At 72.8% G+C, this 45,256-nt stretch carries 46 protein-coding genes and 1 pseudogene; 20 read left to right on the forward strand and 27 right to left on the reverse strand.

The genetic code is table 11. The features are described 5' to 3' along the window. Positions 1 to 86: 86 nt before the first annotated feature. On the forward strand, positions 87 to 785 hold the full coding sequence (locus AB0873_RS27690) for a cation transporter (protein ID WP_366603321.1): 699 nt from the start codon (positions 87 to 89) through the stop codon (positions 783 to 785). A gap of 99 nt (positions 786 to 884) precedes the next feature. Here the strand turns inward: AB0873_RS27690 and AB0873_RS27695 are convergent, their stop codons facing one another. Continuing rightward, positions 885 to 1,982 (reverse strand): hypothetical protein, encoded by a 1,098-nt coding sequence (locus tag AB0873_RS27695; RefSeq protein ID WP_366603323.1) that lies wholly within the window; start codon positions 1,980 to 1,982, stop codon positions 885 to 887. Positions 1,983 to 2,158: 176 nt separating this feature from the next. Here AB0873_RS27695 and AB0873_RS27700 point away from each other — a divergent pair, with 176 nt between their 5' ends. Further along, positions 2,159 to 2,677, forward strand: a complete 519-nt coding sequence (locus AB0873_RS27700) for an SRPBCC family protein (protein ID WP_366603325.1) — start codon at positions 2,159 to 2,161, stop codon at positions 2,675 to 2,677. Between the two features lie 8 nt (positions 2,678 to 2,685). On the opposite strand, the gene AB0873_RS27705 is transcribed toward AB0873_RS27700, so the two are convergent. Next, positions 2,686 to 3,387, reverse strand: a complete 702-nt coding sequence (locus tag AB0873_RS27705; protein ID WP_366603328.1) for a DUF2786 domain-containing protein — start codon at positions 3,385 to 3,387, stop codon at positions 2,686 to 2,688. 109 nt (positions 3,388 to 3,496) lie between these two features. Further along, positions 3,497 to 3,886, reverse strand: coding sequence for a hypothetical protein (locus AB0873_RS27710; protein WP_155329419.1), 390 nt, complete (start codon positions 3,884 to 3,886; stop codon positions 3,497 to 3,499). A 153-nt stretch (positions 3,887 to 4,039) separates the two neighbouring features. Between AB0873_RS27710 and AB0873_RS27715 the strand changes: the two genes are divergently transcribed. Continuing rightward, positions 4,040 to 5,392 carry an ABC transporter substrate-binding protein gene (locus AB0873_RS27715; protein ID WP_155329420.1) on the forward strand — a complete coding sequence of 451 codons (1,353 nt, stop codon included), beginning with the start codon at positions 4,040 to 4,042 and terminating at the stop codon, positions 5,390 to 5,392. Positions 5,393 to 5,448: 56 nt separating this feature from the next. Here the strand turns inward: AB0873_RS27715 and AB0873_RS27720 are convergent, their stop codons facing one another. Both AB0873_RS27720 and AB0873_RS27725 read right to left on the reverse strand, forming a co-directional pair. Next, positions 5,449 to 6,192 (reverse strand): enoyl-CoA hydratase/isomerase family protein, encoded by a 744-nt coding sequence (locus tag AB0873_RS27720; RefSeq protein WP_155329421.1) that lies wholly within the window; start codon positions 6,190 to 6,192, stop codon positions 5,449 to 5,451. Next, positions 6,189 to 7,046: a 3-hydroxyacyl-CoA dehydrogenase family protein gene (locus AB0873_RS27725; protein WP_366603330.1), complete on the reverse strand. Its 858-nt coding sequence runs from the start codon at positions 7,044 to 7,046 to the stop codon at positions 6,189 to 6,191. Before AB0873_RS27725 ends, AB0873_RS27720 begins: the two co-directional genes overlap by 4 nt. A gap of 182 nt (positions 7,047 to 7,228) precedes the next feature. Here AB0873_RS27725 and AB0873_RS27730 point away from each other — a divergent pair, with 182 nt between their 5' ends. Continuing rightward, positions 7,229 to 7,525: a hypothetical protein gene (locus AB0873_RS27730; RefSeq protein WP_155329423.1), complete on the forward strand. Its 297-nt coding sequence runs from the start codon at positions 7,229 to 7,231 to the stop codon at positions 7,523 to 7,525. 10 nt (positions 7,526 to 7,535) lie between these two features. Here the strand turns inward: AB0873_RS27730 and AB0873_RS27735 are convergent, their stop codons facing one another. After that, a complete protein-coding gene (locus AB0873_RS27735) occupies positions 7,536 to 8,318 on the reverse strand; it encodes a class I SAM-dependent methyltransferase (RefSeq protein WP_366603332.1) in 783 nt (260 codons plus the stop codon). Between the two features lie 113 nt (positions 8,319 to 8,431). Here AB0873_RS27735 and AB0873_RS27740 point away from each other — a divergent pair, with 113 nt between their 5' ends. Further along, the gene (locus AB0873_RS27740; protein ID WP_155329425.1) at positions 8,432 to 8,812 is read left to right on the forward strand and encodes a PPOX class F420-dependent oxidoreductase; all 381 of its coding nucleotides are present in this window, start codon (positions 8,432 to 8,434) and stop codon (positions 8,810 to 8,812) included. Positions 8,813 to 8,947: 135 nt separating this feature from the next. On the opposite strand, the gene AB0873_RS27745 is transcribed toward AB0873_RS27740, so the two are convergent. Together AB0873_RS27745 and AB0873_RS27750 are read right to left on the reverse strand one after the other, a co-directional pair. After that, a complete protein-coding gene (locus AB0873_RS27745) occupies positions 8,948 to 9,157 on the reverse strand; it encodes a BldC family transcriptional regulator (protein WP_007073996.1) in 210 nt (69 codons plus the stop codon). Between the two features lie 241 nt (positions 9,158 to 9,398). Next, entirely contained in the window at positions 9,399 to 10,238 is an 840-nt protein-coding gene (locus tag AB0873_RS27750) for a hypothetical protein (RefSeq protein ID WP_155329426.1), read from the reverse strand. A gap of 213 nt (positions 10,239 to 10,451) precedes the next feature. On the opposite strand from AB0873_RS27750, the gene AB0873_RS27755 reads away from it, so the two are divergent. Next, positions 10,452 to 11,534, forward strand: a complete 1,083-nt coding sequence (locus AB0873_RS27755; protein WP_366603334.1) for a Glu/Leu/Phe/Val dehydrogenase dimerization domain-containing protein — start codon at positions 10,452 to 10,454, stop codon at positions 11,532 to 11,534. Positions 11,535 to 11,826: 292 nt separating this feature from the next. Continuing rightward, the gene (locus AB0873_RS27760; protein ID WP_155329428.1) at positions 11,827 to 12,042 is read left to right on the forward strand and encodes a DUF3073 domain-containing protein; all 216 of its coding nucleotides are present in this window, start codon (positions 11,827 to 11,829) and stop codon (positions 12,040 to 12,042) included. Between the two features lie 136 nt (positions 12,043 to 12,178). Here the strand turns inward: AB0873_RS27760 and amcA are convergent, their stop codons facing one another. The 5 genes from amcA to AB0873_RS27785 form a co-directional block, all read right to left on the reverse strand. Continuing rightward, on the reverse strand, positions 12,179 to 12,415 hold the full coding sequence (amcA, locus tag AB0873_RS27765) for a multiple cyclophane-containing RiPP AmcA (RefSeq protein WP_366603336.1): 237 nt from the start codon (positions 12,413 to 12,415) through the stop codon (positions 12,179 to 12,181). Beyond that, positions 12,384 to 13,487, reverse strand: a complete 1,104-nt coding sequence (gene amcB / locus AB0873_RS27770; protein ID WP_366603365.1) for a cyclophane-forming radical SAM peptide maturase AmcB — start codon at positions 13,485 to 13,487, stop codon at positions 12,384 to 12,386. The genes amcA and amcB overlap by 32 nt, the downstream gene beginning before the upstream one ends. A 166-nt stretch (positions 13,488 to 13,653) precedes the next feature. Beyond that, positions 13,654 to 14,808, reverse strand: a complete 1,155-nt coding sequence (purM, locus tag AB0873_RS27775) for a phosphoribosylformylglycinamidine cyclo-ligase (protein WP_155329431.1) — start codon at positions 14,806 to 14,808, stop codon at positions 13,654 to 13,656. A 60-nt stretch (positions 14,809 to 14,868) separates the two neighbouring features. Then, a complete protein-coding gene (gene purF, locus AB0873_RS27780) occupies positions 14,869 to 16,386 on the reverse strand; it encodes an amidophosphoribosyltransferase (protein WP_155329432.1) in 1,518 nt (505 codons plus the stop codon). A gap of 159 nt (positions 16,387 to 16,545) precedes the next feature. Continuing rightward, entirely contained in the window at positions 16,546 to 16,899 is a 354-nt protein-coding gene (locus AB0873_RS27785; protein WP_155329433.1) for a sterol carrier family protein, read from the reverse strand. A gap of 130 nt (positions 16,900 to 17,029) precedes the next feature. On the opposite strand from AB0873_RS27785, the pseudogene AB0873_RS27790 reads away from it, so the two are divergent. After that, positions 17,030 to 18,992: pseudogene (locus AB0873_RS27790) on the forward strand (carboxypeptidase-like regulatory domain-containing protein). Positions 18,993 to 19,351: 359 nt separating this feature from the next. Here the strand turns inward: AB0873_RS27790 and AB0873_RS27795 are convergent. The 4 genes from AB0873_RS27795 to purS form a co-directional block, all read right to left on the reverse strand. Continuing rightward, complete coding sequence (locus tag AB0873_RS27795) at positions 19,352 to 20,107, reverse strand: 2-phosphosulfolactate phosphatase (protein WP_366603367.1); 756 nt, start codon at positions 20,105 to 20,107, stop codon at positions 19,352 to 19,354. 4 nt (positions 20,108 to 20,111) lie between these two features. After that, positions 20,112 to 22,835, reverse strand: coding sequence for a phosphoribosylformylglycinamidine synthase subunit PurL (gene purL / locus AB0873_RS27800; protein ID WP_366603339.1), 2,724 nt, complete (start codon positions 22,833 to 22,835; stop codon positions 20,112 to 20,114). A gap of 67 nt (positions 22,836 to 22,902) precedes the next feature. Next, positions 22,903 to 23,586, reverse strand: coding sequence for a phosphoribosylformylglycinamidine synthase subunit PurQ (purQ, locus tag AB0873_RS27805; protein ID WP_155329436.1), 684 nt, complete (start codon positions 23,584 to 23,586; stop codon positions 22,903 to 22,905). Further along, positions 23,583 to 23,846 carry a phosphoribosylformylglycinamidine synthase subunit PurS gene (gene purS, locus AB0873_RS27810; protein WP_366603340.1) on the reverse strand — a complete coding sequence of 88 codons (264 nt, stop codon included), beginning with the start codon at positions 23,844 to 23,846 and terminating at the stop codon, positions 23,583 to 23,585. Before purS ends, purQ begins: the two co-directional genes overlap by 4 nt. Before the next feature lie 393 nt (positions 23,847 to 24,239). Between purS and AB0873_RS27815 the strand changes: the two genes are divergently transcribed. Continuing rightward, the gene (locus tag AB0873_RS27815; RefSeq protein ID WP_155329438.1) at positions 24,240 to 24,923 is read left to right on the forward strand and encodes a DUF1986 domain-containing protein; all 684 of its coding nucleotides are present in this window, start codon (positions 24,240 to 24,242) and stop codon (positions 24,921 to 24,923) included. Between the two features lie 24 nt (positions 24,924 to 24,947). Next, positions 24,948 to 25,514 carry a YbjQ family protein gene (locus AB0873_RS27820; RefSeq protein WP_155329439.1) on the forward strand — a complete coding sequence of 189 codons (567 nt, stop codon included), beginning with the start codon at positions 24,948 to 24,950 and terminating at the stop codon, positions 25,512 to 25,514. A gap of 146 nt (positions 25,515 to 25,660) precedes the next feature. Here the strand turns inward: AB0873_RS27820 and purB are convergent, their stop codons facing one another. From purB to AB0873_RS27835, 3 genes are all read right to left on the reverse strand, one after another. Next, positions 25,661 to 27,085 (reverse strand): adenylosuccinate lyase, encoded by a 1,425-nt coding sequence (gene purB, locus AB0873_RS27825; protein WP_366603341.1) that lies wholly within the window; start codon positions 27,083 to 27,085, stop codon positions 25,661 to 25,663. Between the two features lie 186 nt (positions 27,086 to 27,271). Then, positions 27,272 to 28,000, reverse strand: coding sequence for a GntR family transcriptional regulator (locus tag AB0873_RS27830; protein ID WP_155329441.1), 729 nt, complete (start codon positions 27,998 to 28,000; stop codon positions 27,272 to 27,274). 17 nt (positions 28,001 to 28,017) lie between these two features. Then, positions 28,018 to 28,560 (reverse strand): UTRA domain-containing protein, encoded by a 543-nt coding sequence (locus AB0873_RS27835; RefSeq protein WP_155329442.1) that lies wholly within the window; start codon positions 28,558 to 28,560, stop codon positions 28,018 to 28,020. 240 nt (positions 28,561 to 28,800) lie between these two features. On the opposite strand from AB0873_RS27835, the gene AB0873_RS27840 reads away from it, so the two are divergent. Together AB0873_RS27840 and AB0873_RS27845 are read left to right on the forward strand one after the other, a co-directional pair. Continuing rightward, entirely contained in the window at positions 28,801 to 29,190 is a 390-nt protein-coding gene (locus AB0873_RS27840) for a hypothetical protein (protein WP_366603344.1), read from the forward strand. Further along, positions 29,187 to 29,675: a hypothetical protein gene (locus tag AB0873_RS27845; protein ID WP_366603346.1), complete on the forward strand. Its 489-nt coding sequence runs from the start codon at positions 29,187 to 29,189 to the stop codon at positions 29,673 to 29,675. Before AB0873_RS27840 ends, AB0873_RS27845 begins: the two co-directional genes overlap by 4 nt. Before the next feature lie 38 nt (positions 29,676 to 29,713). On the opposite strand, the gene AB0873_RS27850 is transcribed toward AB0873_RS27845, so the two are convergent. Then, positions 29,714 to 30,313 carry a hypothetical protein gene (locus AB0873_RS27850; RefSeq protein WP_155329445.1) on the reverse strand — a complete coding sequence of 200 codons (600 nt, stop codon included), beginning with the start codon at positions 30,311 to 30,313 and terminating at the stop codon, positions 29,714 to 29,716. 96 nt (positions 30,314 to 30,409) lie between these two features. On the opposite strand from AB0873_RS27850, the gene AB0873_RS27855 reads away from it, so the two are divergent. Next, complete coding sequence (locus tag AB0873_RS27855; protein ID WP_155329446.1) at positions 30,410 to 31,615, forward strand: PKD domain-containing protein; 1,206 nt, start codon at positions 30,410 to 30,412, stop codon at positions 31,613 to 31,615. Here the strand turns inward: AB0873_RS27855 and AB0873_RS27860 are convergent. Then, on the reverse strand, positions 31,585 to 32,877 hold the full coding sequence (locus tag AB0873_RS27860; RefSeq protein WP_366603348.1) for an acetyl-CoA C-acetyltransferase: 1,293 nt from the start codon (positions 32,875 to 32,877) through the stop codon (positions 31,585 to 31,587). The two genes, AB0873_RS27855 and AB0873_RS27860, sit on opposite strands and share 31 nt — an antisense overlap. A 55-nt stretch (positions 32,878 to 32,932) precedes the next feature. Between AB0873_RS27860 and AB0873_RS27865 the strand changes: the two genes are divergently transcribed. Genes AB0873_RS27865 through AB0873_RS27875 form a run of 3 tightly spaced genes read left to right on the forward strand, consistent with a single transcriptional unit; the run spans position 32,933 to position 36,046 of the window. Beyond that, positions 32,933 to 34,321: a 3-oxoacyl-ACP reductase gene (locus tag AB0873_RS27865; protein ID WP_366603350.1), complete on the forward strand. Its 1,389-nt coding sequence runs from the start codon at positions 32,933 to 32,935 to the stop codon at positions 34,319 to 34,321. Beyond that, positions 34,321 to 35,385 carry a MaoC/PaaZ C-terminal domain-containing protein gene (locus AB0873_RS27870; RefSeq protein WP_366603352.1) on the forward strand — a complete coding sequence of 355 codons (1,065 nt, stop codon included), beginning with the start codon at positions 34,321 to 34,323 and terminating at the stop codon, positions 35,383 to 35,385. The genes AB0873_RS27865 and AB0873_RS27870 overlap by 1 nt, the downstream gene beginning before the upstream one ends. A gap of 55 nt (positions 35,386 to 35,440) precedes the next feature. Further along, complete coding sequence (locus AB0873_RS27875) at positions 35,441 to 36,046, forward strand: DedA family protein (protein WP_366603355.1); 606 nt, start codon at positions 35,441 to 35,443, stop codon at positions 36,044 to 36,046. A gap of 32 nt (positions 36,047 to 36,078) precedes the next feature. On the opposite strand, the gene AB0873_RS27880 is transcribed toward AB0873_RS27875, so the two are convergent. Next, entirely contained in the window at positions 36,079 to 36,717 is a 639-nt protein-coding gene (locus tag AB0873_RS27880) for a TetR/AcrR family transcriptional regulator (RefSeq protein WP_196255793.1), read from the reverse strand. A 70-nt stretch (positions 36,718 to 36,787) separates the two neighbouring features. Between AB0873_RS27880 and AB0873_RS27885 the strand changes: the two genes are divergently transcribed. The 4 genes from AB0873_RS27885 to AB0873_RS27900 all read left to right on the forward strand — a co-directional run bounded on the left by AB0873_RS27885 (position 36,788) and on the right by AB0873_RS27900 (position 41,465). Then, positions 36,788 to 37,240 carry an SCP2 sterol-binding domain-containing protein gene (locus tag AB0873_RS27885; protein ID WP_155329451.1) on the forward strand — a complete coding sequence of 151 codons (453 nt, stop codon included), beginning with the start codon at positions 36,788 to 36,790 and terminating at the stop codon, positions 37,238 to 37,240. A 1-nt stretch (position 37,241) separates the two neighbouring features. Further along, positions 37,242 to 38,456: an acyl-CoA dehydrogenase family protein gene (locus tag AB0873_RS27890; protein WP_366603357.1), complete on the forward strand. Its 1,215-nt coding sequence runs from the start codon at positions 37,242 to 37,244 to the stop codon at positions 38,454 to 38,456. A gap of 98 nt (positions 38,457 to 38,554) precedes the next feature. Then, positions 38,555 to 40,117: an AMP-binding protein gene (locus AB0873_RS27895; RefSeq protein WP_366603359.1), complete on the forward strand. Its 1,563-nt coding sequence runs from the start codon at positions 38,555 to 38,557 to the stop codon at positions 40,115 to 40,117. A 22-nt stretch (positions 40,118 to 40,139) separates the two neighbouring features. Continuing rightward, positions 40,140 to 41,465, forward strand: a complete 1,326-nt coding sequence (locus tag AB0873_RS27900) for an MFS transporter (RefSeq protein ID WP_366603360.1) — start codon at positions 40,140 to 40,142, stop codon at positions 41,463 to 41,465. Here AB0873_RS27900 and AB0873_RS27905 read toward each other — a convergent pair. The 4 genes from AB0873_RS27905 to AB0873_RS27920 form a co-directional block, all read right to left on the reverse strand. Continuing rightward, positions 41,456 to 42,274, reverse strand: a complete 819-nt coding sequence (locus AB0873_RS27905; protein WP_366603361.1) for a hypothetical protein — start codon at positions 42,272 to 42,274, stop codon at positions 41,456 to 41,458. The genes AB0873_RS27900 and AB0873_RS27905 overlap by 10 nt on opposite strands. 13 nt (positions 42,275 to 42,287) lie before the next feature. Then, positions 42,288 to 42,803, reverse strand: a complete 516-nt coding sequence (locus AB0873_RS27910) for a SigE family RNA polymerase sigma factor (RefSeq protein WP_155333963.1) — start codon at positions 42,801 to 42,803, stop codon at positions 42,288 to 42,290. Between the two features lie 99 nt (positions 42,804 to 42,902). Beyond that, positions 42,903 to 44,150, reverse strand: a complete 1,248-nt coding sequence (purD, locus tag AB0873_RS27915; RefSeq protein ID WP_366603362.1) for a phosphoribosylamine--glycine ligase — start codon at positions 44,148 to 44,150, stop codon at positions 42,903 to 42,905. A gap of 83 nt (positions 44,151 to 44,233) precedes the next feature. After that, positions 44,234 to 44,962, reverse strand: coding sequence for a hypothetical protein (locus AB0873_RS27920; RefSeq protein ID WP_366603363.1), 729 nt, complete (start codon positions 44,960 to 44,962; stop codon positions 44,234 to 44,236). Between the last annotated feature and the right edge of the window lie 294 nt (positions 44,963 to 45,256).

The following is a 45,256-nucleotide window of genomic DNA, read 5'->3' on the forward strand; positions in this document are numbered from 1 at the left end:
TCAAAGATCGAGCGAGCTGGGCGATGGCCCGACGGTCACCGGTGCACTCGAACCAACATCAGCTCGAGTGAGACAAGGGTGCACCAATGAGCGCGTCCCTGCTGACGCCGGAGCGTCGGGCGGTGCTGTCCCGGCGCAGCCTGTGGTTGGCCTACGCCACCGCCGGCTACAACCTGATCGAGGGTCTGGTCGCCGTCGCCGCCGGGGCGGCGGCGTCCTCCACGGCTCTGATCGGCTTCGGCCTGGACTCGTTCGTCGAGGTGTCCAGCGCGGCCGTACTCATCTGGCAGTTCCGCTCCCGCGTGCCGGAGGACCGCGAGCGCCGGGCGCTACGGCTGATCGGCCTGTCGTTCTTCGCCCTGGCCGCCTGGGTGACCTTCGACGCCCTCCGCTCGCTTCTCGCCGGCGGCGACGCCGACGCCAGCCCCGCCGGCATCGGTCTGGCCGTGGCGTCGCTGATCGTGATGCCGCTGCTGGTGCGGGCCAAGCGGCGCACCGGCCGGGAGCTCGGTTCCGCCACCGTCATGGCCGACTCCACCCAGACGATGCTGTGCACCTACCTGTCCGCGGTGCTCCTCGTCGGCCTCGCCCTCAACGCCCTGTGGGGCTGGTCCTGGGCCGACCCGATCGCCGGGCTCGTCATCGCTGGCGTCGCGGTGCGGGAAGGCGTGGCGGCGTGGCGCGGCGAGCACTGCGACGACTGCGCACCGCTGCCGGTCTCCGACAACGCCACCGGCCAACCCTCGGGCTGCGCCGACGGCTGCTGCACCGACCGCAAGGCGTAGGAAGAGGATCGACTCCGGATCGGCGGCATGAGGTTTCTCCGGCGGCTGGAAGCCGCGACGCCGGCGGCATGGAGTGATCAAGCGGAGACGACCACCAGGTCACTGGTTCCGGCGTTGGCTGATCCCGCCCTGGATCGCCTCCCACACACTCCGGCCCACCTGTCGCAGGGTCTCGCTGGCCTGCTCGGCCAACTGCGCGGCGCTCGGCGGCCCCTCACCCGGCTCCTCCTGCGGTTCCCTGCCCGCTGCCGACTCCCCACCCGGACCGCCCCGACCCGGACCGCCCTGACCCGGGCCGCCCGGGCCGCCCTGACCCGGGCCACCACCGGGGCCGGGTGCGGTCGGACCGGTCGGACGCCCCTCGCCGGCCGGTTGACCCGTACCGCTCGGACGTCCGGCGGCCTGCTCCCGGAGCGTCCGGTCGGCGACGGCCCCGATCGCCCCGGTCCGCTGACCCAGTTCGTCGGTGGCACCGCCGCCCTCCGGCTCGCCCCGCTCGCCGGCCCCACGGTCCGCTGCTCCGCCGCCGCGGCCACCCGCGCCCTGGCCCACCCCGCCGGCAGTCTGGCCGGCCCCGCCAACGGCCCGGCCGGCCGCCTCGCCGCCAGGTCGGGTCGCCGCACCGCCGGCACGGGTCGCCTCCGTGACGCCCCTCGCCGCCTCGCCGGCAGCACGGGCGACGGACCCCGTGCCGCGGACCGCCTCGGCGGGAGCGCCGGAGAGCTGGCGGGCCGTCGCCGCGAGCTGGTCACCGATGACCTGCTGCGCGGCACGGTTCACGTCGTCGATGGAGGCGCTGGCCGTCCCCGACAGGGTTTCGAGGATCTGCGGGTTGCGGTCGATCGTGGTCAGCGCGCGGTCGAGGATCTCCACCAGCTTCTCGAGGCGTACCTTGAGCAGCGCCTCCGCCTGCACACCGGTGATGTCCAGCTCGACCTTCCGCAGGTGGACGCGGACCCCGGCGTCGATCTGGAGCAGGTTGGCCAGTCGGGCGCGCAGGGAGAGGTCGGCGTCCAGCCCGTCCACCGCGAGGCGGATCGAGTCGACCGACACCTCCGGCACGTCGAGCAGGACGTCCGGCTCGGAGTCCGCGTCCGGCGGGGTCGTGTCCCGACGGGCCGGCTCGGTGCTCACCCGCCACCGGGTCGGCCCGTCGACGGGCCGGTCCGCGCCCCGCTCCTGCCTCTCGTCACTCATGCTCCCCGCTCCGCTCCACGCACCGGCTGCCAAGGACGGTCGGGCGCGCTTACCCGAATTCCGTCCGCCCATCCGGCCGGAGACCCGGTGTACGAACCGGCGTCCCGGGGGGTGTCCGGAACCGGGCAGCACCGCTAAGTCGCACACCCGGGCATCAGCCGGTATGGTCCGGGCCTATGGGACAGGAGATGCCCGATCCGGCCGGCATCCGGCAGTACGTCGAACGGTTCTCGCTCCGCAGCTCACTCCTCGTTCCCGCCTCCGACGAGCAGGCGTTCGGGGTGTTCACCGGCGCGATGACCGACTGGTGGGTGACGGAGTACACGTGGTCGGGGCCCGGTCTCCTCACCGAGCTGGGCATGGAACCCCGGGCCGGCGGCATGCTCTACGAAATCGGCCCGTACGGCTTCCGGAACGACTGGGGCCGCGTGCTGACCTGGGACCCGCCCCGGCGGCTCGTCTTCACCTGGCAGATCGGCGCGGACCGCGTCCCGGTCCCCGACCCCTCCCAGGCCAGCGAGGTCGAGGCGCTGTTCCAGCCGGACCCGTCCGGCGGCACCCGGGTGGAGCTGGAGCACCGGCACTTCGACCGGCACGGCACGGCGGCGGAGGGCTACCGCGAGGCACTCACCGCCGGCTGGCACGAGCTGCTCTCCCGCTACGCGAGCGTCGTCGCGAAGCGCGTCGCCGGCTGAGCATCGCCTCAGCGGCCGATACCCGGGCGAGGGCCGGTGCTGACACCGCGACCGCCGAGGTCGGCGCGGTGGCCGGCGGTGGCACCGGAGCGGAATCCGGTCCCGGCCAGCCGCCGCCTCGGGGCCGTACGAAGCCGCGGGTAGACCTCCGCGAGCCGGCGCTGCACCCGGTCGGAGCGGTCGGCCAGGACCAGCGCGACGGAGGGCTCACCCGAGTCGCTCGCCGCCGCCACCTCCGCCGCCCGCAACCGCTCCCCGATCACCTGCGCGAACCCGGCCAGCCAGGACCGCCGGAACGCGGCGGGGTGCTCGTCCGGCGGGACCGGGGTGCCGGCCAGGCCGTGCGCGGCCTGCACCAGCAGTGAGGTGAAGAGAAGGTCGACCCGTTCGAGGTCGCTCGCGAAGCCGAAGAGGTGCATCGCGAAGCCGCTGCCGTGCCGACGGCGTACGCAGCGGCAGCGCAGCGGATCGGCGACGGCCGCGAGCAGGCCCGCCTTGTCCCGGGCGTACGGGGCGACGACCTCGACCCCCCGGTCGCCGACCGGGTCGGTGGCCGGGTCGCGGGCGGCCAGCAGCGCACGGTCGACGCCGTAGCGGGCGATCAGCTCGGTCGCCTTGGCCATGAACGCCGCCGACTCGGCGGGTGTGCAGGCCGGGTCCTCCGCCTTGGCCAGCAGCTTGCGGACCTTGCTCAGCATCGCCTCGGACATGTGCACAGGCCTATCACGGGCGGCGGACGACGGACGAGGTGACGCGTCAACCCCGCGACGGCGGCACCGGCCGAGGTGTCGCGGCGCCCGCCCCCCGACGGGCGCCGCGCTACCCGGCGCGACTGCGAAGGGTGGCCACCGTCGACCCGGCCAGGGTGAGCAGGCAGTCCGGCAGGAGCCCGTCGGCCGCCGCCGCGCCGAACAGCGCCGCGCCGGTGTCGGCGTCGGAGTTGGCGTACGCGCTCACGAAGCGCGCCACCCAGCGGGTGTCGTAGCCGGCCTCGTCGATGCCGGGGAAGTCGAGGGCGCAGGTGCCGGAACCGGTCGGCTGGCCCACCATCGTCGCGGCGAGACACCACGCGACCCCGTACGCGCCGGCCAGGCCCGACCGGTCGACGACGGCGTCGAAGGTGCCGCAGACCGCCTCCCCGTCGCCGGCCAGCGCCGAGCGGAGCACCGCTGCGGCGTCCTCCTGCGTCTGCTGTGGTGAATCGGTCACGCAGGGCACGGTAGGACGGGCCGTCAAGCGCCCGCCGGGCCGTAACTCTCCGTGAGCAAGGGGCCTACCTGCGGATTGAGGCACGGCCACGGTCCCGCGGGAAAGCCGGGCACGCTAATCTGCGCAGCGGACCTTCGCGGAGGAAGGACGACCATGCTCATCTCACGCGCCTCGCGGGCAGCCACCCTGGCCGCCTGCGCGACGTTCCTGCTCGCCACCAGCGCCTGCGGGACCGACAAGCCCGAAGAGGGCAGCACCAACACCCAGGTGCGCCTCTACGGCACCGACGGCAACATGCTCAACTCCTACGCCGCAGAGCTGAAGGAGCGGGCCGGTCTGGTCGACGGTATGAAGGGCACCACCCCGCTGACGCCGCTGCCGGAGGACTTCAAGCGCCGGCTGCTGGCCGTCGACCCGAACCTGACGGACTTCCTCTACGCGGCGGAGGCGTACGACGCGGTGCTGATCAGCGCGCTCGCCGCGCAGCTGGCCGGCAGCACCGACCCGGCCGCCATCGCGAAGCAGATCGTCGGCGTCACGAACGGCGGGCAGCGCTGCGAGACGGCCGCCAGCTGCCTCGATCTGGCCCGCAAGGGGCAGGACATCGAGTACCGCAGCGTCTCCCTGACCCGGGCCGGCTTCACCGACGCCGGTGAGCCGTCCACGGCCAGCTACGCCACGCTGCACTTCGACGGGCAGCAGATCAACGACGGCAAGACCGAGTTCGTCGGGGCCGGCCTCGAGTCGGGGGCGAGCACCAAGGCTCCGCCGCGGCCGAAGAAGCAGGGCACCGGCGCGGCCGACCGCAACGACGGCTCCCCGCTGGTGCTGGGCGGTCTGCTGCCGAAGACCGGTGACCTCGCGATCGCCAACCCTCCGCTGTCCGCCGGAGCCGCGCTGGCCATCAAGGAGATCAACGCCGCCGGTGGCGCCCTGGGCGACCCGGTCACCTGGATCGACGGTGACGACGGCACCAACCCGGCGGTCGCCAAGGCCACCGTGGCCAGCCACGTCGAGGCCGGCGTACACGTCATCATCGGCGCGGGCGGCTCGGGCATCTCCCGGGAGGTGCTGCCGGACGTGGTGAAGGCCGGCCTGGTCCTGTTCTCCCCGTCGAACACCGACGCCAGCCTGACCGACCTGGACGACAAGGGTCTCTACTTCCGGACGGCCCCGCCGGACAGCCTCCAGGGTCGGGCGCTCGCCGACGTGATCATGCGGGACGGCCCGCAGAAGATCGCCATCGTGGCCCGTAAGGACTCCTACGGTGAAGGCCTGCAGGGCTTCGTCCGGGCCGAGCTGGAGAAGGCCGGCATCGGCGCGGACCGGCTGAAGCTGCTCACGTACGAGCCGCCGGAGGACGCGAAGGCCAAGCCGGTCGACTTCACGTCCGGCGCCCAGGAGATCAAGTCCTTCGGGGCCGACGCCGTCCTGATCATCGGCTTCGGTGAGTCGGCCGCGGTGATCCGTGCGCTCGCCGACGCGGGGGTGCAGCTGCGGCGTTGAGCCGCCGAACGGACCGCGACGGCCGCACCGGGTGAACCGGTGCGGCCGTCTCCGTGTCAGCGGTCGCGGCGGCGTTCCAGGAACTCGGTCATCCGCCGGTGCTTCTCCTCGTCCTCGAAGAGCACCGCCTGGCTGACCAGGTCCAGCTGCGGGTGGGCGGCGGCCGGCGCGTCCACCGCCAGTTTGGTGAGCCGCAGCGCCAGGGCGGAACCCTTCGCCATCTCGTCCAGCAGGCCGTGAGCCGTCGGCAGCAGGTCGGCCGGCTCGGCGACCACCCGGTTGACCAGTCCGATCCGCAGCGCCTCGTCGGCGTCCACCCGCCGGCCGGTGAAGAGCAGCTCCTTGGCCCGCGCCTCCCCGACCAGCGCCGGCAGGCGGTGGGTCGCACCGGCGCCGGCCAGGATCCCCAGCCGCACCTCCGGCTGCCCGAAGACCGCACGGGCCGTGCAGACCCGCAGGTCACAGGCGTACGCCAGCTCGGCGCCTCCGCCCAGGGCCGGTCCGTCGACGGCGGCGACGGTCGGCATGGGCAGCGCCCGGATCCGGGCGAACACGGCGGAGTTGATCGCGGCCAGCGCGTCCAGGCGACCCCGCTCCCGGAGCTGCCCGATGTCGGCACCGCCGGCGAAGATGCCCTCCGCGCCGCCGGTGAGCAGCAGCAGCCGGGGGCGCGCCTCCAGCGCGGCGCACAACTCGTGCAGGCTCCGCACCAGGTCGGCGTCGATGGCGTTGCGCTTCTCCGGGCGGTCCAGCGTGGCGACCACCCGGTCGGCGTGCTCCTCGACGCGCAGCCCGGTCACGCCTTGGCCCCGTTCTCCCAGCGGTAGAAGCCCTGTCCGGACTTCCTGCCCAGCCTGCCGGCGGCCACCATCTCCACCAGCAGCGGCGGCGGCGCGAACCGGTCGCCGTACGCGGCCTGGAGGGTACGCGCGATGTCCAGCCGGACGTCCAGGCCGACCAGGTCGGTGAGTTCCAGCGGGCCGACCGGGTGCCGGTATCCGAGCACCATCGCCTTGTCGATGTCGGCCGGGCTCGCAACCCCGTCGGCGACCATCCGGATCGCCTCCAGCCCCAGCGTGACGCCGAGCCGGGAGGTGGCGAAGCCGGGCATGTCGCGTACGACGACGGGGTCCTTGCCCAACCGGCCGGCGAGCGCGACGGCCGCGTCGGTGGTCTCCGGCGCGGTGGCCGGGCCGACCACGACCTCGAGCAGCGCCATCGCCCAGACCGGGTTGAAGAAGTGCAGGCCGAGGAAGCGGTCCGGGCTGGCCAGCCCGTCGGCCAGCTCGGCGATCGAGATGCTGGAGGTGTTGCTGCCGAGCAGCGCCGGGCGCAGCGCCTCGGCGTCACGCAGGACGGTCCGCTTGAGGTCGGTCCGCTCCGGTACGGCCTCCACGACGACGTCCGGCCCCTCCGCGACCTCGGCGAGCGCGCCGCGCAGGGTCATCCGCGACCCGTTCGTCGCCGCCTGCTCGGCGGTCAGCCTGCCGCGGCCCACCGCCCGGTCCCACAGCTCGCCCAGGCGGGCCACGGCGGCCTCGCCCCGCGCCCGGTCGACCTCGACCAGTTCCACCGAGTACCCGGCCCCGGCCGCCACGTACGCGATCCCGAGCCCCATCGTGCCGGCCCCGACGACGACACAGCGGTCGTTCATGACGCCTCCCTGCCTCGGGCGGCGCCACGGGGTTCGCCCGCGCCTCTCCGCCTGTTCGACTCGCTCATGCGGCCGACCCTATTAGGGCCTGCGTCGACGTCCCCGGCCGGCCCGCGCCGGCAGGCGTGGCGCCGGGACGGTCCGGGTACTTGTCGGGGCATCGATCGAAGGAGGACGACGAGATGAGCCAGTCACCGGAGACCACGGACGCCGTCGGCCCGGCGGAGACCGTCGAGACGCGCGGGGACGACCGGGTGGACCTGCTGCGCGCGGACACCAACAACGACGGCCGCACCGACGTGTGGGTGGTGGACACCGACGGGGACGGCAGGGCGGACCTGTTCCAGTTCGACACCGACGGCGACGGCACGGTCGACGTGACGATGGTCGACCTGGACGAGGACGGCACCCCGGACACGGTGGTCGACGGCGACGGCGGCCTGCCTCCCGAGCCGCTCCCCCCGACCGTCCAGGTGTGAGGACGCCGTCCTACCGCCCGCGCAGGCGGAGCGTCGCCAGGTAGTACGGGGCGTCCTGGTCGTCGACGTCGGTCAGGCGCCAGGGGCTGTCGTGGACCAGCGCGCCCAGTTCCTCGGCCGAGCACACCAGGTAGTCGAACCAGGGCGTTCCCAGTTCCCGGTAGCGCAGCCGCAGCCGGAGCTGCCCGCCGAGGCGGCCCCGGCGGCGGTTGCGCTCGTGGTATCCGGTGTGCACCGGGTCGCGGGTGCCGTACGGGTCGGTGCCGTGGGCGATGACCTGCGCGCCGGGGCGGGCGAGCGCGGCGAGCGCGGCGAGGAAGCCGGGTGCCCGCTCGCGCCCCTCGATCAGGCCGAGGTTGTTGCCGAGCAGCAGGAAGGTGTCGTAGCGCCGCCCGTCGGCGACGTGCGCGTCGACCGTCCCGTGCACCAGGTCGCGTACGCCCCGGCGGCGGCACACGTCGAGCGCGCCCGCCGAGGTGTCCAGTCCGGTCACCGGTACGCCCCGCTCCTGGAGCAGCAGCGCGATGCGGCCCGCCCCGACACCGACGTCCAGGGTGGCGCCGCGGGCCCGGTCGACCGCCCGGTGGTCGTACGGCTGCCAGTGCTCCGGCCCGTCGAGGTAGTGCGCGGCCGGAGCACCGTTGACCAGGCCGTCGTCGCGTTCGATGATCTCGATGACCGGGCGGGGCAGTCGACCGCCCACGAGCGGTCGGGGGCCGACCCCGGTCGCCACGGCGAGGGCGTCGCGCAGCAGTTCCCCGATCACGTCCCCGATGCGCGGCTCGCCGATCACACCCGTCACGTTAGGCGTGTCGCCCGGATCTTCGCCGGGCGGCCCGGGACGGCGATCCAGGAGACACGCCCAACCGCACCGTCGCGCGACCGCAGCGGCCGTATCCTGGCGGCGTGACCACGCTGGACCGCCTCGCGGCGGAGAAGTACATCCTGCTCACGACCTTCCGGAAGGACGGCCGGGAGGTGCCGACGCCGGTGTGGGCGGTCCGCGACGGCGACGCGCTGGCGGTGTGGACGGTGGCCGACTCGGGCAAGGTGAAGCGGATCCGCCGCAGCGGTGACGTGACGGTGGCGCCGTGCGATGTCCGCGGCCGCCCGCACGGGCCCTCGGTGCCCGGTCACGCCACGCTCTCCGATCCGGCCGGCACGCGCCGGGTCCGGGCGCTGATCAAGGAGAAGTACCGGCTGCTCGGCCGGCTCACGCTGCTCGGCAGCCGGCTGCGCCGGGGCGAGCAGGGGACGGTCGGCATCCGGGTCACCATCAAGGACTAGGTTCTCCGGCCGGCCGGTCGGTCGGCGGCGGGCCCCGGTGCGCTCGGGGAGCAAACGTCGGCCGACACGCGGAAGGGCGGCGGACCGATCGGTCCGCCGCCCTTCGCACATCGTCTGGTTGACTGTCGGTGCTGGTCAGTCCCCCTGGCGCTGCTGCGGGATCTGCCCCTGCAGCAAGGCCCTGACCTCCGACTCCCGGTACCGACGGTGTCCGCCGAGGGTCCGGATGGCGCTCAGCTTGCCCGCCTTGGCCCACCGGGTCACCGTCTTCGGGTCGACACGGAACATCGACGCCACCTCGGCCGGCGTGAGCAGCGGCTCCGGTTCGTGCGTTCGCGATGCCATGGGTCACTCCTCCACATGTATAGACATCGGCCGGGGTCCCGCCGGCCGACGCGTCTCCCATGGTCCGGCTAGTCCCCGATGTCCGACATGGGCCGAACGGCCGAACGTCCCTAGACGGACGGATGAACCATGCCCGAATTATGCGACTTTTACACGGCAGAAAGTACCTTATTCGGACTCATGATCACGGTTCGTGATGCGTCAACTACGAAGGACCCTCGCGTTATCGTGCAATATGTCGCTAATTGCACCGCTCGAGCAGCTGCACCGCCCGCCAGCGCGCCACCAGCTTGTCGTACGCCGCCGACGCCTCCTCGGCCTCGCCCCGCGACAGCCCGCTGAGACCGGCCGCGACCAGCTCCGGCGAGTCGTCGGCGGCGAGCGTCTCGTCGGAGAGCAGCTCGACCAGCCCGCCGTAGTCCAGTTCCACCACCGACCGCGGGTGGAACTCCTCCAGCCAGCGGGCCGCCTCCTCCACGGCCTCGGTGATCGGCGCCGCACCGACGGACTTGCGCAGCACCGCCAGAGCGCGGGACGCGCGACGGCGGGCCTTGGAGATCTCCGTCCGGTAGCGCAGCGCCCGCCGGCCCGGCCGGGTCACGTGGTGCCGTTCCTCCGCGTCGAAGAGGACGAACCACCGCAGCGGCACCCCCCAGGTGGCGATCTGCTCGTGCACCCGGGGAACGCCGTGTTCCAGCACCCGCGCCCCGCTGCGCCAGTCGTCCACCACCGCCTTGGCCTGCCCGGCCAGCACCGGGGGCACGAAGGCGTCGGCCAGCACCGGCGGTACGCCGTCCCGCGCGCTCAGCGCCGCCTCCGCCACCCGGATGCGCAGGTTCCACGGGCAGACCAGCAGGGTGTCGTCGGTCTCCAGGACGTACGCCTCGTCGGGCAGGTCCGGCAGGCGCGTCCAGCCCGCGCCGAGCGCCTCGATCACCGACGTCCGCTGCCGTCCGGGGCCCTCCACCGGGGCCACGGCGCGTCCCTGCTCGACGTAGCGCCGCCAGTACGACTGACGGTCGCGATCAAAGGCGGTCAGCGGTTCGTACACGCGCAGGTATGAAGCGAAGAGCGACGGCACGGCGCGATCCTCCCACGAGTCGGACACGTAGCCCCGCCCGCACCGCACCGGACGCGCCACGGGCGACCACGGCCGGTCCCGGCCTGCGGACGCCACGCGCCGGGGACGGCGGGACGGCGTCGGCCGATACTAGGCTCAGCGGCACCGGCAGCATCCCGCCGGCGTCCACAGGTCCGCGGCCCACAAGGCCGCACCCCACACCAGGAGCGAGTCATGGGCGTATTCGCCACCACCGACGACCCGGGGTCGACTGGCCACGAACAGGTCGTGTTCTGCCAGGACAAGCAGACCGGCCTCAAGGCGATCATCGGCATCTACTCCACCGCGCTGGGCCCGGCGCTCGGTGGTACCCGGTTCTACCCGTACGCGAGTGAGGAGGCCGCCCTCGCCGACGTGCTCGACCTGTCCCGCGGCATGGCGTACAAGAACGCCCTCGCCGGTCTGGACCTGGGCGGCGGCAAGGCGGTCATCTGGGGTGACCCGGAGCAGGTCAAGAGCGAGGCGCTGCTGCGCGCGTACGGCCGCTTCGTCGAGTCGCTCGGCGGCCGCTACTACACCGCCTGCGACGTCGGCACCTACGTCGCCGACATGGACGTAATCGCCCGCGAGACCCGGTACGTCACCGGCCGCAGCGTCGAGCACGGCGGCGCGGGTGACTCCTCGGTCCTCACCGCCTGGGGCGTCTTCCAGGGCATGCGCGCCGCCGCCGAGCACGTCTGGGGTGCGCCGACGCTGCACGGGAAGCGGGTCGGCGTGGCCGGCCTGGGCAAGGTCGGCAAGTACCTGGTCGGCCACCTGGTCGACGACGGCGCCGAGGTGGTGGCGACCGACGTCAACCCGAAGGCCCTGGAGTGGGCCCGCACGACCTACCCGCAGGTGACGCTGGCCGACGACGCCGCCGCGCTCGTCGCCGCCGACATCGACGTGTACGCCCCGTGCGCGCTGGGCGGCGCCCTGAACGACGACACGGTGCCGGTGCTGCGTGCCAAGGTGGTCGCCGGCGCGGCCAACAACCAGCTCGCCCACCCGGGCATCGAGAAGGTCCTCGCCGACCGCGGCATCCTGTACGCGCCCGACTACGTGGTCAACGCCGGCGGGGTGATCCAGGTCGCCGACGAGATCGAGGGCTTCAACTTCGAGCGGGCCAAGCTGCGGGCCACGAAGATCTACGACACCACGCGGGAGATCCTCCAGCTCGCCGACGCCGAGGGCGTGCCGCCGGCGGTGGCGGCGGACCGGCTGGCCGAGCGCCGGATGGCGGAGGTCGGCCGGCTGCGGACGATCCACCTGCCCTGATCCGGGTCCCGGGGGCGGCGCCAGCCGGTTCCGCCCCCGGCCTCCCGAACCCTGCCGCCGCCGTTAAGCTCTATTCGAGGCGAATTGTCCGGTGTCACGGGCGCACACGCGATCGGTCCTTACCGGGTACACTGTGTGACGGCTGGACCACCGCGACGCGCGGAGCCGGTCGACGGTAACCCGAGGTGCCGAACGACGGCATCCCCATGTACCGTAAGAGCCACGAGAGATGCCTGACGTCATCGGGGCCCGCCTTCGGGCTGCCCCGCATTCTGTGCGAGGGGGTCGAGCCATGGGGCGCGGCCGTGCTAAGGCCAAGCAGACAAAGGTGGCCCGGGAGTTGAAGTACCACTCCCCGAACACCGACCTCGCCGCCTTGCAGCGAGAACTCGGCGGCAGCCGCAAGTCGGACCACGACTTCGACGACGACTACAAAGAGTATGTCGACGACGATGACGAGGACCACGCGGACGACGACCCGGAGTCCTGGGTCCGTCCCACCCGCTGACCCCCGGTCGCAACTGAGCACGCGGTAAGCCCCGCGTGCTCACGTATGTGCCCGTTCGGCAGCGGCGTCCCGACTGAAAGCCCAGGGGCCGGCCGGACCCCGTCCGGCCGGCCCCTGGCTCGGCGGCCGCCCGTGTTCAGCGCGGGCGGTTGTTCCAGTTGTAGAAGGTCGGGATGTTCTCGAAGTGGTTCCAGGCGCAGACCGCACTGGCGCCGTCGCCACCCGCCACCTCCGCACGTAGTCGACGCGCGACCTCGGCCTCCTGGAGCAACGCGGACAGGCCCGGGCCCGCCGCGCGGACGCGGTCGGCGACCTCCTCCAGGGCGACCCCCGTCGCTCGCTCAGGCTGCCGGTGACCGGTGGTCTCTGGCATGCTCCAACACTCCCTCCAGTAGGCGGATCTTGCTGTTGCGGCAGTGTTCGGTCTCCGTACCGTCGAAACGCCCCAGTTCGAAGTAGCGATTGGCGGCGTGACCGCCGCCACAGAATCCGAAGTACGGGCAGGACGTCCGGCAGGCCTCCACACCGGTGAGGAACTCGCCGACCCAGGGCGTCCCCTCGGCGCCGGCGAGGATCTCCGCCAGCGACGTGACCAGCACGTTGCCACTGCTGAAGTCGCCGTACCGGGGATCGGTGAAGCCGGCCAGCTCGGGCGACAGGACGGTCACCGACCCGTCGTGGCCGACGGTGGGGATCGGGTCCAGCCGGCGGGGCAGCAGATCGTCGGCGGTGCCGTCGAGCACCGCGGCGGCGTACCGCAGCGACCACTCGACCTCGCGCAGGTGGATCCGCGGGTCCCGGCGCCAGGCCGCCACCAGTTCCGCCCAGAACGCGGTCACCGCCGCGGGATCGTGGCTGTTGTCCCGTGTGTTGACGCCCTCGGTCTCCTCGATGTTGACGCCCAGCACGTCGGGGCCGAGGTCGAGGAAGTAGTCGTACAGCTCGGTGGCGAGACCGGGCTCCGGGCGGCCCACCACGGCCAGCGCCGAGAAGGGCAGCCCGTGCCGGCGCAGCGCCTCCACACCACGCACGATCCGGTCGTACGCCGGCCGCCCGCCCCGGCCGACCCGGTCACCGTTGCGCTCCCGCGGCCCGTCCACGCTGACGCTCACCCGGACCCGGTGCTCGGCGAAGAACCGGCACCAGTCGTCGTCGATCAGCGTCGCGTTGGTCTGGACGTGGTGCTCGACCTCCGGCCCGAACGGTGCGATCAGCGCCGCGAGGTGCTCCCGGCCGGCAGCGAGGGGCTCACCCCCGTGCCACACCACCGAGAAACGGCCGGCCCGCGCCCACGGGTTGACCGACGCCGCCACCGCCTCCGCCACCGGAACCGGCATGCGCCGGTCGACCGCCCGGAACGGCAGGTAGCAGTACGCGCAGTCGAGGTTGCAGAGGGTGGTGGGCTGCATCACGACGTACGTCGGGACGGTGGCCAGGCCACGCATCCCGCCGATCGACCGTCCCCGAGCAGCCATCGCCCTCCTCTGCCGCGCCTGGGGAGCTGTCCAGGCACGGCGTGCCCGGCAGCGTTGAGGGTGCCCTTCAGGCTAGGCGGCGATGTCCACTCGGGTGAAGCCCTGATCAGGTGCCCGTACGATCACCAGAGCGTGATCATCCGCGGGTGTGCTGCCCGATCATCTGGACATTGCCGGAGCCCTCGATGATCTCGCCGGCCTGCCAGGCGTCGACCCCACGCCCGGTGAGGGTGGCCAGCGCCCGGTCCGCGTCCTCGGCCGAGACGATCGCGAACATGCCGACGCCCATGTTGAACGTCGCTTCCATCTCCGGGTCCTCGATCCGGCCCTTGGACTGCACCAGGTCGAAGATCGGCTGCGGCTTCCACGTGGAGCGGTTGACCACCGCGTCGACGTGCTCCGGCAGGATCCGGACCAGGTTGCCCGGGATGCCGCCGCCGGTGACGTGCGCGAGCGCCCGCACCTCCGCCTCGGCGATCAGCTTCAGGCAGTCCTGCGCGTAGATCTTCGTCGGGGTCAGCAGCTCCTCGCCGAGCGTGCGCTGGCGGCCGAAGTCCTCGATGACCACGTCGAGCCGCATCCGGCCGGCGCCGAGCAGGACGTGCCGGACCAGCGAGTACCCGTTGGAGTGCAGGCCGGACGACCGCATCGCGATCACGACGTCGCCCACCTCGACCCGCTCCGAGCTGAGGATCTCGCTCTCCTCCACCACGCCGACGCCGGTGGCGGAGATGTCGTACTCGTCCGGGCGGAGGACGCCCGGGTGCTCGGCGGTCTCGCCGCCCAGCAGCGCGCAGCCCGCGTACCGGCAGCCGTCGGCGATGCCGGCGCCGATCTCGGCGACCTTGTCCGGGACGACCTCGCCGGTGGCGATGTAGTCCAGCAGGAACAGCGGCTCGGCGCCGCAGGCCACCAGGTCGTCCACCACCATCGCGACCAGGTCGATGCCGACCGTGTCGTGGATGTCCATCTGCTGCGCGATGACCAGCTTGGTGCCCACGCCGTCGGTGGACGAGGCGAGGATCGGGTTCTTGTACTTCTGCGTGTCCAGCCGGAACAGGCCGGCGAAGCCGCCCAGGTCACCCATCACCTCGGGCCGCCGGGTCTGCTTGACCTTGGACTTCAGCAGCTCGACCGCCCGGTCACCCGCCTCGATCGAGACCCCGGCGTCCGCGTACGAGACCGCGCGTTTGCGCGCCGGGCGGCCGGTGCCGGCCGTCCAGGGCTGGCGGTCGCCGCCAGCGCCGGTCGGGCTGCTTCCTGCGCCGCTGCGCTCGGACACGTGCGTCACGGTTCTCCCCTTTGGTGGTTCCGATGCGGACCGGCGCCGGCCGGGCCGCACCCGGTGGTGCTACGGGTGGTGGGTGCTTACGACGACCGGAAGGCCGCGCTGCTCGGAGGTCTCGGCGGTGACCCGCCGGCCGACCCCCTCCAAGACGTGCTTCCCGATCAGGTTCGCGGCGGGCAGCTCGATCGGGTACTCACCGTCGAAACAGGCCCGGCAGAGTCGGCTCTTCGGCTGTTCGGTGGCCGCGATGAGGCCGGTGAGCGAGACGTACCCGAGGGTGTCGGCGCCGATCGACCGGCGGACTCCCTCGTTGTCCAGCCCGTTGGCGAGCAGCTCGGCCCGGGTGGCGAAGTCGATGCCGTAGAAGCACGGCCAGGTCACCGGCGGGGAGGAGATGCGGACGTGCACCTCCAGCGCGCCGGCCTCGCGGAGCATCCGCACGATGGCCCGCTGGGTGTTGCCACGGACGATGGAGTCGTCGACCACCACCAGCCGCTTGCCGCGTACGTTCTCGCGGAGCGGGTTGAGCTTGAGCCGGATGCCGAGCTGGCGCAGCGTCTGTGACGGCTGGATGAAGGTCCGCCCGACGTACGGGTTCTTCACCAGGCCGGCGCCGTACGTGATGCCGGACTCGGCGGCGTAGCCGATGGCGGCCGGCGTGCCGGACTCCGGCACGGGGATCACCAGGTCGGCCTCGACCGGATGTTCCTTGGCGAGCTGACGGCCGATCTGCACCCGCGCCGCGTGGACGTTGCGGCCGGCGATGGTGGCGTCCGGACGCGCGATGTAGACGTACTCGAAGAGGCAGCCCTTGGGCTCCGGCGGCGCGAACCGCGTGGAGCGCAGCCCGTCCTCGTCAATCGCGATCAGCTCCCCGGGCTCGACCTCGCGGACCACGCTCGCGCCGACGATGTCCAGTGCGGCGGTCTCGCTGGCGACCACCCAGCCGCGCTCCAGCCGGCCGAGCACCAGCGGGCGGACGCCGTGCGGGTCGCGGGCGGCGTAGAGCGTCGACTCGTCCATGAAGACGAAGCTGAACGCGCCGCGCAGCCGCGGCAGCACCTCCAGCGCGGCGGCCTCGACCGACAGGTCCGGCCGGCTGGCGAGCAGCATCGTCACGAGGGAGGTGTCGTTGGTGGCGCCGTCGGCGACCAGCCCTCGCTCGCCGACCTCCCGCTGGAGGTCGGCGGTGTTGACCAGGTTGCCGTTGTGGGCCAGCGCGATCGTCGTGCCGGAGGTGGTGGACCGGATCGTCGGCTGGGCGTTCTCCCAGTTCGAGGCGCCGGTCGTCGAGTAGCGGGCGTGGCCGATGGCGACGTGCCCACGCAGGCTGGCCAGGGTCGGCTCGTCGAAGACCTGGGCGACCAGGCCGAGGTCCTTGTAGACCACCACGCCCGAGCCGTCGCTGACCGCGATGCCGGCCGCCTCCTGCCCCCGGTGCTGCAACGCGTACAGCCCGAAGTACGTCAGGTTGGCGACCTCCTCGCCGGGCGCCCAGACGCCGAAGACGCCGCACGCGTCCTGGGGGCCGGGACGTTGGGGATCAAGGTCGTGGCTCAGCCGGCCATCGCCTCGGGGCACCTGCCGCTCCCTCATGCTGGACTGGCCTCGCGGGATCGCGGGATCCGCACTGTTCGGCCGGGACCACTGTCGTCGCCTGACAGTGTACGCGAACCCGAAGCGACACAGAAAGTCACGAAATGGCTGCGGGCCGTCACCGGACGCCGATCATCGTCGCAGTTAGAGCGGCAGGTACGGGGAAAGATCCGCCCGGGTCCCGCTCACCCGTACGCGACCCTCCGTGACCGCCTCGGCCCAGTCGAGGCGACCGGTGGCGACCCGCAGCCAGGTCTCCGGGTCCATTTCCACCACGTTCGGCGGGGTGCCACGGGTGTGTCGAGGACCCAAAACGCACTGAACTGCACCGTAAGGTGGGACACGCACCTCCACCGATCGGCCGGGGGCGCGCTCCGCGAGGGCGGTCAACAGGGCACGGACCGCCCCTCGGTACACCGACCGATCAGGCGTACGCCCCTCGTCGAGCGCCGACAACGCCGCCGCGACCGCGGCGGACTTAACGTGCGGAGAGGACACGACGGGACGATACGACCCACGCGCAGCGCGCATCACGCCGGCCCTGGGTCGCGCTGATCCGGTCAGACAAGGCATAGTTGCCGACGGCGTATTCGTACCGTGATGATTCCCGGCCCGGCGCCCGCCGGCCGTGGAGGGTAAGTCAGTCCGGAAGGGCGGTGGACGTGTCAACACACCGACGTGCCTGGAAGCAGCGGGCCGGTGTGGTCGTGGCGCTGGTTGTCGGCGCCCTGCTCACCGTCCCCCCCACCCCCGCGTTCGCGGCTGACGTGGCGGTCACCCCCGGCTCGGTCACCGTCAACGCCGGCAGCGACGCCACGGTCACCGTCACCGTCACGCCGCGCAACAACGACGAGACCGCCCGGATCAGCCTCTCCGGGCTGCCCTCCGGCGTCACCTGCTCCCGCGGGTGCGACGAGCTCCGCTTCAACCCGCCGAACCTGCCCAAGTCGCAACTGGTGACGATCAAGGCGAACGACAACGCCACCGACGCCAACGTCACGGTCACCGTCGCGGTCGAGGCCGACTCGGGTCCCGACACGGCCACGTTCCAGCTCAGCGTCAAGGGCAAGGCCGCCCCGGAGCCGACGCAGGCGCAGACCGTGAAGTCGATTTCCGGCAAGGTGGTCAACCAGGGCGGCGAAGCGGTGCCGAACGCCTACGTGGCCCTCAAGGACGCGAAGGGCGGCAGCTTCGACACCATCGCCGACGGAAATGGCAACTTCCGCTTCACCGGCACCACCAGCAAGCCCATCGCTCCCGGCCGCATCGACATCGGCGCGAGCTTCGACAACGTCACCACCACGAAAAGCTTGAACGCCTCTGCCGGGCAGTCCATCACCGGCCAACGGCTCACCCTCGCGATCAAGGCCGAGACCACGCCGAGCGCCACGCCATCGGCGTCCGTGGAGGCGGCGCCCACCGAGGAGGTGACCGAGGAGGTCGCCGAGGAGTCGGCCGACGCCGCGGCGGCCGCCCCGACCAACGCCAGCAACGCGGACTCGGGCGGCATGGGCTCGCTGCTGATCATCCTGCTGGGCGGTCTCCTCGTCGCCGCCGGTGTCGGCACGATCGTGCTGCTCTGGATGCGGCGCAAGGAGAACGGTGAAGACGCCGAGGACGGCCCGGCCGCTGCCGCCGGCGCCGTGCCCGCCGCCCGGGGCGCGTACCGCGGGGCCGAGGACCACACCCGTGTGGTCAACCCGGCCGGGGCGGCTCCGACGATGGTCGGCGGCGCCGGTCTCGGCGACGCCCCGACGATGATGCACCGCCCGGTGGTCGACGACGTCCCGCCGGACCCGTACGGCGCTCCCCCGCAGCCGTACGGCGCTCCCGCCGGCCAGGGCGGCGGTTGGGCCGGCAGCGGCTACGGCGACGAGCCCGCCGCGCCGGCCGGCTACGGCGCCGCCGGCTACGGCAACGCGCCGTCCTCGGGCGGCGGCTACGGCAACGCGCCGTCCTCCGGTGACGGCTACGGCAACGCGTCCGGTGGCGGATACGGCGGCAACGACTACGGCGCCCCCGCCGGCGCCGCGGCCGGGGCGGGCTACCCACCGGCTCCGGGCGGCGCGCCCGGCTACGGCGAGCGGTACGACGAGCCGACCGGCCGCTACCAGGGCGACGCCACGCAGTACCCGGCACCGGCCGACCCGTACGCGACGGGCATGTACCAGCAGGACGGCGGCTACGGCCAGGCCGACTCCGCGCCCTACGGCCGGGCCGGCGAGCCGACCGGCGGGTACGACCAGCGCGGCGGCTACGACCAGGGCGGCTACAGCGGCGGCGGGTACGGCCAGCAGGGCGGGTACGGCCAGGAGCCCCCGGCCGCCCAGCGTGGCGGCTACGACGACCGCGGCGGCTACGACCAGGGCGGCTACAGCGGCGGCGGGTACGGCCAGCAGGGCGGCTACGGCCAGGAGCCCCCGGCCGCCCAGCGTGGCGGCTACGACGACCGCGGCGGCTACGACCAGGGCGGCTACGACCAGGGCGGCTACGGTGGCGGGTACGGCGACCCGGCGCAGGCCGGCCGGGGCCGACCCGACGGCCCGCCGCAGGACCGCGGCGGTCGCCGCCTGGACTGGCTGGACGACTGACACCGGAACACGACGAACGCTGAGGGGCCGTCCGGCATCGGACGGCCCCTCCCTCGTCTCCGGCACGGTCGGCTATCTGCGAGGTGGTGCTGGACCGCGCACATCGCCGACGGTCCGGCCCCAACGTGATCGGTACGACGACGCCTGGAAGACATTCGTGCCCTTTGCTCTGCTTCACCGGACGCGATGGTTTTCTGGCGTTTCCGTTGCGTAGGTTGAAGCAGAGCAAAGGGCGCGCGCATGACATGCGGCGCTCGGCCGGTGGCATCGGCTGGCACGGGCGAGCAGAGATCCCGGGAAGGAGGGCGCGGGACCCGGCGGACCGTGGCAGCCACGAGCGGTGCAGGCTGCGGTACCGGTCAGGCGCGGGTGAAGACGCCCTGGCGGAGCACCGGCACGACGCCCGAGACGCCGACCTCCACGGCGATCTCCACGTCCTCGGCGAATCCGCCCTCGGCCAGTTCCCGACCGGAGACGCAGCCCCGGACGGCCGCCGGGACGTCCGGTGTGCTGGCGAGTGCGGCGAGCGCCATGGCCGCCTCGACGGACAGGCCGCCCGGCACCCCGGACAGCGCGTCGAGGACGCAGGCGGCACCGAGCTGATCCTCCACGGAGGGGCGCAGCGACCCGTCCGACCAGCGCTCCCCGGCGGCGACGACACCGATCGGCGCGTCCGTCGAGCCGTACCCCTGGTGGCGGAGCCAGCGCCCGACGGCGCGGGCGTTGCGCAGGCAGGCCGCGACGACCGGCAGGCCGGTGGCGCTCGCGGCGGCGCTGATGGCCGAACCGTTCGGTGAGGGCAGGACCAGGTCGGCGACGGCCGGCGCGGTGCGCAGGGCCGCCGGCGACAGTGACCACGGATGGTCCGGGGTGGTGCGTCGGCGGCCGACCGCGGCGACGGCGCCGACGCGGACGGCGTACCCGGCGGCCTGCTCGCCCCACGGGAACGGGTGCACCCGCATGCCCCGGGAGACGGCCACCTCCACGGCGGTGGTGAACGAGAGCACGTCCACCACCACCAGGACCGCGCAGACGCGGCCGAGTTCGGCCGCCCCCGCCAACCCCCACTCGAACCGGGCGCCCGATCCGGGCTGGGAGTGGACGGCGGCGGCCAACACCTCAGCGCTCGTCGGGAGCGGGGGGCTGCTCGGAGTCACCGGAGCCCGGGTCGGACGCCTCGGTGGCGTCGCCGGCCGTCGCCCGCTCCTCGGCCGTCTCGGTCGGCGGGGTCGCGATCACGCCACCGGGCGAAGCGACACCGCCCGACGGCTCCCCGGGCTCGGCGATCGGCTCGGGTGCGCCGGTCACCGGGTCCGGGCCGGACGAGGCGATCGGCTCGCTCACGACCTCGGCCGGGTCGACCGGCTCGGCGTCGGTCGCGGTGGCCAGGGGCACCGCCTCGACGGCGCCGGCCACGCCGGCCGCCGGGGCGTCCACCTCCAGGATCTCCGACCCACCGAAAAGGCGGGGCAGGGTGGCGGTGTGGGCGGCGTGCAGCTCGTCCAGGCCGATCCGGAACTGGCCGTGCACCTCCAGCGCACCGCCGGCCGGGTCGGTGACACCGATCAGCTCGACCGGTACGCCGTGCTCGGCGGCCAGCGCGGTGAACGCCTTCTCGTGCCCGCGCGGCACCGAGACCAGCGCACGGCCGGCGGACTCGCTGAACAGGAAGACGAACGGCATCGACCCGCCCTCGAACCGCTCCGGCACGGCGATCCGGGCCCCGACGCCCCGCCGCAGGCAGGACTCGACCAGGCTCTGCGCGAGACCGCCGTCGGACAGGTCGTGCGCGGAGCTGAGGTGCCCGACCCGCGCGGCCTCCGCCATCAGGTCGGCGAGCGCCCGCTCGCGGGCGAGGTCGACCTGCGGGGGTACGCCGCCGAGGTGCTCGTGGGTCACCCACGCCCACTCGGAGCCGGACAGCTCCACGTGGGTCTCGCCGAGCAGGTAGATCTGGTCGTGGTCGCCGCCGCCGCGCGGGACGAAGCCCATCGACACCCGATCGGCGACGTTGTCCAGCACGCCCAGCACGCCCACCACCGGGGTCGGGTGGATGGCGGCGGCACCGGTCTGGTTGTAGAAGCTGACGTTGCCGCCGGTCACCGGGATGCCCAGCTCGGCGCAGCCGTCGGCCAGGCCGCGGACGGCCTCGGCGAACTGCCACATCACGCCCGGGTCCTCCGGCGAGCCGAAGTTGAGGCAGTCGGTGACGGCGATCGGCTTCGCACCGGTCACGGCCACGTTCCGGTACGCCTCCGCCAGCGCGAGCTTGGCGCCGTGGTACGGGTCGAGGCGCGCGTACCGGCCGTTACCGTCGACGGACAGGGCGACGCCGAGGCCGGTGCGCTCGTCGATCCGGATCACGCCGGAGTCCTCCGGCTGGGCGAGCACGGTGTTGCCCAGGACGTACCGGTCGTACTGCTCGGTGACCCAGGTCTTGTCGGCCAGGTTGGGCGACGCGATCATCCGCAGGACGGTCTCCCGCAGCGCCTCCGGGTCGCTCGGCCGGGGCAGCGTCTCCGCGCGGTCGGCCTGGAGCAGGATCAGGTCGGCCGGCTCGCGCATCGGGCGGGCGTACACCGGGCCGTCGTCCACCAGCGAGCCCGGCGGCACGTCGACCACCAGGTGGTCCCGCCAGGTGATGACCAGGCGGCCCGGCTGACCGTCCGGCGCCGGCGGGGTGACCTCGCCGATCGCGGTGGCCCAGACGCCCCACTTCTCGGCGGTCTTGAGCACGGCCTCCAGCTTGTCCGGCTCGACGACCAGCAACATCCGCTCCTGGGACTCGCTGGCCAGGATCTCGTGCGGCTCCATCGAGGGCTCGCGCAGCGGCACCCGCTCCAACCAGACCCGCATGCCGGTGCCGGCCGCGGCGGCAGTCTCGGTGAGCGCGCAGGTGAGGCCGGCACCGCCCAGATCCTGGATGCCGGCGACCAGTTGGGCGTCGTACAGCTCCAGGCACGCCTCGATCAGGAGCTTCTCCATGAACGGGTCGCCGACCTGCACCGACGGGCGGCGCTGCTCGCTGCCCTCGTCGAAGGTGGCGCTGGCCAGCACCGACACGCCGCCGATGCCGTCCCGGCCGGTCTTCGCGCCCATCAGCACGACGACGTTGCCGGGGCCGACGGCGGCCTTGTTCTGCAGGCGGCTGACCGGCAACACGCCGAGGCAGAGCGCGTTGACCAGCGGGTTGCCCTGGTAGCAGGGGTCGAAGACCACCTCGCCGCCGATGTTGGGCAGGCCGAGGCAGTTGCCGTAGCCGCCCACGCCGGCGACCACGCCGGGCAGGACGCGGGCGGTGTCCGGGTGGTCGGCCGCACCGAAGCGCAACGGGTCCATCACCGCGACCGGGCGGGCGCCCATGGCGAGGATGTCCCGGACAATGCCGCCGACCCCGGTCGCGGCGCCCTGGTACGGCTCGACGAAGCTCGGGTGGTTGTGCGACTCCACCTTGAAGGTCACCGCCAGCTCGTCGGAGACCCGGACCACGCCGGCGTTCTCGCCGATGCCGGCGAGCATCCGGTCGCTCGGCGGCGCCTTCTCCTGGAACTGGCGCAGGTGCACCTTGCTGGACTTGTAGGAGCAGTGCTCGCTCCACATGATCGAGTACATCGCGAGCTCGGCCTGCGTGGGCCGGCGGCCGAGGATCTGCCGGATCCGCTCGTACTCGTCGTCCCGCAGGCCCAGCTCGGTGTACGGCTGGAGCTCACCGGGCGTGCCGCCGGCGCGGGGGACGGTGTCCACGCCGTCGGCCCAGTCGGCGGGCACGGCTTCCCCGGCCGACGCTGCGGGCGCGGCCGGAATGGCGTCCGAGGTCTCCCGGACCGGGTCCTGGATGGTCATGAGCTCTCCTCGCTGCGCTCAGGGCCGCCCGTCGGGCGGGTGAGCCGACCGATGATGCCGCGCACGGTCACGCCGGGGCCCCCACCAGGTGCTTGAGCACCGAGGTGAAGAAGCCGAGGCCGTCCAGGGAGGGGCCGGTGAGCGCCTCCACCGCGTGCTCCGGGTGCGGCATGATGCCGACCACGTTGCCGGCGGCGTTGGTGATGGCGGCGATGTCGCGCTGGGACCCGTTGGGGTTGCCCCCGACGTAGCGGGCGACGACCCGGCCCTCGGCCTCGAGCTGGTCCAGCGTCGCGGTGTCGGCGACGTAGCAGCCCTCGCCGTTCTTGACCGGGATGAGCACCTCCTGGCCGGGCTGGAACGCGTTCGTCCACGCGGTGCCGGCCGACTCGATCCGGAGGACCTGGTCGCGGTTGCGGAAGTGCAGGTGCTGGTTGCGGGTCAGCGCGCCGGGCAGCAGGTGGGCCTCGCAGAGAACCTGGAAGCCGTTGCAGATGCCGAGCACCGGCAGGCCGCCCCGGGCGGCGTCCACGATCGTCTCCATGACCGGGGCGAACCGGGCGATCGCACCGCACCGCAGGTAGTCGCCGTAGGAGAAGCCGCCGGGCAGGACGACCGCGTCCACCCCGTGCAGCTGCGGGTCACCGTGCCAGAGGCGGACCGGCTCGGCTCCGGCGATCCGGACGGCCCGGGCGGCGTCCCCGTCGTCGAGCGATCCGGGGAACGTGACCACACCGACCCGGGCGGTCACGAGCGGGCGTCCACGGTCTCGTCGGCCTCGACCAGGCGGACGGTGAAGTCCTCGATGACCGGGTTGGCGAGCAACTTGTCGGCGATCTCCCGAGCGCGGTCCAGGTCCGGTTCACCGGCGAACTCGATCTCGATCCGCCTGCCGATCCGGACGGAGGCGACGTCGCTGACGCCGAGCCGGGGCAGCGCGTTTGCGACGGCCTGGCCCTGCGGATCGAGGATCTCGGGCTTGAGCATGACGTCGACGACGACGCGAGGCACTGGGCACTCCTGACTGTGTACGCAGTTGGGTGCCGACCCACTACGGGCGAGCGCAGCCAGCCTACCTGGCAGATGCCGCCTCGGACGCACCGGCCGTACGCGGTTCAGGCAGTGATCGACATTGTCAGCGCGGGGGGCCGGAGACCGATGCGGGTTCGTTGCCGTCCCGATGCGGTTCCGTTGCCGTCCGACCCCGTTCGCCCGCCTTTGCCCGGTCAGGCATCACGCCACGATTCAATTGAAGCTTTTCGATGAAACACTTGTGAACCGCATCTCAGAGCCCTACCGTACATCGTCAGATGTCGATGGAAGTCCCCGGCCGGCGAGCCACCCGAGCCGTCGGCCGGCAGGCCAGACCCGGTGAACCCGGGCCAACCCCGAAGGAGCCCTCACATGCGCATCCGATCCCTGGTCGCAGTCCTCGCCACCGCGGTGGCCGGCGTGCTCGGCGCCAGCTCCGGCGCCGTCGCCAACCCGACACCCACGCCCTACATCATCGGAGGTGGCTACGTCTCGTCGGCGCCGTGGGCCGCCGCGGTGTTCAGCAACGGCTCGTTCACCTGCTCGGGCACGATCATCGCCCCGCAGTGGGTGCTCACCGCCCGGCACTGCCTCGGCGGGACGATGTCCGTCCGGGTCGGCAGCGTCTACCGCTCCTCCGGCGGGGTCACCCGCACCGTGAGCGCCACCTACGGCCGGTACGACCTGGCCCTGATGCGGCTGTCCAGCTCGGTGAGCACCAGCTACGTCACGCTCGCCAGCAGCAACCCGCCGATCGGCTCGACGAACTCGATCTACGGCTGGGGCATGACCTGCTACAGCGGCTGCTCCGCCTCCAGCCAGCTCAAGACCGCCAGCGTCCGGGTCACCAGCAACAGCGCCAGCGACGCGTACGGCGGGCAGGCCATCCGGAGCACCCGGATCAACGGCAACGCGTGGCGGGGCGACTCGGGCGGCCCGCAGTTCTACAACGGCCGCCAGGTGGGCGTCGCCTCGACCGCCGACGGCTCCAGCATCCAGAACTACGGCAGTGTCGCGTACAACCGGGCCTGGATCACCTCGGTGGCCGGTGTCTGACGGTTAGCGCCTCGGGCGGCGCGGATGGTCGGCGGAGCGCCGGCCGTCCGCGCCGCGCGGTTTTTCAGCATCCGACCAGGTGAACAGGGCTCACGTTGGGCCCCACGATCGGCTGACAGCATCGGAAACGTGCTGGTCGTGACGACGGATCAACTTCCCGGCTACGAGATCCGCCAGATCCTCGGCGAGGTGGTCTCCTCGATGGCCAGGACGCGGAACCCGTACCGCGAGGGCGTGAAGAACCTGCGCGGCGGCGCGTACGACCCGATGGCGCCGGACAACCTGACCCGCTGGCGCACCGACTCGGTGGCCCGGCTCGGTGAGGAGGCCCGCCGGCTGGGCGCGAACGCGGTGATCGGCATGCGGTTCGACAGTCGGGACTGCGGCGAGATGTGGATGGAGATCTGCGCGTACGGCACGGCGGTGATCGTCGTACCCAAGGTCCCCGACGTCATGCCCCCCGACCAGCCCCTGGTCGCCGCGGAGACCGCCCACGAGGGCGAGTTCGCGGAGGAGCCGGGCGGCATCGCCGAACCAGCCAGCGCCCCGAACCTCCGCACAGCCGCCGAAACCCCCACCCGCGACTCCTGACCCCCACCCCACCCCAACGGCGTTGATCATGAAGTTAGCGGGTGATTTGGAGATCGACTCACCCGCTAACCTCATGATCGACCGGGACGGGCGGGTGGGGGCCGGGATGGGCGGGTGGGGGCCGGGAAGGGTGGGGTGGGGTGGGGTCAGAGGATCGGGGGTGGGGTGTAGGTGGCCGCCTGCGGGTGGGCGGCCGCCACCTCGGATACGCGGGTGACCACCGCCTGGACCTGGGCCGGGGCGGCGCCGACGAAGGCCCGCCGGTCGGCGACCAGTTCGTCGATCTCGGCCCGGTTCAGGCCCAACCGGCCGTCCGCCGCGAGGCGGTCGAAGAGGTCGTTCTCGGGGGCGCCCTTCTCCCGCATGGCGAGGGCGACGGCGACCGCGTGCTCCTTGATCACCTCGTGGGCAACCTCGCGACCCACACCCCGCCGGACCGCCGCCACCAGGATCTTGGTGGTGGCCAGGAACGGCAGGAAGCGCTCCAGCTCACGGTTGATCACCGCCGGGTACGCCCCGAACTCGTCCAGCACGGTGAGGAACGTCTGGAACAGCCCGTCGGCGGCGAAGAAGGCGTCCGGCAGGGCCACCCGGCGCACCACCGAGCAGGACACGTCGCCCTCGTTCCACTGATCGCCGGCCAGCTCGCCGACCATCGACAGGTAACCCCGGATGATCACCGCGAAGCCGTTGACGCGCTCCGACGAGCGGGTGTTCATCTTGTGCGGCATGGCGCTGGACCCGACCTGACCCGGCTTGAAGCCCTCGGTGGCCAGCTCCTGGCCGACCATCAGGCGGATCGTGGTCGCCAGCGACGACGGCCCGGCCGCGACCTGCGCCAACGCCGAGAGCACGTCGAAGTCGAGCGAGCGCGGGTAGACCTGCCCGACGCTGTTCAGCACCCGGTTGAAGCCGAGGTGCTCGGCGACCCGCCGCTCCAGCTCGGCGACCTTGTCGGCGTCGCCGTCGAACAGGTCGAGCTGGTCGGCGGCGGTGCCCACCGGGCCCTTGATCCCCCGCAGCGGGTACCGGCCGATCAGGTCGTCCAGCCGCTCGTACGCGATCAGCAACTCCTCGGCGGCCGACGCGAAGCGCTTGCCCAGCGTGGTCGCCTGCGCCGCGACGTTGTGCGAACGACCGGTCATGACCAGGTCGGAATGCTCTACGGCGAGCCGGGCGAGGCGGGCCAGGGTGGCGACCACCCGGTCCCGGATCAGCTCCAACGACGCCCGCACCTGGAGCTGCTCCACGTTCTCCGTGAGGTCCCGGGAGGTCATCCCCTTGTGCACGTGCTCGTGCCCGGCGAGGGCACTGAACTCCTCGATGCGGGCCTTCACGTCGTGCCGGGTGACCCGCTCCCGCTCGGCGATCGAGGCGAGGTCGACCTGGTCGAGCACCCTCTGGTACGCCTCGACCACCCCGTCCGGCACGGCGACGCCGAGGTCCCGCTGTGCCCGGAGGACGGCGAGCCACAGCCGCCGCTCCATCCGGATCTTCTCCTCCGGGGACCACAGGGCAGCCAGTTCGGGCGAGGCGTACCGGTTGGCGAGCACGTTGGGGATCGTCGTCACGTACCGCATTCTCCCGTACGCGCCGGCGGCGGCCGCGGGGGTCTCCGGACCGGCGCGGGTCGCGTCACACCTCCGGAACGTCGTGCACGGTCGCGGTCACCACGAGGGTCTTCGTCTGCGTGCCGTGGGCGTTGCTGGCAGTCGCACGCGCAGGTCTAACCCAGTCGGCCGGAAGGCCGTGGCAGGTCAGGTGCTCTGCGTCAGAGCATCCTGGTCGTAGTGCAGCTCATGCAGGTGGCTGCCCTTGACGAGAACCGAAACCTCGACCGGGCGACCATCGACCGAGCGGATCACCCGCAGCTGACGCAGCACTGGTACGTACGGCGGCAGGTCGAGCTCCTCGATCTCCTCCGTCGTGGGCATCCGTGCCGACACACGGTCGCGCATGTGCTGCTGCGGATAGCCGAGGTCCGCCAAGAGCCTTGGCGCTCCGCCCCTGATCTTGCGATGCTCAGCCAGCTCGGTGCCCCTGGCGATGGCCGCCGGATAATACGACCAGGACAGTTCGACCGGCTCGTCGTCGTGCAGGAGCAGCCGATGCCGCAGGATGGCTCGCTCGCCTTCGGTCAACTCCAAGCCGTGCGCCACCTCGCCTGGTGGCACGACCTCCGCCACGGAAAGGAGGCGATAGGCGTAGCCCTCGGGCGAAGGGGTGACGTATGCCGACGCCTCGACAGCCAGCGGCCGCCTCCGCCGGACGTAGACGCCCCGACCGACCTCGCTGTAGACAGCGCCCTCCGCTTTCAGCGCGCCGAGGGCGCGCTGCACCGTCGCGGTGGCAGCGGAATACAGCTGCACGAGCGTCGGGATCGACGGCAACTGCGACCCCGGAGCAAGTTCGCCGGACATGATGCGGGACCGGAGGTCGGCCGCGATCTGCTCATGGCGCGGGCGGCCATCGGTTCCGCTGGCCATGTCAGGCTCCCGCTCCGTCAGTCGATCGACAGCTCGTATCGTAGGCGCCGGCCCCACGGCACCATCGTCATGATGCTGACCTCGACCGGTACGCCTTCTTCCGTGCTCAGCACACGGGTGAGGCCCAGTGCCCAATCGTGACCGGTCAGGTCGAGCATGCGCCGCTCGGCCGCGTCGGGCTGACGCGTGTAGACGTCTTCCCGTACTCGCTTCGGACGATAGCCCAACTCAGCGAGCAGCCTGACGGCCCCACCGCGGATCTTCCGCTGCTCGGCAAGGGCGGTATCGCGGGCGATGGAGATTGGGTAGTACGAGTCGGTCAACTCCACCGGCTGACCGTCCAGCAGCATCAACCGGCGTCGGACGATCAGGCGATCGCCCGGTTCCAGGCGAAAAATTTCAGCCACCTCGGCGACCGGCACCACTTCACGCACATCGAGCAGTCGCTGCGTGCCAATTCCGCCTTGCCCCGCGGCATCGGCGCCCCATGCGTCGCCACCATGAGCATCATCCGGCCGGACGTAGGGCATCGAGACACTGAGCCACTGACGTTCGCCCATCTTCGCCTCCTTGCCGACTCCGTCGGCAAGGGTATCCATCCCCCTTTACCCTCACGGCGTCACATCCTTGCTGCCTTATTAGATAAGCAGTAAGGTTCTCGATGCGCGTCCGATGGCGCGCAGTGGCCCCTGACGGGGCGGGCGTATGCCTGTCGTTCGACAACGGCACCCTGACCGCCGCACTCGCCTTCGGCGGTGGGGACGCCGTGGGCGCCCGCCCCCGCTAAACGGGAGTGGGAGATGGGTGTGTACCGATCCGCGGTCAGCCGGTCCTGGCACCGCGAGGTGGCGGAGGCCGAGGCGGCACGCGAGATCCTGGCAAGCCACGTACCTGATCGGGAAAGCGGCTTCTGCGCGGTCTGCCTGGTCCCCGGGCCCTGCGGTCCGGCCAACGCGGCGGCAAACCGCCTGGTGGACCTGGGCCGCCCGGTGCTGCCCGCTCGCCAGCCGCGCCGCCGGCGGGCCGGCTGGCGGGACTGGTTCGGGTCGGCGACGGCAACTCAGGGACGGACCTCGACGCAGACGAGGACTACAGCGCAGCCGCCGCGCCGCGCGCCGCTGCTCACGTTCGTCTGGCTCATCCGGCTCGGTGCCGCCCCTACCGATCCGAACGCCGCGGTCACGCCGTGACCGCACTCCCCGGGCTGCCGTTCCGCGTGGGCGACGTGGTCGAGCTGGCCGAGCAGCACTACTGCTACGGCCTCGGCACCCTGACCCTGCGGGTGGTCAAGTTGGGCCGGCGGGAGCGACACAGCGACGGCCTCTGGATCCACCTGCGTGGCGTCGAACTCGGCGACCCGCGCGGCCCGCGCCAGAGACGGGTGCTCGCCCGCATCGACGCCGTCCGGATCAAGCCGGAGCCGTGCCCGATCGCGCACGTGCCGGTCCGGCCGGACTGGTGCTGCGCCGGCTGCGGGCAGGCCTGGCCATGCCCGGACCGCCGGCAGCGCCTGCTCGACCGGTACGCCAGGGACCGCCCCGCGCTCGGCGTCTACCTGGGCATGCAGTTGGCCGACGCGGTGTCGGATCTACGTCACCTGCCGGTCGAGGCGCTGTACGCGCGGTTTCTCGGCTGGCTACGCGACGGCGACGGCGCGGTGTCGACCGACGGGTGACGTCAGCAGATCCGGATAGCGGTTCCGTCAGGGCGACGTCACACCTCCGGGACGTCGTGCACGGTCGCGGTCACCACGAGGGTCTTCGTCTGCGTGCCGTGGGCGTTGCGGACCGTCAGCAGGTAGGTGTGCCGCTGGACGTCGCCCTCCGACCCGGAGCAGGGGAAGTTCAGGGTCTCGCTGCCGGTGGGCGGGTAGTTGTCGGCGTACACGCCCGGGCCGTCGACGGACAGGGCGACGGAGTCGACGTTACTGGCCTTCCACTCGAGGACGACCGACGTGCCGGCGATCGGGTTGGCGCTGGTGCCCGCTGGGCAGGACGGCTGCTGCGCGACCCGGAAGTAGGTGATGGACGGGCCGGTGCTCGTCGTCGACCCGGCGCCGGACTTCCCGCCGCTGCTGCCGGTGCCGCCCGTCGCCCCCGTGCCGGTCGGGCCACCGCCGGCCGGTTGCCCGCCCGCCGTCGTGCCGGGAGCGGATGTGCCCGGTCCAGACGTCGGCACTCCGCCCGGGGTCTCGGTGACCGAGGTCGTGGCGCTGGACTCCGAGGTGCTCGTGCCTGCGGACCCGCAGCCGGCGACCGCCAGCGCGGCGACCAGGGCGACGACGGTGGTGCGGAGCAGGGCTGGACCGGACATGACCACTCCCCTCGCGAGACCCCGTCACCGGTGAGGTCCGGGCGGGCTGCGTCCACGGTAGGAACGGTCGGCAACACCGGTCGGCCGCCAGGCGCCGTGCTGCCGTCCTCCACGATCTACGGCTGGAACGGCACCCGGATGACCCTCGCGGCGTTCCGTACGGCGTCGGGTCAGGCCGCACACGACCGCGAGAGTGACAACAACGTTGACAAGCGGGACTCGGCGAACTCGGCAGCCCCCGGGTACCAGACCACCGACGAGTGGGGCGTCGCGCGCGTCGACGACTGGGCCGTACCGAACACCGGCGCCAGTCCGACTTCGTACGCCGACCGCGGCGCTACCGAGTTGGTCCGCTATCCCAGCGCCCAGCTTCGTGCGGTCCTGAATCTGGCCGCCGACTCGGTGCAACTCGACGCCTCGGCGTCGCAGCCCGGCAGCGCGCTGATCGCCTCGTACCGCTTCACGTTCGGCGACGGCACGACCGTCACCCAGACGTCGCCGAGGATCACCCATCGCTACGCCAAGCCGGGCAACTACCACGTCGCCGTCGACGTCATCGGCACCGACAACCGCTCGACCAGCGCCGGCAGGGACGTGAGCGTGCTGCGGCGGCTCGCGACGGTGGGCCTGCTCGCCGTGGGCAACCAGCGCTACGTCGGGCGCGACCCGAAGTCCGGCGGTCCGCTGGGGCCGAACCGGACCACGCTGGACTCGACGGCGGAGTTCGACGTCGCCGACGCCGGCAACGGCCAAGTCGCCCTCTTCTCGCGGGCCGATCAGGGCTACCTCACCACGGACGCCACGGGTAGTGCGGCGTTGACGCCTGGGCTTCCCACCGTGACCACGCCGCAGCGGTTCACGATGCAGCAGAACAGCGACGGCACCGTCAGTCTCAAGTCCGCCGCCAACGGCCGGTACGTCAGTACCAACGCCTCCGGATCGTTGATCCCGAGCGCGACGGCGGTCGGGCCCGCAACGAAGTTCTACCGGGCGAATGTCGCCGATGCGAACAAGTCGCTCCGACAGGCGATCGTCAGGCGCTTCGTGACGGCCGACCCGGCGGGTACGAAGCCGCTGATCGCGAACAGCACCACCGCCGGCAGCAACGAGCGGTTCGACCTCGTCGACCTGGGTGGTGGACGGGTAGCCCTGTTCGCCCACGCCAACCGCCGGTTCGTCGTGGCCGACGCGGCGGGCACACGACCGCTGATCGCGCGCACCACCGCCGTCGGCTCGGATCTCCGTGGCGGGCGCCGGTTCCTCGTTTCCGGTCAGCGCTCCAGGATCGCGGTCACGCCCTGACCACCGGCCGCGCAGATCGAGATGAGGCCCCGGCCGCCGCCCTTCTCCGCGAGCAGCTTGGCGAGCGTCGCCACGATCCGGCCGCCGGTGGCCGCGAAGGGGTGCCCGGCGGCCAGCGAGGAACCGTTGACGTTCAACCGGTCCCGGTCGATCGCGCCGAGCGGGGCGTCCAGTCCCAGCCGGTCCTTGCAGAACTCCGGCGACTCCCACGCGGCCAGGGTGGCCAGCACCTGCGAGGCGAACGCCTCGTGGATCTCGTAGTAGTCGAAGTCCTGGAGGGTCAGGCCGGCGCGGGCCAGCATCCGCGGCACGGCGTACGCGGGTGCCATCAGCAGCCCCTCGTCGCCGTGCACGAAGTCGACGGCGGCGGTCTCCGACCAGGTGAACCACGCCTGCACCGGCAGGCTGTGCTCCCGCGCCCACTCCTCGCTGGCGAGCAGCACGGTGGAAGCGCCGTCGGTCAGCGGCGAGGAGTTGCCGGCGGTCATGGTGGCCCGGTCGGCGTCCGGACCCTTCGTCCCGAAGACCGGCCGGAGGCCGCCGAGCTTCTCCAGGGTGGTGTCCGGCCGCAGGTTCTGGTCGCGGGTCAGCCCGAGGTACGGCGTCATGAGGTCGTCGAAGAAACCCCGCTCGTACGCGTCGGCGAGCCGCTGGTGCGACCGCAGCGCCAGCTCGTCCTGGGACCGCCGGTCGATCTGCCACCGGACGGCGGTGCGGGCGGCGTGCTCCCCCATCGACAGCCCGGTGCGCGGCTCGGCGTTGCGCGGGATGTCCGGCCGGAACGGCTGCGTCGGCCGGAGCCGCGCGGCGATCCTCAGCCGCTCGCCGAGGGTGCGGGCGCCGTTCAGCTTGAGCAGCGTGCGGCGCATCTCCTCGTTGACGGCGAGCGGCGCGTCCGAGGTGGTGTCGACGCCACCGGCGATGCCGACGTCGATCTGGCCGAGGGCGATCTTGTTGGCGACCAGGATGGCCGCTTCCAGGCCGGTCCCGCAGGCCTGCTGGACGTCGTACGCGGGGGTGTGCGGGTCGAGCTTCGAGCCGAGCACCACCTCGCGGGTGAGGTTGAAGTCCCGCGAGTGCTTCAGCACCGCCCCGGCCACCACCTCGCCGACGCGCTGGCCGGCCAGCCCGTAGCGGGCCACCAGCCCGTCGAGCGCCGCGCCGAGCATGTCCGAGTTGGACGCCTCCGCGTACCGCGAGTTGGAGCGTGCGAAGGGAATGCGGTTGCCGCCGATGACCGCGACCCGCCGGATGTTCTGCACGATCCCGCCTCCTCGAAAGGCTTGCTCTCAACCTACTCGCCAGTAGGCTACGCCTATGACCGACAGGTACGCGAGCTTCGTCCAATCGGGGGCCGGCCGCGCGCTGGTCAAGCGCCTCGGGCTGCCCGACCCGCCGCGCCTGCGCCGGCACCGCCCCGGCGACCCGCTCCTCCCCGGGCCCGTCCTACTCGGCGCCGCCGCCGGTGCCCGCCTCGTCGAGCCGGTCGGCAAGATCCTGACCGCCGCCGGGGTCGAGCTGCGCGACCCGGCCGCCGTCGAACCGGCCGGGGACACGTCGGCACAGCCGGCCCCGGCCAGCGCACGCTTCGGCGCCCTGGTGTACGACGCCACCGGCATCACCGACTCGACCGGGCTCCGCCAGCTGTACGACTTCTTCCACCCCCATGCCCGCTCGGTGCTGCCCAGCGGGCGGGTCATCGTGCTGGGCACCACGCCCGCCGAGTGCCCGTCGCCCCGGGAGGCCACCGCGCAGCGGGCCCTGGAGGGGCTGACCCGCAGCATCGGCAAGGAGTTCGGCCGGGGCGTCACCGCCCAACTCGTCCACGTCACCCCGAGCGGTGACGCGAGCACGCTCACCAGCCTCGACGCCACCCTCCGGTTCCTGCTCTCCGGCCGGTCCGCGTACGTGTCCGGGCAGGTGGTCCGGATCGGCACCGGGCGGGCGGAGCCGCCCGCCGACTGGGACCGCCCGCTGGACGGGCAGATCGTGCTGGTCACCGGCGCGGCGCGCGGGATCGGCGCGGCACTGGCCCGGGTCCTCGCCCGCGACGGCGCCCAGGTGGTCGCCCTGGACATCCCGGCCGCCGGCGACGAACTGGCCCGGGTGGCCAACGAGATCGGCGGGACCGCCGTCCAGCTCGACCTGACCACCCCGGACGCGCCGGCCCGGCTCGCCGAGCACCTGGCAAGCCGGCAGGGCCGGGTCGACGTGGTGGTGCACAACGCCGGCATCACCCGGGACAAGACCCTCGGCCGGATGGACGTCGACCGCTGGGACTCGGTGCTCGACGTCAACCTGTCCAGCCAGGAGCGGATCAACGACGTGCTGCTGGAGCGTGAGCTGATCCCGACCGGCGGGCGGATCGTCTCGGTCTCCTCGATCGCGGGGATCGCCGGCAACCGCGGGCAGACCAACTACGCCACCAGCAAGGCCGGCGTGATCGGCCTGGTGGAGTCGCTCGCGCCGGCGCTGAGCGGCCGCGGGATCAGCGTCAACGCGGTCGCCCCGGGGTTCATCGAGACCCGGCTGACCGCCCGGATCCCGCTGATGCTGCGCGAGGCGGGCCGGCGGATGAACAGCCTGTCCCAGGGCGGCCTGCCGGTCGACGTGGCCGAGACGATCGGCTGGCTCGCCTGGCCGGCGAGCGGCGCGGTGAGCGGCAACGTCGTCCGGGTCTGCGGCCAGAGTCTGCTGGGGGCGTGATGGCGGGCCCGAAGGAACCATCCGACGACCTCACCGTCGACGAGCTGATCGAGGGTCCCACCCAGGTCATCCCCGAACGCGACCTCGCGGCGCCGCACCCCGGCGGCCACGACGTGAGCCTCGAGTCGACCCACGACCTGTCGGCGCTCGCCGACGACCGGACGCACGACCTGACCGCGACCGCCGCGCGGGTCGTCCGGTCCCGCGTCGAACTGGCGCAGATGCCGGCGGCGGGGGCGCTCTACCGCCGGGCGCTGCTCGGCGCGCTGCCCGGCCGCCGCGGCCGGCGCGCTCCGCAGCCGCCGTCGGTCGAGCTGGCCGTCGCCGAGGTCGCCGTCGACCGGAGTCACCTCGCCGCGTACGACCGGGTGTGCGGGTTCCGGCTCACCGACCGGCTGCCCGCCACCTTCCCGCACATCATGGGCTTCCCGCTGGCGCTGCGCCTGATGACCGCCCCGGACTTCCCGATCCCGCTCACCGGCGTGGTCCACGTCGGCAACCGGATCACCGTCCACCGGCCGATCCGCGCCGACGAGACGCTCGACTTCACCACGTACGCCGAGAACCTGCGCCCGCACGACCGGGGCCGGCAGGTGGACGTGGTGCTGGTGGGTTCGGTCGGCGGCGAGGAGGTCTGGCGCGGCGTGTCCACGTACCTCGGGAAGGAGCGCACGCCCGGCGGCGGCGAGCGGCGCGACCGGGCCGAGCCGACCCCGGCGCCGGCCGCCTCGGCCCGCTGGCGGGTCGAGCCGTCGGTCGGTACGGCCTACGCGCGGGTCTCCGGCGACCACAACCCGATCCACACCTCGCGGCTCGGCGCGCGGCTGTTCGGGTTCCGGCGCCCGATCGCCCACGGCATGTGGAGCAAGGCGCGCTGCCTGGCGGCGCTGGAGCCCCGGCTGCCGGACGCCTACACGGTCGACGTGGCGTTCAAGCTGCCGCTGCCCCTACCCAGCACGGTCAACTTCAACAGCACCCCCACCGGAAACTTCGCCATCCACGACTCCCACGCCCGCCCACACCTGCTCGGCACGGTCCGGGCGGAAGGAAGGGCCCCCTCTTAACGCCTTTTGCATAGGAAGGGCCCCTTCTTAACAGCCCGGCCCCGAGCATGGGGGCATGGAGTCCGTGCTCGACCTGCTGCGACAGACGGTCACCTCACCGTGGGTGTACCTGCTGATCTTCGCGCTCACGGCGGTCGACGCGGTCGTCCCGATGGTGCCCGGCGAGGCGGTGGTGATCGCCGCGGCCGTGCTCGCCACGAGCGGCCAGCCGGAGCTGGTGGCGGTCTGGGTGTCCGCCGCGCTCGGCGCGATCGCCGGGGACCATGTCTCATACGAGATCGGACGCGGCGGCGGCGCGCGGCGGCTCGCCAACTTCCCGGCGGAGAGCCGGCGTAGGGCCAGCTTGGAGTGGGCCCGCCGGGCACTGGACCGGCACGGCGGGATGATCCTCACCACCGCGCGCTACGTCCCGGGCGGCCGGACGGCGGTCACGCTGACGATGGGTGCGGTCCGCTACCCGCGGCGGTCGTTCCTGCTGTACGACGCGATCGGTGGGGTGACCTGGGCGCTGTACTGCGTGCTGCTCGGCTATTTCGGCGGGATCACCTTCGAGCGGGACCCGCTCCGGGGCGTCCTGGCCGGCCTGGGCGTGTCGGTGGTGGTGACGGTGCTGATCGAGGCGGTGCGCCGTGCCCGCCGCCGGACCACCGCCCGCGGCTGACGGGCGCGGCGCTGTTAAGAAGGGGCCCTTCCTTACTGCTCGGGTGGGCGCCAGGTGGTGCCGTGCAGGAGTTGGGCGGCGCCGACCCAGGCGACGTTCATCATCCGGGTGGCGGTCTTCTCCGGGTCGGCCTCCGCATGGTCGGCGAGCCAGTCCGCGAGCGACTCGGTCGCGCCCACCAGGGCGTACGCGACCACCTCCAGCTCGGCCTCGGTCACCTCGCGGCCCTCGGCGCGCAGCGCGTGGTCGAGCATCCCGGCGACCACCTCGACCATTCGGGCCCGCATCGCGGCGAGCTCCCCGGCGAACGGCTGCTCACCACGGGCCTGCCGGTAGAGCACGGCCCAGCCGTCCCGGTGCGCGCCGACGAAGCCGAAGAAGGCGCGCAGCCCGCGCCAGAGCCGCTCGTCGGCCGGCAGGTCGGGGGCGGCGGCACCGGCGATGGCCTGCATCATCCGCGTCCCCTCGCGGTGCAGGCAGGCGACGAAGAGCTCTTCCTTGGTGCCCAGGTACGCGTACACCATCGGCTTGGAGATGCCGGCGTCGTCGGCGATCTCGTCCATGCTGGCCGCGTGGTAGCCCCGTCGGGAGAAGACCTTGACCGCCGCGTCGAGCATCTGCTGCTCACGGACGGCCCGCGGCAGTCGTTTGAAGGTGGGGGTGCTGGACACCCTTGCGAGCATACCTACTCGTGCGTAGGGTTACGCACGAGTAGCCAATTCCCCCGGAAGGTGTCGCCTGATGACTGACTTCGACCCGGCCAACTTCGCCAACGTCGGCCCCAAGGAGTTCGCGCAGCTGGTCAAGTCCACCCCCGACGACAAGATCGCCGAGGTGATGTCCGGCGACCTGCGCGGCAAGATCCTCAGCGAGGTCTTCGGCCGGATGCCGCAGCTGTTCCGGGCCGACCGGGCCGGCTCGACCAACGCGGTCATCCACTGGAACATCACCGGCCGCCCCGACGGTGGCACCGACACGTACGAGGTCGTCATCGCCGACGGCACCTGCACGGTCAACGAGACCCCGCAGCACGACCCGAAGCTCAGCCTCACCATGGGCCCGGTCGAGTTCCTCAAGACCGTCTCCGGCGGGGCCAACCCGGTCATGATGTTCATGACCGGCAAGCTGAAGGCCAAGGGCGACCTGGGCCTTGCCGCCAACATCGCCAACCTGTTCGACATCCCCAAGGGCTGACATGGCCGAGTTCTCGCTCGACCTGACCGAGGAACAGCGGGACCTACGCGACTGGGTGCACGGCTTCGCAGCCGAGGTCGTGCGCCCGGCCGCGGCCGAGTGGGACGCGCGGGAGGAGACTCCCTGGCCGATCATCCAGGAGGCCGCCAAGGTCGGCCTCTACGGCTTCGAGTTCCTCGCCACCTGCTGGGCCGACCCCACCGGGCTCTCGCTGCCCATCGCCAGCGAAGAGCTCTTCTGGGGTGACGCCGGCATCGGCCTGAGCATCTTCGGCACCGGTCTCGCCGTCGCCGCCATCTACGGCGCCGGCACCCCCGACCAGCTCGTCGAGTGGGTGCCGCAGTGCTTCGGCGACATCGACTCGCCCGCCGTCGCGGCGTTCTGCACCAGCGAACCCGAGGCGGGCTCCGACGTCGGCGCGATGCGCACCCGGGCCGTCTACGACGAGGCCAGCGACGAGTGGGTGCTGCGCGGGCAGAAGGCGTACGCCACCAACGGTGGTATCGCCGGGGTGCACGTCGTCACCGCCTCGGTCGACCCGGAACTCGGGTCGCGGGGGCAGGCGGCGTTCGTCGTCCCGCCGGGCACCGCCGGGCTCAGCGCGACCCGCAAGCTGCGCAAGCTGGGCCTGCGCGCGTCGCACACCGCCGACGTCTTCCTCGACGACGTACGGCTGCCCGGGCGCTGCCTGCTCGGCGGCAAGGATGCCCTCGACGAGCGGCTGGCCCGGGCCCGGTCCGGGCAGCGCGCCTCCGGTCAGGCCGCGATGCGCACGTTCGAGCTGTCCCGGCCCACCGTCGGCGCGCAGGCGCTCGGCGTGGCCCGGGCCGCCTACGAGTACGCGCTGGACTACGCGAAGGACCGGATCCAGTTCGGACGCCCGATCATCGAGAACCAGGCGGTCGCGTTCGCGCTGGCCGACATGAAGATGGAGATCGACGCGGCCCGGCTACTGGTCTGGCGCGCCTCCTGGATGGGGCGCAACAACCGGCCCTTCACCGCCGGCGAGGGATCGATGTCCAAGCTGAAGGCCGGCGAGGTGGCCGTCGCCGTCACCGACAAGGCGGTGCAGCTGCTCGGCGGCGCGGGTTTCCTGCGCGACCACCCCGTGGAGCGCTGGTACCGGGACGCCAAGATCTACACCATCTTCGAGGGCACCTCCGAGATCCAGCGGCTCGTCATCTCCCGCGCCATCTCCGGCGTCCAGATCCGCTGAGCCGCGCCGGCCCGGCCGGTCCGCGGCTGCACCGTTCGTCGAGGAAGGGCCCCCGGGTTCCGGGGGCCCTTCGCGTACCGCCGAAGGAGGCCAGTGGCATGGACCTGCCGTTCGTCGTCGCCACCCTGACCCGCCGCGGACTGCTCACCCCCGGCCGGCCGATCCGGGTCGCCGCCCAGCTCAACTCTCTGCGCCGGTGGGGCTGGAGCCTCGCCGGCGAGCTGCGCCAGGCCGCCGCCCGGGATCCGGGCCGCACCGCGCTGATCGACGAGCAGGGCGCGGAGCTGACGTACGCGGAACTGCTCGACCGGTCCGAGGCGCTGGCCCGGGCGCTGCGCGCGGCGTACGGCCTCCACGCCGGGGAGCGGATCGGGGTGCTCTGCCGCAACCACCACGGCCTGATCGAGACGATCGTCGCCGCCACCCTGCTCGGGGTCGACGCCGTCCTGGTGAACACCGGGCTCTCGGCGGCGCAACTCGCGACCGTCGCCGAGGAGCAGCGGCTGCGGGCACTGGTGCACGACGACGAGTTCGCCGAGCGGCTCCTCGGCCTCCCCGACGAACTTCCCCGCCTCGACGAGCGGGCCCGCGAGAAGTTGACCGTCGACGCCCTGCCCGGCTCGCTGACCCCGCCCGAACGCGACGGCCGGATCATCGTCCTCACCTCGGGCACCACCGGCGCGCCGAAGGGCGCGCGGCGGCCCACACCGAACGGCTTCGGCCCGCTGGTCGCCATCATCGACCGCATCCCGCTGCACGTCCGGGACCGGGTGCTGATCGCCGCCCCGATCTTCCACACCTGGGGCTTCGCCGCCCTCCAGGTGTGCTTCGCGCTGCGCGCCACGATCGTCCTGCACCGCCGCTTCGACCCGGCCGCCACGCTCGCCGCCCTCGTGACGCACCGGTGCGACGCGCTCTTCGCCGTACCCGTCATGGTGCAGCGACTGATGGAGGTGCCGCCGCCGGACCCGAAACCCCGGCTGAAGGTCGTCGCGGTCAGCGGGTCCGCGCTGCCCGGCGGCCTCGCCACCGCCTTCATGGACACGTACGGCGACGTCCTCCACAACCTGTACGGCTCCACCGAGGTCTCCTGGGCGTCCATCGCCGGCCCGGCCGAACTGCGCGCCGCCCCCACCACCGCCGGCCGGCCCCCGCACGGCACCCGCGTGGCCATCCTCGACGAGGCCGGCGAGCCGGTGCCGCGCGGCCGGGTCGGCCGGATCTTCGTCGGCAACGAGATGCTCTTCGAGGGCTACACCTCCGGGGCGGACCGGGAACGCCACGACGGCCTGGTCGACACCGGTGACCTGGGCCGGATGAACACCGACGGCCTGCTCTTCGTCGACGGCCGCGCCGACGACATGATCGTCTCCGGTGGCGAGAACGTCTTCCCGTCCGAGGTGGAGCACCTGCTCGCGCAGCTACCCCAGATCCGCGAAGCAGCCGTGATCGGCGTGCCGGACGCCGAATACGGGCAGCGGCTCGCCGCGTTCCTCACCCTGCACCCCGGCGAGACGCTCGACCCGGACGCGGTCCGCGAGTACGTACGGCACTACCTGGCCCGCTTCTCGGTCCCCCGGGACGTCGTCTTCGTGAAGTACCTGCCGCGCAACGCCACCGGAAAGGTGCTCACCCGCGAACTGCGCCGCTACTACGAATGACCGCCCTCTACGCTCGGTCATCATGATCCCCGCCGGGCGTCGCCGCCGTACGCCGTTGCTGCTGGTCGAGGCGGCGACCCTGCTCTCGGCCACCGGCAACGGGGTGGCCATCGTGGCGCTGCCGTGGCTGGTGCTGGAACGCACCGGCAGCGCCACGGCGGCGGGCGTCGTCGCGGCGGCGAGCGGCCTCCCGCTGCTGCTGTCCAGCCTCGTCTCCGGCACGGTGGTCGACCTGCTGGGGCGCCGGCGGACCGCACTGGTCTCCGACGCGCTCTCGGCGGTCTCCGTCGCCGCGATCCCGCTCGTCGACGTCCTGCTCGGGCTGAACCTCGGCTGGATCGTCGCGCTGGCCGTGCTCGGCGCGGTCTTCGACCCGGCCGGCCTCACCGCGCGGGAGACGCTGCTGCCCGCCGCGGCGCAGGCCGCCGGGTGGCGGATCGAACGGGCCAACGGCGTGCACGAGGCGGTCTTCGGCGTCGCCTTCCTGGTCGGCCCCGGCCTCGGCGGCCTGCTCATCGCCACCGTCGGCCCGAGCGCGACGTTCTGGGTCACCGCCGCCGGCTTCGCGCTCTCCGTCGTGCTGATCGCCGCCGTCCGGCTGCCCGGCGCCGGTCGGCCCGAACGTCCACCGAGCGGCGTGTGGCGCGGCACCACGGAGGGCCTGCGTTTCGTCTGGCGGGACCCGCTGCTCCGCACCATCGCCCTGATCACGATGGTGCTGGTCGCGCTCTACCTGCCGGTCGAGGGCGTACTCCTGCCCGCCTGGTTCGTCGCTCAGGGGGAGCCCGCCCGGCTCGGCACGGTCCTGATGGCCATGAGCGCCGGGTCGGTCGTGGGCGCCCTCGGCTCCGGCGCCGCCGGGCGGCTGGTACACCGCCGGACGCTCATCGCCGTCGCGCTCGTGATCACCGGCGTGGCCCTGCTCGGGCTCGCGTTCCTGCCGGCGTACCCGGTGCTGCTCGCCGCCGCCGCGCTCGTCGGCCTCGCGTACGGGCCGGTGAACCCCCTCGCCAACTACGCGATGCAGACCCGCACCCCGGAACACCTGCGCGGCCGGGTGGTCGGGGTGATGACCTCCTTCGCGTACGCCGCCGGCCCGGCCGGCTACCTGCTCGCCGGCCCGCTGGTGGAGTGGCTCGGCCTACGGACGGCGTTCCTGGTGCTGGCCGGCGCGCTGCTCGTGGCGGCCGTGGCCGCCGCACCGCTGCCAGTGCTGCGGGCGCTGGACGAGCCACCCCGATACCCGCCCGCCCCGCCCGGCGGGACGACGTGGCGGACCGAGGGGCCCGTCCCGCTGGGCGAGCAGTGGACACCCTCGGCCCATCGCGACCCACCCGGTCAGGGGTAGAGCGTCAGCGCCGGCGCCCGGCCGATGGCGATCATCTGTTCGCCGGTCAGCAACGGTTCCCTGGCGGTGACCGTCGTAGCGGTGCCGTTGCCGGCCGGCTTGATCCGACCGTTGCTGGTCACAACGGACACCAGCGTGCCGTCCGGACGGAACACCGACACCGACAGCTGGATCAAGCCATCACCGAGCGGCATGCGACTGAACACCGAAATCGACCCGTCGGAATGGACCATCCGGTTGCAGTTACGCGAGTCCGGCGCGAACTCGCACGTCGCCTCGTCCCTGGCCGGTCGCGGAGCGACCCGCACCATGAACCATCCGGCTGACTCTCCCTGCCGCAGCTCGCCGCCCGCCTCGTACTCCCGGTAGCTCGGGTGGTACCGGAACTGGGGCGCGCTGCACCGCGGCTGCACCGACTCGACCGAGACGCCGTCCGGCAGCTGGGACGCCACCACCTCCCGAAGCGCGGCGGACAGGCGGCCGACCCCCTCCGCCGGTGTCTCCGTCGGACGGGGACGGACCGTGTCGTGCGACTGCAGCGGCGGCTGCGGGCCGCTGGCCTTCGGGGTCACCGAGTCGCACAGCGGCGTGCCGACGGCCGACGCCGACGCAGCGGGTGGCGGGCCGGCGGCCGGCGTTCCGGCGGGACCGACGAGCATCGCCGGCACCGCCAGGACGGCAGCGACGGCGGCGGCCGCCCCGGTGCCGGCGACCGTCCACGCCCGGTGCCGGCGTCGCCGCGCGTCGGCGCTGATCAGATCCTCCACGTCGATCCGGGTCGGCGGTGCCGTGCCAACGGCCGCACGCATCCGTTGGGAGAGTTCATCCACGGCTTCTCGCCTCCTCCGCTGGGCCCGGCGCTCGGAGCCGTTCACGCAGCGCGTCGATCGCCCGGGCCGTCTGGCTCTTCACGGTGCCGGCGGTGCAACCCAGCTCGCGGGCGGTCTCCTCGACCGAAAGGTCGCAGAAGTACCGCAGCACGAGCACCGCGCGGCGACGCGGCGGCAGCTCGGCCAGCAGGGCGAGGAGGGTCAGCCGGTCCGCGGTGCCGTCGCTGCCCGACCGGACGGCGGCGTCCGGAACCTGCGCCCAGGCGGCCTCGCGCCGCCACGGTCGGCGGCGCTCGTCCAGCCAGACCCGCAGGAGGGTACGCCGGAGCCACGCGTCCGGGCTGTCCATGACAGACACCCGCCGCCAGTGCCGCAGCAACTTGACCAGGGCCGTCGACGCCAGATCGTCGGCGGTGTGCCAATCACCGCAGAGCAGGTACGCCGTGCGGCGCAGCGGCTCCAGCCGGGCACCGACGTACTCGCGGTAACCCTCGATGTCGACGGGCAACCCCGTCACCTCCTCGCCTCACGACTCAAACGGAGGCGACGAGGGTCCGGGTTGCCCGGGGCGGGCGACTTTCTCGGAAGGCGCCACCGGCGGCGGGCGTCAGGCCGGGATGGTGATCCGGCCCTCGACGGCGGCGGCGGCGATGTCGGTGCGGTGGTGCGAGCCGGCCAGCTCGATGCCGCGTACCAGCTCGTAGGCGGCGTCCCGCGCGGCGGCCAGGTCGGAGCCGGTGGCCGTACCGCAGAGGACCCGGCCCCCGGCGGAGCGCAGGGTGCCGTCGGCGTCGCGACGAGTGCCGGCGTGGATGACGCCCGGGCGGTCGGCGCCGGCGATCACGTCGCCGGCGCGTGGCGTCGCCGGGTAGCCCTCGGCGGCGACCACGACGGTGACGGCGGCGCCGTCCCGCCATCGCAGCGGCGGGTGATCGGCCAGCGTGCCGGTGGCCGCGGCGTGCAGCAACCCGGCCAGCGGCGTCTCCAACAGCGCGAGGACCACCTGCGTCTCCGGGTCGCCGAAGCGGGCGTTGAACTCGATCACCCGCGGGCCGGACGCCGTGATCGCCAGGCCGACGTAGAGCAGGCCGGCGAACGGGGTGCCCCGGCGGCGCATCTCCGCCAGCGTGGGGTGGACGACGTCACGCATCACCTCGTCGACCAGGCCGGGCGGGGCCCAGGGCAGCGGCGCGTACGCCCCCATGCCGCCGGTGTTCGGGCCGGTGTCGCCGTCGCCGACCCGCTTGAAGTCCTGCGCTGGCAGCAGCGGAACGGCCGCCTCGCCGTCGGTGACGACGAAGAGCGACACCTCCGGGCCGGCCAGGTACTCCTCGATCACCACCCGGCCGCACTCGCGCGCGTGCTCCTCGGCGCTGGCGCGGTCGTCGGTGACGACGACGCCCTTACCGGCGGCGAGGCCGTCGTTCTTGACCACGTACGGCGCGCCGAACGCGTCCAGGGCGGCGGCGACGCTGTCGGCGTCCGTGCAGGTGTACGCGCCGGCGGTCGGCACCCCGGCGGCGGTCATCACGTCCTTGGCGAACGTCTTCGAGCCCTCCAGCCGGGCGGCCTCGGCGGACGGGCCGAAGACGGGGATGCCCTTGGCGCGTACGGCGTCAGCGACTCCCGCGACCAGCGGCGCCTCCGGCCCGACGACCACCAGGTCGACGCCGGTCTCCACGGCCAACGCCGCCACCGCCCCCGGATCGGCCGCCACCACGTCCCTGATGTCGGCGAGCGCGGCGATGCCCGGATTCCCGGGAGCCGCGATCAGCGTCTGAACGGCCGGATCGGCGGCGAGGCCGAGCGCGAGCGCATGCTCCCGCCCCCCACCACCAAGAAGAAGAACCCGCACGCGCCCGATCCTACCGACCCCCCACCCCGCCCCGTTGATCATGAAGCCAGCGGGTGAGTTGATCTCCAGATCACCCGCCAACCTCATGATCGACGCGCGCGGGCGGTGGTGATCGCGTTGCGGACGGTCCAGGGGATGTAGGCCGGGTCGAGGGTGTCCTGCCAGGTGAAGCGGAGGATCGTCCAGCCGGCGTTGACCAGGCGGTTCTGCCGGCGGCGGTCGGCAAAGATCGCGTCCGGGGTGCCGTGCGGGCCCCTGCCGTCCGCTTCGGCGATCACCCTGGAGGCGCGCCAACCCAGGTCACCGACGCCGAGCAGGTAGCCGTCGCCGTCGCGGACCTCCAACTGCAGGACATCGGGCGGCACCCGGCCGTCGACGCAGCGCAGTCTCGCCCTCGTCTCCAGTGGGGACTGGGCCCGCCCGTCCGCCTCCGCAAGGTAGCTCCGTGCTGCGACCGCTCCCCGCCGGCCCCGGATGAGGCGAGGGATGGCGAGCAGGTCATCGTCGGCGACATGTATCTCGCTGCTCTGCGGCAGGCCGGCGATGCCGTGCAGCTCCGCGGCCGTTCCCAGCACGGCGTGGGCGTGCGGCCCGAGCGACAGCAACGCGGCGCGGATCTCACATCGCCGAGACACCTCGACCTGAGGATCACGGCCGACGAGGTAGACCGCACGCGCAACCGGCCGCCACCGACCAGCCCCGGCCAGCCAGTCGATCTCGTTTCGGCTGAACCCGATCCGTAGCGCCTGCGCCCGGGTGATCAACCCGTCCTGCAGCCCCAGAATCCTGCCCAGCACCTCGTCACGATCCACGGAACATGACGGTGGACCACATTCACTCCGACCGCGAGACCCTGTGGATAACCTCGACCCTCCTGTGGACAACCCACGCCGCGCCCTGGTTGATCATGGAGTTAGCGGGTGATTTAGAGATCAACCCACCCGCTAACTCCATGATCAACACGGGTGACCCCGGGGGGTGGGGGGTGGGGTGGGGGTGGGGGCGGCAGCTGGGTTAGTAGTGCGTGCGCCTGGTGGCGCGACCCTGAGCGGGCGAAAATCGGGCTGGGGCCGTCCGGCTGACGTCGTTTCCTCTTGGCGCTGTCC

The sequence above is a fragment of the Micromonospora sp. NPDC047707 genome (genome assembly GCF_040704235.1).
In the GTDB taxonomy this organism is placed as follows: domain Bacteria; phylum Actinomycetota; class Actinomycetes; order Mycobacteriales; family Micromonosporaceae; genus Micromonospora.

Bases quoted from the DNA above. Each gene is read 5' to 3' on its own strand.
- AB0873_RS27690 (WP_366603321.1), top strand. From the start codon at position 87: ATGAGCGCGTCCCTGCTGACGCCGGAGCGTCGGGCGGTGCTGTCCCGG.
- AB0873_RS27695 (WP_366603323.1), bottom strand. From the start codon at position 1,982: ATGAGTGACGAGAGGCAGGAGCGGGGCGCGGACCGGCCCGTCGACGGG.
- AB0873_RS27700 (WP_366603325.1), top strand. From the start codon at position 2,159: ATGGGACAGGAGATGCCCGATCCGGCCGGCATCCGGCAGTACGTCGAA.
- AB0873_RS27705 (WP_366603328.1), bottom strand. From the start codon at position 3,387: ATGTCCGAGGCGATGCTGAGCAAGGTCCGCAAGCTGCTGGCCAAGGCG.
- AB0873_RS27715 (WP_155329420.1), top strand. From the start codon at position 4,040: ATGCTCATCTCACGCGCCTCGCGGGCAGCCACCCTGGCCGCCTGCGCG.
- AB0873_RS27725 (WP_366603330.1), bottom strand. From the start codon at position 7,046: ATGAACGACCGCTGTGTCGTCGTCGGGGCCGGCACGATGGGGCTCGGG.
- AB0873_RS27730 (WP_155329423.1), top strand. From the start codon at position 7,229: ATGAGCCAGTCACCGGAGACCACGGACGCCGTCGGCCCGGCGGAGACC.
- AB0873_RS27745 (WP_007073996.1), bottom strand. From the start codon at position 9,157: ATGGCATCGCGAACGCACGAACCGGAGCCGCTGCTCACGCCGGCCGAG.
- AB0873_RS27755 (WP_366603334.1), top strand. From the start codon at position 10,452: ATGGGCGTATTCGCCACCACCGACGACCCGGGGTCGACTGGCCACGAA.
- AB0873_RS27760 (WP_155329428.1), top strand. From the start codon at position 11,827: ATGGGGCGCGGCCGTGCTAAGGCCAAGCAGACAAAGGTGGCCCGGGAG.
- amcA (WP_366603336.1), bottom strand. From the start codon at position 12,415: ATGCCAGAGACCACCGGTCACCGGCAGCCTGAGCGAGCGACGGGGGTC.
- amcB (WP_366603365.1), bottom strand. From the start codon at position 13,487: ATGCGTGGCCTGGCCACCGTCCCGACGTACGTCGTGATGCAGCCCACC.
- purL (WP_366603339.1), bottom strand. From the start codon at position 22,835: ATGACCATCCAGGACCCGGTCCGGGAGACCTCGGACGCCATTCCGGCC.
- AB0873_RS27815 (WP_155329438.1), top strand. From the start codon at position 24,240: ATGCGCATCCGATCCCTGGTCGCAGTCCTCGCCACCGCGGTGGCCGGC.
- AB0873_RS27820 (WP_155329439.1), top strand. From the start codon at position 24,948: ATGGTCGGCGGAGCGCCGGCCGTCCGCGCCGCGCGGTTTTTCAGCATC.
- AB0873_RS27830 (WP_155329441.1), bottom strand. From the start codon at position 28,000: ATGGCCAGCGGAACCGATGGCCGCCCGCGCCATGAGCAGATCGCGGCC.
- AB0873_RS27835 (WP_155329442.1), bottom strand. From the start codon at position 28,560: ATGGGCGAACGTCAGTGGCTCAGTGTCTCGATGCCCTACGTCCGGCCG.
- AB0873_RS27840 (WP_366603344.1), top strand. From the start codon at position 28,801: ATGGGTGTGTACCGATCCGCGGTCAGCCGGTCCTGGCACCGCGAGGTG.
- AB0873_RS27850 (WP_155329445.1), bottom strand. From the start codon at position 30,313: ATGTCCGGTCCAGCCCTGCTCCGCACCACCGTCGTCGCCCTGGTCGCC.
- AB0873_RS27865 (WP_366603350.1), top strand. From the start codon at position 32,933: ATGACCGACAGGTACGCGAGCTTCGTCCAATCGGGGGCCGGCCGCGCG.
- AB0873_RS27870 (WP_366603352.1), top strand. From the start codon at position 34,321: ATGGCGGGCCCGAAGGAACCATCCGACGACCTCACCGTCGACGAGCTG.
- AB0873_RS27875 (WP_366603355.1), top strand. From the start codon at position 35,441: ATGGAGTCCGTGCTCGACCTGCTGCGACAGACGGTCACCTCACCGTGG.
- AB0873_RS27885 (WP_155329451.1), top strand. From the start codon at position 36,788: ATGACTGACTTCGACCCGGCCAACTTCGCCAACGTCGGCCCCAAGGAG.
- AB0873_RS27890 (WP_366603357.1), top strand. From the start codon at position 37,242: ATGGCCGAGTTCTCGCTCGACCTGACCGAGGAACAGCGGGACCTACGC.
- AB0873_RS27895 (WP_366603359.1), top strand. From the start codon at position 38,555: ATGGACCTGCCGTTCGTCGTCGCCACCCTGACCCGCCGCGGACTGCTC.
- AB0873_RS27900 (WP_366603360.1), top strand. From the start codon at position 40,140: ATGATCCCCGCCGGGCGTCGCCGCCGTACGCCGTTGCTGCTGGTCGAG.
- AB0873_RS27905 (WP_366603361.1), bottom strand. From the start codon at position 42,274: ATGCGTGCGGCCGTTGGCACGGCACCGCCGACCCGGATCGACGTGGAG.